53 protein-coding genes and 1 pseudogene (1 of these 54 running past the window's edge) are annotated in these 57671 nt (G+C 45.0%); 35 read left to right on the top strand and 19 right to left on the bottom strand.

The features are described from left to right. Positions 1–256 carry the final stretch of an FUSC family protein gene (locus A37S_RS24480; RefSeq protein WP_051293060.1) on the top strand. It extends 305 nt beyond the left edge of the window, so only the last 256 of its 561 coding nucleotides appear in the window; its start codon lies off the left edge, out of view; it ends in the stop codon at positions 254–256. A 23-nt stretch (positions 257–279) separates the two neighbouring features. Here the strand turns inward: A37S_RS24480 and coaA are convergent, their stop codons facing one another. From coaA to lpdA, 5 genes are all read right to left on the bottom strand, one after another. Further along, positions 280–1236, bottom strand: a complete 957-nt coding sequence (gene coaA, locus A37S_RS0111600; RefSeq protein ID WP_028297129.1) for a type I pantothenate kinase — start codon at positions 1234–1236, stop codon at positions 280–282. Positions 1237–1457: 221 nt separating this feature from the next. Then, on the bottom strand, positions 1458–1835 hold the full coding sequence (locus A37S_RS0111595) for a methylglyoxal synthase (protein ID WP_028297128.1): 378 nt from the start codon (positions 1833–1835) through the stop codon (positions 1458–1460). Between the two features lie 64 nt (positions 1836–1899). Continuing rightward, entirely contained in the window at positions 1900–2991 is a 1092-nt protein-coding gene (locus A37S_RS0111590) for an ATP-binding protein (RefSeq protein ID WP_211229779.1), read from the bottom strand. A gap of 329 nt (positions 2992–3320) precedes the next feature. After that, the gene (locus A37S_RS0111585; protein ID WP_028297126.1) at positions 3321–4559 is read right to left on the bottom strand and encodes a nucleoside recognition domain-containing protein; all 1239 of its coding nucleotides are present in this window, start codon (positions 4557–4559) and stop codon (positions 3321–3323) included. A gap of 243 nt (positions 4560–4802) precedes the next feature. Next, on the bottom strand, positions 4803–6191 hold the full coding sequence (gene lpdA, locus A37S_RS0111580) for a dihydrolipoyl dehydrogenase (protein ID WP_028297125.1): 1389 nt from the start codon (positions 6189–6191) through the stop codon (positions 4803–4805). Positions 6192–6407: 216 nt separating this feature from the next. Between lpdA and A37S_RS0111575 the strand changes: the two genes are divergently transcribed. Together A37S_RS0111575 and ispG are read left to right on the top strand one after the other, a co-directional pair. Then, positions 6408–7220: an energy transducer TonB gene (locus A37S_RS0111575; RefSeq protein WP_051293064.1), complete on the top strand. Its 813-nt coding sequence runs from the start codon at positions 6408–6410 to the stop codon at positions 7218–7220. A 38-nt stretch (positions 7221–7258) separates the two neighbouring features. Continuing rightward, positions 7259–9244, top strand: a complete 1986-nt coding sequence (gene ispG / locus A37S_RS0111570) for a (E)-4-hydroxy-3-methylbut-2-enyl-diphosphate synthase (RefSeq protein ID WP_028297123.1) — start codon at positions 7259–7261, stop codon at positions 9242–9244. Positions 9245–9302: 58 nt separating this feature from the next. Here ispG and A37S_RS0111565 read toward each other — a convergent pair whose 3' ends face one another. Continuing rightward, on the bottom strand, positions 9303–10139 hold the full coding sequence (locus A37S_RS0111565; RefSeq protein ID WP_028297122.1) for an N-acetylmuramoyl-L-alanine amidase: 837 nt from the start codon (positions 10137–10139) through the stop codon (positions 9303–9305). 193 nt (positions 10140–10332) lie between these two features. Here A37S_RS0111565 and A37S_RS0111560 point away from each other — a divergent pair, with 193 nt between their 5' ends. Then, the gene (locus A37S_RS0111560; RefSeq protein WP_028297121.1) at positions 10333–12069 is read left to right on the top strand and encodes a thiamine pyrophosphate-dependent enzyme; all 1737 of its coding nucleotides are present in this window, start codon (positions 10333–10335) and stop codon (positions 12067–12069) included. Positions 12070–12391: 322 nt separating this feature from the next. Here A37S_RS0111560 and A37S_RS0111555 read toward each other — a convergent pair whose 3' ends face one another. Then, complete coding sequence (locus tag A37S_RS0111555) at positions 12392–13738, bottom strand: Gfo/Idh/MocA family protein (protein WP_028297120.1); 1347 nt, start codon at positions 13736–13738, stop codon at positions 12392–12394. A 165-nt stretch (positions 13739–13903) separates the two neighbouring features. Continuing rightward, on the bottom strand, positions 13904–14614 hold the full coding sequence (locus A37S_RS0111550; protein ID WP_028297119.1) for a porin family protein: 711 nt from the start codon (positions 14612–14614) through the stop codon (positions 13904–13906). A 418-nt stretch (positions 14615–15032) separates the two neighbouring features. Here A37S_RS0111550 and A37S_RS0111545 point away from each other — a divergent pair, with 418 nt between their 5' ends. Beyond that, positions 15033–16811 carry an ABC transporter ATP-binding protein gene (locus A37S_RS0111545; protein WP_028297118.1) on the top strand — a complete coding sequence of 593 codons (1779 nt, stop codon included), beginning with the start codon at positions 15033–15035 and terminating at the stop codon, positions 16809–16811. On the opposite strand, the gene A37S_RS0111540 is transcribed toward A37S_RS0111545, so the two are convergent. Further along, positions 16788–17915, bottom strand: coding sequence for a DUF6588 family protein (locus A37S_RS0111540; protein WP_028297117.1), 1128 nt, complete (start codon positions 17913–17915; stop codon positions 16788–16790). The genes A37S_RS0111545 and A37S_RS0111540 overlap by 24 nt on opposite strands. Before the next feature lie 209 nt (positions 17916–18124). Between A37S_RS0111540 and A37S_RS0111535 the strand changes: the two genes are divergently transcribed. The 3 genes from A37S_RS0111535 to A37S_RS0111525 are packed head-to-tail and all read left to right on the top strand — an operon-like array spanning position 18125 to position 20945. Then, positions 18125–19489 carry a sensor histidine kinase gene (locus A37S_RS0111535; protein WP_051293058.1) on the top strand — a complete coding sequence of 455 codons (1365 nt, stop codon included), beginning with the start codon at positions 18125–18127 and terminating at the stop codon, positions 19487–19489. A 35-nt stretch (positions 19490–19524) separates the two neighbouring features. Continuing rightward, positions 19525–19902 carry a response regulator gene (locus A37S_RS0111530; RefSeq protein WP_028297115.1) on the top strand — a complete coding sequence of 126 codons (378 nt, stop codon included), beginning with the start codon at positions 19525–19527 and terminating at the stop codon, positions 19900–19902. Next, on the top strand, positions 19902–20945 hold the full coding sequence (locus A37S_RS0111525; RefSeq protein ID WP_211229778.1) for an adenylate/guanylate cyclase domain-containing protein: 1044 nt from the start codon (positions 19902–19904) through the stop codon (positions 20943–20945). Before A37S_RS0111530 ends, A37S_RS0111525 begins: the two co-directional genes overlap by 1 nt. 41 nt (positions 20946–20986) lie before the next feature. Here A37S_RS0111525 and A37S_RS0111520 read toward each other — a convergent pair whose 3' ends face one another. Both A37S_RS0111520 and A37S_RS0111515 read right to left on the bottom strand, forming a co-directional pair. Further along, a complete protein-coding gene (locus A37S_RS0111520) occupies positions 20987–21883 on the bottom strand; it encodes a YitT family protein (RefSeq protein ID WP_028297113.1) in 897 nt (298 codons plus the stop codon). Continuing rightward, positions 21855–22448: an HD domain-containing protein gene (locus A37S_RS0111515; protein WP_028297112.1), complete on the bottom strand. Its 594-nt coding sequence runs from the start codon at positions 22446–22448 to the stop codon at positions 21855–21857. The genes A37S_RS0111520 and A37S_RS0111515 overlap by 29 nt, the downstream gene beginning before the upstream one ends. Before the next feature lie 621 nt (positions 22449–23069). On the opposite strand from A37S_RS0111515, the gene A37S_RS0111505 reads away from it, so the two are divergent. From A37S_RS0111505 to A37S_RS0111480, 6 genes are all read left to right on the top strand, one after another. Continuing rightward, complete coding sequence (locus tag A37S_RS0111505) at positions 23070–24338, top strand: dihydroorotase (RefSeq protein WP_028297110.1); 1269 nt, start codon at positions 23070–23072, stop codon at positions 24336–24338. Between the two features lie 2 nt (positions 24339–24340). Beyond that, complete coding sequence (locus A37S_RS0111500; RefSeq protein ID WP_028297109.1) at positions 24341–25009, top strand: hypothetical protein; 669 nt, start codon at positions 24341–24343, stop codon at positions 25007–25009. A gap of 29 nt (positions 25010–25038) precedes the next feature. Next, a complete protein-coding gene (locus A37S_RS0111495) occupies positions 25039–25623 on the top strand; it encodes a DUF4199 domain-containing protein (RefSeq protein WP_028297108.1) in 585 nt (194 codons plus the stop codon). A gap of 100 nt (positions 25624–25723) precedes the next feature. Further along, on the top strand, positions 25724–26323 hold the full coding sequence (locus A37S_RS0111490; protein ID WP_028297107.1) for a DUF4199 domain-containing protein: 600 nt from the start codon (positions 25724–25726) through the stop codon (positions 26321–26323). Between the two features lie 13 nt (positions 26324–26336). Further along, positions 26337–27287, top strand: a complete 951-nt coding sequence (locus A37S_RS0111485; protein ID WP_028297106.1) for a glycosyltransferase family 2 protein — start codon at positions 26337–26339, stop codon at positions 27285–27287. An 85-nt stretch (positions 27288–27372) separates the two neighbouring features. Beyond that, positions 27373–28341 (top strand): glycosyltransferase family 2 protein, encoded by a 969-nt coding sequence (locus A37S_RS0111480; RefSeq protein ID WP_028297105.1) that lies wholly within the window; start codon positions 27373–27375, stop codon positions 28339–28341. A gap of 5 nt (positions 28342–28346) precedes the next feature. On the opposite strand, the gene A37S_RS0111475 is transcribed toward A37S_RS0111480, so the two are convergent. Beyond that, a complete protein-coding gene (locus A37S_RS0111475; RefSeq protein WP_028297104.1) occupies positions 28347–28709 on the bottom strand; it encodes a response regulator in 363 nt (120 codons plus the stop codon). A gap of 277 nt (positions 28710–28986) precedes the next feature. Here A37S_RS0111475 and A37S_RS0111470 point away from each other — a divergent pair, with 277 nt between their 5' ends. The 5 genes from A37S_RS0111470 to A37S_RS0111450 all read left to right on the top strand — a co-directional run bounded on the left by A37S_RS0111470 (position 28987) and on the right by A37S_RS0111450 (position 33982). After that, complete coding sequence (locus tag A37S_RS0111470; RefSeq protein ID WP_028297103.1) at positions 28987–29343, top strand: response regulator; 357 nt, start codon at positions 28987–28989, stop codon at positions 29341–29343. Between the two features lie 99 nt (positions 29344–29442). Further along, positions 29443–29643, top strand: a complete 201-nt coding sequence (locus tag A37S_RS0111465) for a YwbE family protein (protein WP_028297102.1) — start codon at positions 29443–29445, stop codon at positions 29641–29643. Positions 29644–29670: 27 nt separating this feature from the next. Further along, the gene (locus A37S_RS24475; RefSeq protein ID WP_051293056.1) at positions 29671–31341 is read left to right on the top strand and encodes a S8 family serine peptidase; all 1671 of its coding nucleotides are present in this window, start codon (positions 29671–29673) and stop codon (positions 31339–31341) included. A gap of 341 nt (positions 31342–31682) precedes the next feature. After that, on the top strand, positions 31683–33038 hold the full coding sequence (locus A37S_RS0111455; RefSeq protein WP_028297101.1) for a sugar porter family MFS transporter: 1356 nt from the start codon (positions 31683–31685) through the stop codon (positions 33036–33038). Between the two features lie 32 nt (positions 33039–33070). After that, on the top strand, positions 33071–33982 hold the full coding sequence (locus tag A37S_RS0111450) for a carbohydrate kinase family protein (RefSeq protein ID WP_028297100.1): 912 nt from the start codon (positions 33071–33073) through the stop codon (positions 33980–33982). Positions 33983–34113: 131 nt separating this feature from the next. Here A37S_RS0111450 and A37S_RS0111445 read toward each other — a convergent pair whose 3' ends face one another. Further along, on the bottom strand, positions 34114–34836 hold the full coding sequence (locus A37S_RS0111445) for a copper homeostasis protein CutC (protein WP_028297099.1): 723 nt from the start codon (positions 34834–34836) through the stop codon (positions 34114–34116). Positions 34837–34922: 86 nt separating this feature from the next. Beyond that, on the bottom strand, positions 34923–35897 hold the full coding sequence (locus tag A37S_RS0111440; RefSeq protein ID WP_425414408.1) for a glycosylasparaginase: 975 nt from the start codon (positions 35895–35897) through the stop codon (positions 34923–34925). 137 nt (positions 35898–36034) lie between these two features. Here A37S_RS0111440 and A37S_RS27490 point away from each other — a divergent pair, with 137 nt between their 5' ends. The 5 genes and pseudogenes from A37S_RS27490 to A37S_RS24470 all read left to right on the top strand — a co-directional run bounded on the left by A37S_RS27490 (position 36035) and on the right by A37S_RS24470 (position 40768). Continuing rightward, a complete protein-coding gene (locus tag A37S_RS27490; RefSeq protein ID WP_169719483.1) occupies positions 36035–36211 on the top strand; it encodes a hypothetical protein in 177 nt (58 codons plus the stop codon). Between the two features lie 204 nt (positions 36212–36415). Further along, positions 36416–36658 (top strand): annotated as a pseudogene (locus A37S_RS0111430) (DUF6169 family protein); the annotation flags it as partial. Positions 36659–36837: 179 nt separating this feature from the next. Continuing rightward, positions 36838–38013 carry a C40 family peptidase gene (locus A37S_RS0111425; protein WP_245586364.1) on the top strand — a complete coding sequence of 392 codons (1176 nt, stop codon included), beginning with the start codon at positions 36838–36840 and terminating at the stop codon, positions 38011–38013. A 59-nt stretch (positions 38014–38072) separates the two neighbouring features. Beyond that, positions 38073–39164, top strand: a complete 1092-nt coding sequence (locus A37S_RS0111420; RefSeq protein WP_245586363.1) for a dipeptide epimerase — start codon at positions 38073–38075, stop codon at positions 39162–39164. A gap of 116 nt (positions 39165–39280) precedes the next feature. After that, positions 39281–40768 (top strand): serine hydrolase domain-containing protein, encoded by a 1488-nt coding sequence (locus tag A37S_RS24470; protein WP_169719482.1) that lies wholly within the window; start codon positions 39281–39283, stop codon positions 40766–40768. 41 nt (positions 40769–40809) lie between these two features. Here A37S_RS24470 and A37S_RS0111410 read toward each other — a convergent pair whose 3' ends face one another. Together A37S_RS0111410 and parS are read right to left on the bottom strand one after the other, a co-directional pair. Next, complete coding sequence (locus A37S_RS0111410) at positions 40810–41286, bottom strand: RES family NAD+ phosphorylase (protein WP_028297094.1); 477 nt, start codon at positions 41284–41286, stop codon at positions 40810–40812. Next, positions 41286–41747, bottom strand: coding sequence for a type II RES/Xre toxin-antitoxin system antitoxin (gene parS / locus A37S_RS0111405; RefSeq protein ID WP_169719481.1), 462 nt, complete (start codon positions 41745–41747; stop codon positions 41286–41288). Before parS ends, A37S_RS0111410 begins: the two co-directional genes overlap by 1 nt. Positions 41748–42066: 319 nt before the next feature. On the opposite strand from parS, the gene A37S_RS0111400 reads away from it, so the two are divergent. The 11 genes from A37S_RS0111400 (at position 42067) to A37S_RS0111350 (ending at position 53056) form a co-directional block, all read left to right on the top strand. Then, the gene (locus A37S_RS0111400) at positions 42067–43146 is read left to right on the top strand and encodes a Glu/Leu/Phe/Val family dehydrogenase (protein WP_028297092.1); all 1080 of its coding nucleotides are present in this window, start codon (positions 42067–42069) and stop codon (positions 43144–43146) included. A gap of 60 nt (positions 43147–43206) precedes the next feature. Beyond that, positions 43207–44154 (top strand): transcription antitermination factor NusB, encoded by a 948-nt coding sequence (gene nusB, locus A37S_RS0111395; RefSeq protein WP_028297091.1) that lies wholly within the window; start codon positions 43207–43209, stop codon positions 44152–44154. Between the two features lie 80 nt (positions 44155–44234). Continuing rightward, a complete protein-coding gene (locus A37S_RS0111390) occupies positions 44235–44681 on the top strand; it encodes a DUF1573 domain-containing protein (RefSeq protein ID WP_028297090.1) in 447 nt (148 codons plus the stop codon). A gap of 28 nt (positions 44682–44709) precedes the next feature. Beyond that, positions 44710–45057, top strand: a complete 348-nt coding sequence (gene yajC / locus A37S_RS0111385; RefSeq protein WP_028297089.1) for a preprotein translocase subunit YajC — start codon at positions 44710–44712, stop codon at positions 45055–45057. 108 nt (positions 45058–45165) lie between these two features. Further along, positions 45166–46113: a CdaR family protein gene (locus A37S_RS0111380; protein WP_028297088.1), complete on the top strand. Its 948-nt coding sequence runs from the start codon at positions 45166–45168 to the stop codon at positions 46111–46113. 5 nt (positions 46114–46118) lie between these two features. Further along, positions 46119–46721 carry a dephospho-CoA kinase gene (coaE, locus tag A37S_RS0111375; protein WP_028297087.1) on the top strand — a complete coding sequence of 201 codons (603 nt, stop codon included), beginning with the start codon at positions 46119–46121 and terminating at the stop codon, positions 46719–46721. A gap of 1 nt (position 46722) precedes the next feature. Continuing rightward, positions 46723–47667, top strand: coding sequence for an MBL fold metallo-hydrolase (locus A37S_RS0111370; RefSeq protein WP_028297086.1), 945 nt, complete (start codon positions 46723–46725; stop codon positions 47665–47667). Between the two features lie 70 nt (positions 47668–47737). Beyond that, positions 47738–50356 carry an alanine--tRNA ligase gene (gene alaS, locus A37S_RS0111365; RefSeq protein ID WP_028297085.1) on the top strand — a complete coding sequence of 873 codons (2619 nt, stop codon included), beginning with the start codon at positions 47738–47740 and terminating at the stop codon, positions 50354–50356. A 46-nt stretch (positions 50357–50402) separates the two neighbouring features. After that, entirely contained in the window at positions 50403–51512 is a 1110-nt protein-coding gene (locus tag A37S_RS0111360; RefSeq protein WP_028297084.1) for a TlpA disulfide reductase family protein, read from the top strand. A gap of 107 nt (positions 51513–51619) precedes the next feature. After that, the gene (locus tag A37S_RS0111355) at positions 51620–52306 is read left to right on the top strand and encodes a response regulator transcription factor (RefSeq protein ID WP_028297083.1); all 687 of its coding nucleotides are present in this window, start codon (positions 51620–51622) and stop codon (positions 52304–52306) included. Between the two features lie 48 nt (positions 52307–52354). Then, positions 52355–53056, top strand: a complete 702-nt coding sequence (locus A37S_RS0111350) for a sensor histidine kinase (protein ID WP_028297082.1) — start codon at positions 52355–52357, stop codon at positions 53054–53056. A gap of 29 nt (positions 53057–53085) precedes the next feature. Here the strand turns inward: A37S_RS0111350 and A37S_RS0111345 are convergent, their stop codons facing one another. The 3 genes from A37S_RS0111345 to A37S_RS0111335 all read right to left on the bottom strand — a co-directional run bounded on the left by A37S_RS0111345 (position 53086) and on the right by A37S_RS0111335 (position 57249). After that, positions 53086–53814 carry a polyprenol monophosphomannose synthase gene (locus A37S_RS0111345; protein ID WP_028297081.1) on the bottom strand — a complete coding sequence of 243 codons (729 nt, stop codon included), beginning with the start codon at positions 53812–53814 and terminating at the stop codon, positions 53086–53088. Between the two features lie 32 nt (positions 53815–53846). Next, the gene (locus A37S_RS0111340; RefSeq protein WP_028297080.1) at positions 53847–55613 is read right to left on the bottom strand and encodes a peptide MFS transporter; all 1767 of its coding nucleotides are present in this window, start codon (positions 55611–55613) and stop codon (positions 53847–53849) included. 64 nt (positions 55614–55677) lie between these two features. Beyond that, complete coding sequence (locus A37S_RS0111335) at positions 55678–57249, bottom strand: peptide MFS transporter (RefSeq protein ID WP_051293050.1); 1572 nt, start codon at positions 57247–57249, stop codon at positions 55678–55680. Positions 57250–57671 lie beyond the last annotated feature (422 nt).

The raw sequence follows: 57671 nt of genomic DNA, 5'->3' as shown, positions 1-57671 counted from the left end.
TTGCGGTATTATTTTACGATTGGAAAACACCATACGTCCAGCCTTGGCCGCGGTCATCATTGTTCTTGTTCAGGAAAGTGGCATCTTTGGGGTAGTGGAAGAGGAATATATGGTGGCAGTGGAGCGAGCGATATGTGTACTTATTGGTTGCACCGTCGCCCTGTTCATTACCATGGTGTTCACAAAAGCTGCCTGGGCAAAGTTCTACTATAAGGTACGTATGCGATACCTTAAAAGGCATTATTTGAAGAGGTAGATGACGGTGCTCGGATGGCACAGTTAAGTCTTTCTCAATTTCACTCCTTTTACGAAATGATGGCTTCCCTTTTCTAGGATAAGATTGGCCCTGAATCGCGTGGGAAGAATATTTTTTATCAGGTTGGGCTTATTGATGTCATCCCAAATGGTTTTGGCCAAACGAAGTGTTTCCGCTTCGTTCAATTGGGCATAACGGTGGAAATAAGATTCGGGACTTTGAAAGGCCGTGTTCTTGAGCGACACAAAACGGGATATATACCAATCCACCAAATTCTTTTCACTGGCATGCACGTAAATGGAATAGTCGAAGAAATCTGAAACAAATACCTGTGGGTCTTTGTGGAGTGGATTCAGGTTCACCTGCAGCACGTTTATGCCCTCTACGATAACGATGTCGGGATTGGTGATCTTTTGTGTTTCTCCTTCCAAAATATCGTATTTCAGATGGGAGTAAATAGGGACCTCGGTATCACTTACTCCAGCTTTGATGGCACCCAGGAAATTGATCAGCTTTCTGGTGTCGTAGCTTTCGGGAAATCCCTTTCTGTTCATGATTCCCCTCGCTTCCAACACCCTATTGGGATATAGGAAACCATCGGTGGTCACCAAGGCTACATTGGGTCTCTCTGGCCATAGGGACAATACTTTTTGCAATACCCTCGCCGTGGTGCTTTTGCCGGCAGCCACACTTCCACCTATACCGATGATGAAGGGCGAGCGGATTCTCTCCAGCTGCAGGTATTTCTTTTCGTGATGAAACAGCTGGTTGGCGTTGGCTATATGGATATTAAGCAGATGTGATAGCGGAAAGTACACGTCTTGGATCTCTTCCAAATTGAGTGGCTCATTGAGCGCATTGAGCGAACTGATGTCATCCTGTGTGAGCGAAAAACTCAATTGGCCATTGAGGTTTTTCCAGCTATCACGACTTATACTGGTATAAGGTGAATAGAAATCTTGGTTTTCAAGGACGCTCATGCACGCGATGCTTTGTTTTACAGCCCATTGGGGCCTGTGTGTTTGTTTTAAGGCGTCAAAAATAGAAGAAAATCAGTGAATAGAAAAGTTTTTGATCTATATTCAATGAGATATGGCAAGAATATTACTAAAGAGATATGAGACATCAGATGTGAGATGCGAGATATGGCAGATTAATGTACGAGTGCCAGATGTTGCATCCGTAACAAGATTAAAGTATACTATTTGTTTTCAAATCCACTAAGAATCAATTTGCCGGAAGCTGGATTGGTCGCCAAGGGTACGTTGTGTACGTCGCAGATGCGCATAAGCATTTGGATGTCCGGTTCGTGAGGGTGTTGTCCCAATGGGTCACGAAAGAAGATAATGGCATCTACCTTGCCTTCGGCAGCCATGGCGGCAATCTGCGCGTCCCCGCCTTTGGGGCCACTCAGCTTGCGCGTCACTTTAAGTCCTGTTTGTTGGATATACATGCCCGTAGTACCCGTTGCTACTAGGTGCAAAGGTTGCAAAATATCAAAATGGTCTTTGACGAATGCGACCATTTCGGCCTTTTTGCCATCGTGGGCTATCAATGCAATTGTCGTGGTTCTTTTCATGTAATTATTGAGAAGAATTGATGGAAAAATTCAACGAATAAAGTTAGTAAAAAAAAATCTTCTTCTATGTAAGCTTCATATTCCTGAAATTGACCATTCCGTTTTCTAGACTGTAAATGTCATTTTCTCCATCGTAAATGACCTGTGTGGATACTACGTCATCCCCGGCTACTTTCCGGAAATAATCCAGGTTTCTGACAAAGCCTTTGGTAAAGATTTTTGCGGATTTGATCTCATAAGCAAATAGCTGCGTCCCTTTTTCTTCAATTAAATCCACTTCGTTTTGCGATTTATCTCTATAGAAATACAAATTTGGCAACTTGCCCTGATTGTACCGGTTTTTAAAAAACTCCAGTACCACCATATTCTCAAAAACAGCCCCACGCAAAGGATGTGTAGTCAGTTGTTGTTCATTTTCGATACCTAACAAGAAACAAGCTAAGCCAGTATCATAAAAGTAAATCTTAGGTGATTTGACCAAACGTTTTCCTATGTTTTTAAAAAAGGGCGGAAGCCTGAACAGCACATAAGACGCTTCTAATACACTCAGCCATTCCTGAATAGTAGGAACTGAAACACCGATTTCGTTGGACAGTGACGATGCGTTGAATTCTGTTCCTATCCTGCCGGCGCACAGCTTGATAAATGTCTGAAACCGGGTAATATCTTTGATGTTTAACAATTGCCGAACATCTCGCTCTATATAGGTGTTGTAATAGTTTTGGGCCACATCTTGTATCGGAATATTTTTTGCCCACACGGCAGGATATCCGCCGTTGAGCATTAATTTATCCGTACTTTTATCAATATTCTGACCGATTTCCTTTAAGGAAAAAGGCAATAAAGTTAAAACTACTGCTCTGCCCGCCAACGATTGGGTAATGCCCTGCAATAATGAAAAATTACTACTTCCTGTCAGGACAAATTTTGTTTGTTCATTTTCGTCTACGATTACCTGAATATAGGAAAACAACTCGGGAAGATGTTGAGCTTCATCTATAATCAGCCCATCGGCATATTGTTCCAGAAACGCTTTGGGTGCAGTTAAAATCTGTTCTCTGATACTCGGGTTTTCCAGATTGACATAATGATAGTCCGGAAACTGATGTTTGCATAAAGAGGTCTTTCCCGACTGTCTTGGTCCGGTTATGACCATAACGGTATATAAACCTGACAACCTGACTAATTCGCTATGTAATTGACGCTGTAAAAACCCTGTCTTTGATTTGGACATTTTTTAAGTACAACTTTAAATTTGCCCAAAAATAACTTTATTATACCAAACAGCAAAGCATTTTTTTTGAAAATCTGATTACAGAGCTTTTTTTCTTTTTTCCTAAGCGAGAATCCAATGACGTCGCTCAGGATGGCAAAATTACGGTTTTTGTAATAATCACGTTTTGTTGTACATACATCTGTACATCGAGAGTATAATTTCTGTTTGGTTATAATCCATTGTGCTCTACTATTATCTAAAGATATTTCCTATCCAAAAAATAAATAAGCCACAAAAATAGCCGCTATAATACCTGCCAAATCGGCGATAAGTCCGTAAGGGATGGAATAGCGGGTACGTTTGATGCCTACCGAACCAAAGTAGAGTGCCACGATATAGAACGTGGTGTCTGCCGAACCATTAAATACGCATGCCAGTCGGCCAATGAAGGAATCGGGGCCATAGGTGGTCATGGTGTCTACCATCATGGCCTTGGCCCCGCTGCCGCTCAGTGGCTTGATAAATGCCGTGGGTAGGGCAGGGGTGAAGTCGGTGGGAAGCCCTGCCTGTTGAAAGGTCCACGCAAAACCGTCGACGATATAACCCAATACACCCGAATTGCGGAGTACACCGATGGCTACCAACATGCCTACGAGATAAGGGATAATGGTTACGCAGGTAGTAAATCCCTCTTTGGCCCCTTCTATAAAGGTTTCATATACATTTACCTTCTTGCGGATGGCACCCAAGATAAACAGCACAATGATGCTGAAGAGGATGATATTGGAAAAGACCTTGGAGAAAAGTTCTATCTGTTCCTTGTTGAGAAAGAAATGAAAATAGCTTATCATACCGCCCAATACGAGCGTGATGCCTCCCAACCAAGAAATAACTACGCTATTGAACAAGTTGATACGTTGTTTGATGGCCACTGCGATAAGCCCCACCACGGTAGCTACGTAGGTGGCAATGAGACAGGGAATGAATATGTCCGAAGGGTCATTTGCACCCAAGATAGCCCTTTGGGCCATAATGCTCAGCGGGATGAGCGTCAGTCCCGATGTGTGCAGCACCAAGAACATGATTTGCGCATTGCTGGCTTCTTCCTTGTTGGGGTTGATCTCTTGCAGGGATTTCATGGCCTTGAGCCCAAAGGGTGTTGCCGCATTGTCGAGTCCAAGCAGATTGGCGGAGAAGTTCATGACCATATGTCCCGTGGCTGGATGGTTTCTGGGTACTTCGGGGAAGATGCGGTTGAAGAATGGGCCGATGATGCGCGAAATGAAGGTAATGGCTCCTGCCTTTTCGCCGATGTTCATGATGCCCAGCCAAAGGGTCATGATGCCTATGAGGGGCAAGGCAATATCCATCACGCCCATCTTGGCAGAATCAAAGGTGCCGTCGACAATGATCTTGAAGATTTCCGTATCGCCAAAGAAAATAAGGCGGATTAGTGCAACGGCAAAGGCGACAAGAAAAAATGCAATCCAAACGTAGTTTAGGGCCATAGTTTAGTATCAAGTAAAAAGTAAAAAAGCCAATCTCCCGAAAGGCAGGCAATACGCACAAAATCAATCATTCAACAAGTATCGTAAGCATGCTGACATAAGCAACTTCAAACTATGGACCTGTCTTTTGATGGAGGTAAATTTACTTAATGCAAAGTGATTTTTACCATATCATGGGGTATGAAATAAAAAAAGTCATTGGAGCACATTCCAATGACTTGCTATAATGATGTCTACTAACTGCTACAAATGGATACACTCGCCATAGGCGTCCGCAGCTGCTTCCATAATGGCTTCGCTCATGGTAGGGTGCGGGTGTACCGATTTAATGATCTCGTGTCCGGTAGTTTCCAGTTTGCGGGCCACAACCACTTCGGCTATCATTTCGGTCACGTTGTTGCCAATCAAGTGGGCTCCAAGGAACTCGCCGTATTTGGCATCGAAGATGACTTTCACAAAACCATCCTTAGCTCCAGAGGCACTTGCCTTGCCTGATGCTGAGAATGGGAATTTACCAATCTTAAGCTCATAACCTGCGTCTTTGGCAGCTTTTTCGGTATAGCCCACGGAGGCAATCTCTGGCGAGCAATAGGTACATCCCGGAATGTTGTTGTAGTTGATAGGCTCTACGTGCAGTCCTTTTATCTTCTCTACACAGGTAATACCTTCGGCAGACGCCACGTGTGCCAAAGCTTGACCTTTTACGATATCGCCTATGGCGTATACACCTTCTACGTTGGTTTTATAATAATCATCTACCAGTACACGTCCTTTGTCCGTTTTGACGCCTACCTCTTCAAGACCCAGATTTTCGATATTGGGCGTAATGCCAACTGCCGATAATACGACCTCTGCCTCGATGGTTTGCTCGCCCTTGGCAGTCTTGATGCTTACCTTTGCCGGAGATGAGGAGGTGTCCACGCCTGTTACCTCGGCGCTGGTGAGGATGTCGATACCCGCTTTCTTCAAGCTCTTCTCCAATTGCTTGGAAATATCGGTGTCTTCTACGGGAACAATACGGTCTAGGTATTCCACTACGGTCACCTTGGTGCCTATCGAATTATAGAAATAAGCAAATTCCACGCCGATAGCCCCGGAACCAACAACTACCAATGACTTGGGTTGTTTTTCCAAATTCATGGCCTGACGATAGCCTATAATGGTCTTGCCGTCTTGTTTGAGGTTGGGCAATTCCCTAGAGCGAGCTCCAGTGGCCAATATCGTGTGTTTGGCTGTATATTCTTTTGTAGATCCGTCACCGCCTTTCACTTCCACTTTGCCACCTTTCTTGATCTTGGCGGTACCCATAATGACATCGATCTTGTTTTTCTTCATCAGGAATTGAATGCCCTTGCTCATGCCATCGGCCACACCACGGCTTCGCTTTATGATGGCGGCAAAGTCGGCCTCACCACCTTCTACCTTGATGCCGTAGTCGGCAGCATGATTGAGATATTCAAAAACTTGCGCACTTTTCAATAAAGCCTTGGTAGGGATACATCCCCAGTTCAAGCAGATACCGCCCAGAGACTCGCGCTCCACGATAGCTGTTTTGAAGCCCAATTGAGATGCCCTGATAGCAGCTACATATCCGCCGGGCCCACTACCAATTACAATGATGTCGTAGTTCATTTCCGTTTTATTTTGATATTTGTCTTCGTACTTTTTCTAAGCCTACAAACTTATAATAATTTTTTCATTTTTGGGACGGATGGGATACAAAACGCTGTTTTGACATTTTAATGCTCCCTTTTGTGGAAACGGATGACCGATTTCATCTTAGTATTAAAGTCATTACATGGTTTAATCTGAAAATCCTGTCTTATGTTGTTCAAAGGTGCCAATATTATGTCAAGCGACTGGCTGGAGCTGGTCTTTGAAGGAAGAAACAAGCTATATGGAGCGTATGTGATGCGCAAGCAGGCCAATAGCGATTTGACGAAAGCACTATTTGCTGGAATGGGGCTTTTTTTGTTGGGAGTGGTAGCGCCTTATTTGTGGGGCCATTTGAAGCCTGATGCGGTCGTTATACCAGGTGGCGATGTCTCCACGGGAGTAGATTTGATGCCTCCGATAGCCCTTGAGGAAAAAATAATTGTGCCCAGCACTCCTGCAGCTGCGCCTGCTAAGGCACGAATGGATCAGGTGCGGATGCCTCGGCCAAGGGTAGTACAAGCGCATATGGCCGTAGATGAGGTGCCTACTGTAGCCGACTTGAAAAAGTCAAATCCCGGGCCAAAGACCATTGCGGGCGATCCGGGTGCGGATATTACCATAGGCGTGGCGGTAAGCGAATCGGGCAAGGGGCAAGGAATTACGGAAGGAACGGCGGCGCATGGAGGGAATGAGGTGATGGAGCATGTGGAGATCATGCCTTCATTTCCCGGAGGCATGGCGGCTTTTCTGGATTACGTGGCTAAGCATTACCGTATACCTTCGGAGCTGCAAACTGTTGGCGTACAAGGAAGGATTGTCGTTAAGTTTGTCGTAGAGAAAGATGGGAGCTTGAGTGGCTTTGAGATTCTGAAGGCAATTGGCAAAGGTACCGGTGAAGAAGCGATAAGGGTGCTGCAAAGTGCCCCACGATGGAAGCCCGGTATACAAAATGGTCGACCTGTAAGGGTGGTCTACACCTTGCCGATACAATTGCAGCTGCAATAATTGCCGTATGGGCTAAAATCCATATCTTTGCCCTTGATATGGATACGGCTAAAAGTTTGATCTTGCCTGGGGGCTATTGCGAATCACTTACCCATTACAAACGTTGGCTTACGCGCGAGGTAAGCATTGGCGATGTGCCTATGGGAGGACATCAACCCATACGTATCCAAAGCATGACTACGGTGGATACGATGGATACCATGGGATCGGTGGAGCAAACCATTCGCATGGTAGAAGCCGGATGTGAGTATGTGCGTATTACGGCTCCAAGTATCAAAGAGGCTCAAAACCTGGCTGAAATAAAGAAAGAACTTCGTAGGCGTGGTTGTCATGTGCCTTTAGTGGCCGATATTCACTTTACGCCCAATGCGGCTGAAGTAGCGGCCCGTATCGTTGAGAAAGTACGTATCAATCCGGGCAATTATGCCGACAAGAAGAAGTTTGACCAGCTGACCTATACCGATACCGAGTATCAGGCTGAACTGGAACGCATATACGCTAAGTTTGCGCCATTGGTGAAGATCTGCAAGGAATACGGCACGGCCATGCGTATCGGTACTAACCACGGGTCGCTTTCCGACCGTATCATGAGCCATTATGGCGATACGCCCGAGGGCATGGTGGAGTCTGCCATGGAGTTTATGCGTATCTGTGAGGACCTGAATTATTATAATTTGGTCATCTCCATGAAATCGAGCAATCCGCAGGTGATGGTGCAGGCCTACAGGCTGTTGGTAGAGAAAATGGTGGCAGAGGGAATGAACTACCCCTTGCACCTGGGCGTGACGGAGGCCGGCGACGGCGAAGATGGCCGCATCAAATCGGCCGTGGGTATCGGTACCTTGCTGGAAGACGGTTTGGGAGATACGGTGCGGGTATCGCTCACGGAAGAACCCGAGCTGGAGGCTCCCGTGGCAAGGGCCCTGGTGAAACGCTATGTGTCGCGTGCGGCACATGCTCCTGTAGCAAGTGAAGCTGCCGAGCCGTCGGTCAAAGATGGCAGGAGGGAAGTGGCCGAGGTGAACGCCTTCATCGGCGGTGCTATGGTGCCACGGGTAGTGGCCGATCTGTCAGCCAAGCGGTTGGTAGATCCTGCCGTACTGAACGAAATAGGTTATATATACGATCCTTTACTGGATAAGTTCCACATGGGAGAGCAGTCGGTAGATTTTGTTTTTTTGGGCAGCAATTTGCCTTCTTTTCAGATGCCGGGCAACCTCAAGCAGGTATACGATTATCCTACTTGGCAGCTATTGAAGAATAAGGCCAACGCACATCCGCTCTATAGCTTGGAACAATATATCCATGCCGACGAACGGGATGCGCACCTGAACCTGGTCTCTTTGAAAAAGGACGATCTTTACGGCAATTTGTTTGCAGACTTGCCGGTAGACGAAACCTTGGTCTTTGTGCTGACAACCAATGCGGCGCACGGCATGGCAGATCAGCGCCAATTTTTCTATCAGTTGAAGGAATGGGGGCTTGATATGCCGGTTATCGTCAAGCGCAGTTACGATCCAAAGGATTTCAATGGTCCACTTGGAGACATCATGAGCGACGAAGAGCCTATTTCGAAAATGCAGCTATATGCCGCAACGGATATGGGCGCATTACTCATTGACGGGATGGGAAATGGCATTTGGATAGATTCGCCTGCCATACCCACAGATAAATTGGTTTCTGCCTCCTTTGCTATCCTGCAAGCCACGCGGTCGCGTATATCCAAAACCGAATATATTTCTTGTCCCAGTTGTGGCCGAACACTGTTTGACCTACAGGAGACCACCCAGATGATCCGCAGTCGCACCAGCCATCTAAAAGGTTTGAAAATAGCCATTATGGGCTGTATCGTCAACGGTCCCGGCGAAATGGCCGATGCCGACTATGGCTATGTGGGAGCTGGCCCTGGAAAAGTAACCCTCTACAGAAGCAAGGAAGTGGTCAAGCGCAATGTACCATCTGCCGATGCGCTCAACGAGTTGATTGAGATTATCCGTCAGGATGGTAATTGGATCGATGCTTAATTTTGCATTGTGAGCAGCCTTTCAAGCCAGTCAACAAATGACTGATCAGCCAATAAACTTATTTATATTTCGGATAGATATTGTACAATATCTTCAAGTCCCTTTCGGTCAAGACAGGTTCGATGTCGTCTTGTATAAAATGGCGCTTGAAGGCCACGATAGCCGCATTGATATCACTAGTGTCATATCCTATCAGGCTTAGTGCCACTTCGGGATCAAAGCCTTCAGGTGGCATCACCAAGCTGTCCAGGTCATCATACCAATAGCCAAAACCTTCCTGTGCAAGTCGATCCCAAGGGAAATTGGCGGGGTCGGGTTTCCTTTTAGGGGCAATATCGGAATGACCGATAAAATTGGCCTCGGGTATTTTGTACTTTTCCTTTAAGATGGCCAGCAATTTTATGAGGTTTTCTATTTGTATGTCCGACCAAGGTTCATGTCCATTGTTGTCCAGCTCAATGCCAATGGAGGAGGAGTTGAGATCCGTGTCCTTTCCCCATTTTCCTATGCCGGCATGCTGCGCCCGGAGGTAATCGTTCACCATCTGCACCACTTCCCCATTTCGGCCAATCACGTAATGGGCGCTTACTTGCGTGCGTGGCAGGTGAAAGGTATGGATGGTCTGGGCCAATGAGTCTTGTGCCGTATGGTGGATAATAACAAAATTTGGCCTGCGGATTCCAAAGTTGACCGAGCCAATCCATTGTTTTTGTTCTACTTGTAAGGAGTCAAAAGCTTGATTGGTAGGAGGTGTAGTGGAGATTAACTTGGCAAATTCCTTGGCTTGTCCCTTGTAGATCTTTTCGGTGGCTGCATATTGGCTTCGGCACGCAGACAGGCAGAAACCGATCAGTATCAATATGAAAAAGGGGAATAATATACGCTTGTGAAACATGTGGTCTGAAATTTTGGGTAAAACTAGGGAAAAGATGTGGGAAATCAGTTATCAGCTATCAGACATCAGCTATTTTGATCGGGAATCTGGCGGCAGACCAAAACCAAATGAACGTTGTCTTGTTGTAATAAATATTTGCACAAATGTGCAATGACGACCACGATCATTATTATTGTAAATTCAGTTTATTATTATGGCAAAGAAAGTTGCTGACCAAATCGTAGAAACCTTAGTCGATACGGGGATTAAAAGGGTTTATGCTGTGACAGGTGATAGCCTCAATGAGTTCAATGACGCCGTGCGGCGCAATGGTAAGATAAAATGGATCCATGTGCGACATGAGGAAGTTGGCGCTTATGCGGCCGCGGCCGAAGCCGAACTAGATGGACTTGCCTGTTGTGCCGGTAGCAGTGGGCCTGGGCACGTGCATCTCATCAATGGCCTGTATGACGCCAATCGATCAGGTGCTCCTGTACTGGCCATTGCCTCTACGATGCACAGCGAGGAGATGGGGTCCAGTTATTTTCAGGAAACCAATACCATCAAGTTGTTTGACGATTGCAGTGTCTATAACCAAATCGCCACCACCCCCAAACAATTGCCGCGTATGCTGCAAATGGCTTTACAGCATGCCTATAGCAAAAAAGGGGTTGCGGTACTGGGCTTGCCGGGTGATGTGGCCATGGAGAAGGCTGTAGAAATCACTAGCGAAACGAGCTTGATGCGTTATCAGTCTGTTTTGAGACCTTCGGATGATGAGTTGCAGCAACTGGCAGATACTATTAATAGCCATAAGCGCATTACCATCTTTGGTGGCATAGGCTGTAAGGGAGCGCATGAGGAGGTTATTTCCTTGGCCAAAAAGATATTGGCGCCGGTAGGCTATTCCTTCAGGGGCAAAATGTACTTGCAGCACGACAACCCCAATGAAGTGGGAATGACGGGGCTACTCGGTCTGCCATCTGCCTATCATGCCATGCACGAATCCGATTTGCTGCTGCTGTTGGGAACCGACTTTCCCTATAAGGATTTTATACCTGAAGATTGCGACATAATCCAGATCGATGAAAAGCCTGAGCGCTTGGGTCGTCGGGCCAAGTTGACCATGGGCTTGGCTGGCGATGTGCAGGAAACGATAAAAGCCCTGTTGCCATTGCTGCAGCAAAAGGAAGATAGTGCTTTTCTAGATGCGCAGCTCAAGGTGTACGATAAGGTGAAAGAAATTCAATTGACCTATGTGAAAGATAGGGGAGAGAAAAACAATATCTCACCAGAATACTTGGCACATACCATTGACAGGTTAGCCGCAGATGACGCCATTTTTACGGTAGATACCGGCATGAGCTGTGTATGGGGAGCGCGGTTTATTACCGCTACTGGCAAGCGCGAAATGCTTGGTTCGTTCAACCATGGGTCTATGGCCAATGCCATGCCACAGGCCATTGGTGCCGCATTGGCTCGTCCCGACCAGCAGGTTATCGCCTTTTGTGGCGATGGTGGACTGTCCATGTTGATGGGCGATTTGGCTACTATCGTTCAATATAACCTGCCTATCAAGATTATTGTGTTTGATAATCGCTCCTTGGGCATGGTGAAGCTGGAAATGGAAGTAGCCGGATTGCCAGACAACGAAACGGATATGTATAACCCCGACTTTGCTACCGTGGCGCTTGCTATGGGCATGAAGGGGATATGCGTGGACGATCCCGATAATGTGGAAAGTGCCATTGCCGAAGCTTTGTCTCATGATGGGCCTATTCTGGTACATGCCAAGACGAATCCCAACTCTCTGGCCATGCCGCCAAAAATCGAATTTTCGCAGATGAAAGGTTATGCCATCACCATGGGCAAGCTTATACTGAATGGCAGAATGGACGAAGTGCTGGATACGGTGAAGAGTAACTATAAGCACTTGAAAGAAGTGCTTTGACAATAAGATAATGTTTTAATGTATCTGTATAGGGCGAAAATCTTTTTGCTTGTTTGTCATTGCGAGCGGAAGGGGCGGATGGTGCCGGGAGTGAAGCAATCCCGTTTGCAACGACGATCCGCCTGTGCGGGACTGCTTCGTTCCTCGCAGTGACGGTCGTGCCGGTGTCATTGCGAGGAGGTACGACGTGGCAATCTGACAAACAAAAATGGAGCCTGACTGCAGTCAGGCTTCATCATTCTTCTTCGCAATGACGCGTTTTTAGAACAATAAATTTTGTCCTGTACTTATGTCATTGCATGGTTCAGTGCACACCTAAAACCTAATATCCGCTGTCGTCTAGTGCAAATGTGCTTTTTCTGGTTTTCCATTTCCCTTCCGTGAAATCCGGAAATTCCAACGATTTGTTGCCTTCTGCCAGTGACTGCGTGGAAAGCGGTGTGATGACACTCATCGTGACCGAATCGTACACATCAATGGGGGGTTGCTTTTTATCGCGCACGGCTATGATAAAGGCATTGAAAACGTACCAATCCATGCCGCCATGGCCTGCACCTGCGGCATCGCTGGCGTACTTCGCCCACAGTGGATGGTCGTATTTCTTCAACCATTCGTCTGCCCGATCCCAGGCATGACCTTTGGCTGCCTGCCCTTCTATGTAAATGCCATTGTTCACATCCATCCATATGCCATCGGTACCCTGCACGCGGAATCCGAGCGAGTAGGGACGGGGCAAGTGCACGTCATGAGATAACAGCACAGTCTCCCCGTTACTGGTGTTCATTAAGGTAGTTGTGACATCGCCATTTTTATAATTGATCTTGGCATTAGGGTGTCCGGGGGCATTTTTTTCGATATAATCTGCCAAACCCCGTGCCTTGCTGGAAAATGCTACCAGGTTGGTGAAGCGATTGCCGTGGTTGATGTCCGCCCATTTCATAATGGGGCCAATGCCATGTGTAGGATATAAGTCACCATCTTGGTCTATGTTGAACTGCGTACGCCATTGTGCTTCGCTCATGGACTTTTCGGGACCATATTCATAGCCGCCGCCATAAGGTTGCTTTCCATCATTGAATAACACCTCGCGCAGGTCATGTTGATAGCCGCCTTCGAAATGCACCAATTCGCCAAATAGCTTTTGACGTATCATATGTAGAATAGCCATTACATCACGTCTGTAGATAACGTTTTCCAATGTCATATAGGGCATCTTCGTTTTTTCAGAGGTTTTGACTATTTCCCAGTGATCTTCCACTGTAGCCCCTGCAATTACCTCGCAGCCCACGTATAGCCCTGCTTTCATGGCATCTATGGACTGTTGTTTGTGAAATTGCCAAGGGGTCGCAATGATGACGGCATCTAGCTTTTCCTTGTCGATCATTTTTTTATAAGCATCCAATCCGCCAGTATATTCCTTTGGTAGTGCTTTGTCAGCCTTCTGAAATTGTTTTCTGCAGCTTGCCAATGGTTCTTCCTGTGTGTCGCAAATGGCTACTACTTCCACGTCGTCACGCCTAAGGGCTAGGTTCACGTGATTGCGACCACGAAGGCCAACACCTATAAATCCCAAACGGATCTTCTTGTCCTGTGCAAATAAATTGTTCGAAGCAAGACCGATACCTGCTGCGGCAATAGACCCCGTCTTGAGAAAAGATCTTCTATCCATACGTCAATGATTGATTAAATTCGAAGCCTAAGGTAAGGTTTCGGAGGCATACTGCAAAGGCTTGCAACGCCATTTTGACAACGCAAACGGTTGCGTAATTTGGCGCAACCGTTTGCGTAAATTTAGTTCACGGGGAAATGGGCGCATAATGATGGGTTTTTCCGCTTACAAAGGAAGCGCATATCCTACTGTGATGTGAAACAAACGGCTACGTCCGTCATTCCCTATCGCCGTTTCTTCACTGCCGGCACCGGGAATGGACATGTTCTTGTATAAGTCTCTCATGCCAATCCCATAGCGCCCATCCAGTAGTAAAAAGGAATCGTTGACAGGTATTTCCACACCACCACCCAGCCATACTCCCCAATCAATTCTATTGAATTTTTCATTGAAATCGGCCTTTCGGCTGATGTTGTCAAAATTGGCTATCGTACTGCTTTCATAAGACTCCCTTCCTGCAAAGGCATAGGATATGGACGGACCGACATTGATATAGTATCTTGTACTTACACCAAAATCAAAGCGGGCCAAGAGCGGAATGTCGATATAGTGTAATTGTGTCTTTTGTCTGATGGTGGTAGCTGGGTCTGTGGTTTGGCCAGTGGAGATAAAGTCCGTAATGGAATTGCGCATGCTATAGTTGATCTCGGGTTGTAGAATGAAATCCCTAGATGAGCTGAATGCGATATTAAATCCCACCCCGGCCGTCAGTCCGGGAGCAAGGCGTTGCTGGGAGGTGTTGTTCAGTGTCTTGTCGAAGTTATAGGTGCCTAGGTTGACACCGATTTGCGGAATAAGATGAACTTCTTGGGCTACACCCGAGTAAACCATGCATTGCAATAGCAGAAAAATGAACCATGATAAGGGCTTTGTCATATGATGAAATTAGTTGGTTTCTCGATAGGGAACAATGCTGGAAGCCCTTTTGTTTGATGAACATGAGGGACATAGAATTAGCAATTTCCTCCGCTGTGATGTTATTTAGCCAACCTTGGTTTTATTGACTTTCTGTTGACAAATTTTTCGTAAAAATATTTTGAATAGTGTATTTTGTACACTATCTTTGTGTCATCATAATTTAGGTTTATAATTGGTTAGTTAAGGTCTTCAATCTCCCCGGTTGAAGGCCTTATTTTTTTAAGAGAATATCCTTCTTTTAGAAATTGACATCCGGCTGTTAATTCATAGTATATATTTGCCCGTTGAATGTATACATTCGATGCGATGTAGCTTTCTTAATCGGAAATTGCATGAAACGGTGTAACTATTATCAAACAAAAGTATCCAAATAACAATGAAGCTTTTATTAAGGTATCTTACAACATATAAATGGCTGATTGTGCTAGCTTTGTTTTGTGCGGCCATTAATCAGATTTTCTCCTTGCTCAATCCCTATATTTTAGGAAACGTATTGATAGACCCCTTTGCCAATAAGGCCGCCTCTTTTCGACTTCGCGGTGCAGATGATGAGTTTTTCAGGGGTATTACCATTGGCTTGCTCATGATTATTGGGGCTGCTATGGTTTCACGTATAGCCAAGGCTTTTCAGGATTATTTGGTCAATGTTATCATCCAGCGTTTCGGGGCGTCATTATATACCGATGGATTGAAACATGCTTTACGACTTCCTTATCAGGATTTTGAGGATCAACGGAGTGGCGAAACCTTGTCCGTTTTGACCAAGGTGCGCGCTGATTGCGAAAAGTTTATTTCCAGTTTTATCAACGTGCTGTTTACTACTATTGTAGGCTTGGTATTCGTGACGATAGTGGCTTTTAAGTTGAGCCCTTTATTGCCGCTTATTTATCTTGTTGGCGCCATTGTACTCAGCCTACTGACCAGTATTCTGAGCAGAAGGGTAAAGGTCATACAAAAGAATATCGTGAAGGAGACCAATGTGCTTGCAGGATCTACCACGGAATCGCTCCGCAATATCGAACTGGTGAAAAGTCTTGGCCTAACGCAGCAAGAGATCGGACGTTTGAACGATACTACCATGAAGATCTTACAATTGGAGCTGCGCAAGGTGAAGAGCATACGGACGGTGAGCTTTATTCAGGGCACCTTTGTTAACTTCTTGCAGCAGTGCATCATGTTTGCCCTTTTGTTTTTTGTGTTTCGGGATAAGATTACCGTAGGCCAAATGATGATGATGCAGTTTTATAGCTTCTTTATCTTTGGACCGCTACAGGAGTTGGGCAATATCATCATGTCCTATCGAGAGGCCGAGGCCTCTCTGAACAATCTGCAGGAACTTTTTTCCAAGCCCGTAGAGCACAGACCGCTTAATCCTGCCGTCATAAGCCGAATAGATAAGTTGCAATTTGAGCAGGTCGTTTTTCAGCATTCCACAGCTCACCGCCCAGCGTTGCAAGGCATTAGCTTTTCGCTTAGTAGGGGAGAGAGCATCGCCTTTGTTGGGCCGTCGGGTTCCGGGAAAACTACTTTGGTGAAGTTGTTGGTTGGTCTGTACAAGCCTAGCAGCGGAGATATTTTATACAATGGCATATCGGCAGCGGAGGTGGATTTTGATGCCTTGCGTTCGCAAATTGGTATGGTAACACAGGATACCCAGCTTTTCTCGGGTACTATCCGGGAAAATATGCTCTTTGTCAATCCAAGTGCCAGTGATGAACTGATAGCGGATGTCATTCATAAGGCGGCTGGGCAGAGCATTTTGGATAGGGCGGAGAACGGGTTGGAAACGGTAATAGGCGAGGGCGGGCTCAAGCTTTCGGGAGGCGAGCGTCAACGCCTGTCTATCGCCAGGGCATTGTTGCGCAATCCTCATCTCCTTATTTTTGATGAGGCAACTTCCGCGCTCGATTCCATTACGGAAGAGGAAATTTCCGCTACGATAAGAAACATCACGGAAAAACGCCAGCATCTTACCATCATGATTGCCCACAGGCTTTCCACGGTGATGCATGCCGATCGCATTATTGTCCTGGAGAAAGGAAGAATAGTGGAATGGGGTACCCATGCCGATCTGTTGGCCCTCAAAGGACTGTACTTTGCCATGTGGCGGCAGCAAATCGGAGAAAGCCTATCACAGACCCACTCCATTGAATAGATTAAATCTGAAGGCTAGGGACATGAGGTGCACGTTGGCATAGGCGTACTGCAGTTCTGTCTGGAAAAAGCCTTGCCCCAAAAGCATAGATGCACCTATTAAGGGTACGGTTTTGCCGTGGCTTATGTGTATGGGATCGTTTACCTCCACATAGAACTGGTCTACATCCACAAGTTCTGGGTCGAACTGGAAAGACCAATGTCCAAGCCCTTTTAATATGCCTGTTTGACGTATAATGCCTAATTGAGCAGATAGGCTAATGAATTTAGGAGCCTTGTATAAGCCTGTAAGTACCGCTTGATAGGAATTGGTCGCATACTGTGCTTCCAGGCCACTGCTGCGACTGGTAAAATATTCATTATTGGTGTTCAGGAAGTCATGTCCGAGAGATGGTTTGTATTTTGTACTTTGTTTGGTGTACGAAAGCAAAATATTCCATTTAATGGGACTCAGGCGGAGCAAGGCCAAGTGCTGGCTGAGATCGTGCCTTATTCCCATGCCAAAGGCAAAAAGGCGTACGTCATCCCCATCATTCGCTTGCAGGTGTATAGGCAATGCCCTTACGGATACTTCCGTGCCCAGGCCAATGCCTACATTTAGTTGCGGCAAAGCATAAGGTGTGTAGCCCCTCTCAATGCCTAGCCCATCCAAGAGATCGAACTGGCCCGAGATCTCATCGCCATTTCTGGGGTCGGTCAATCGCTCGCCGGTTTCTGGATTAAGCACGTAGTAGCGCATCCAGCTATCCACATTTTTTGAAAAGAGCGTGGAGGCAGTGGGAGACGTGGTGATGAAAGTGGGTTTGTATAGTTCAGAGGTATTCATGTAGTGCTCGCCCTTGGGGATAAATGCTGAAGAGGTGATTAACGATAGCGAAATACTTCCCAGTTTTCCCGGTTGCTTGCCGTATCCCCAACCCTGGTTTAGGGAATAGCCGAAGTTGGACGAAAAGTCACGGCTATAAGCGTCGAGATAGCTATTGGCAAATTTGCTCAACTCGTTGATCTGTTGTTGAACCGGAAAGGAGAGGTCTTGTGCATACGGCTTAAACTGAAAAAGGAAAAGGAAGCAAATGGACAAGAACGAACGACTAATAAATTTCATTGGATATTCAATTCGTTAGATGTAACCGTGTTGATTTGAAAATAATAACGTGTTTTTTTTTGAAATGTTTTGTTGTTGCTGTGACAAAAAATATTAATCCAGACTATATTGTTGATTTGACGCCCTATAGTTTTCCTTTGGGAGAATTTTCATACTGATGAAGAAATGCTAACTTAGCGACAAAATAATACGATATTTTATACGCCATCATGCTCGAACCTATCATAGGGATTATTTTCGTCGCTTTTTTGCAAAGAATTGCCAAGCACTCGGAGAATGGCGAGTGGGCTAAGCAGTTGAAATTGTTGATGTTGACTTTTATCGGTCTGCTCATAGGCGGTTTGGTATATTCGTCTCTGCAAAACCTGTTTTTCTTGGGCTCATGTATATTGCTGGGATGGCTTTGCTATCTTATTTATAAAGAAGATTTTTTCAAGCGAGTGAGGTTTTTGATTTATGCCGTCCTACCGTTGTTGTTTATCTCCATCGCAGATTGGTTTATAGAGCTTCTCGCCCCAGGTTTTTACGCCAAGTACGACGATTTTCTTGAAAATCTAACTATCCTTGCCGTCATCTGGTTTTTTTGCATGTGGATATTTACCAATAGGCAGCAAAAAGCGCTGGAGAAAGAACGCCAAATGCGCTTGGCCGAGAACAAAGTGATGTCTCAGGCCAAGTTGGAACTGGAACAGCAGGTAACGGAGAGAACGGCCCAATTGGTGAAACAGAATAAAGCACTGGAAAAGACCCTCACCGAGTTGAAGAACGCACAAACACAGCTCATTCAATCCGAAAAAATGGCTTCGCTGGGTGAATTGACGGCGGGCATTGCCCATGAGATACAAAATCCGCTCAATTTTGTGAACAACTTCTCAGAGGTGAGTGTAGAGCTATTGGATGAACTGCGGGATACCTTAAAGGATAAAGGAGTATGGCAAGAAAGTGAGGATATAGGCGACCTTATGGACGATCTATCGCAAAATCTGGAGAAGATTACCTACCACGGCAAACGTGCCGATTCCATTGTAAAGGGAATGCTCCAACATTCTAGGACTACTACCGGCGTAAAGGAAGAAATAGATTTGAACGCCTTGATCGATGAATACCTGCGCTTGAGTTACCATGGGCTCCGGGCTAAGGACAAAAGCTTTAATGCACAGATGATAACGGACTTTGACCCCAATCTGAAACAGGTGAAGGCCGTACCTCAAGATCTTGGTCGGGTACTTCTCAATCTTTTTAACAATGCCTTTTACAGTGTATCAGAGAAAAAGAAAAATAGCCCTATGGCCGACTATATGCCTAAAGTGGAGGCTAGGACAAGAAAAGAATTTGACTTGTATGGCAATGAAAAGGTAGTCGTTACGGTATGGGACAATGGGTTGGGTATACCAAGTGATATTTTGGAAAAGATTTATCAGCCCTTTTTTACCACCAAACCTACCGGGCAGGGTACCGGCTTGGGACTGTCCTTGAGCTACGACATTATTACCAATGGGCATCAGGGGGAGCTAAAGGTAGATACGAAGGCAAGGGAGTACGCCCAATTCACAATTACACTTCCGGTTGCATAAAGAGGTTGCCAGAAAATGAATAAGATAACGCATTAATGAAAATTTTAGTAGTCGATGATGAGCTTGATGTGAAACCGCTGTTTATGCAACGTTTTAGGAAAGAAATCAAGCAAGGAGATATAGAAATACATTTTGCCAATTCGGGAGAAGAAGCATTGATCTATTTGAACGATAAATTATCGGAAGTGGTGCTCATTCTCTCGGATGTCAATATGCCGGGGATGAGCGGCTTGGAGTTGCTGTATTCCATCCGGCATAAACATCAATATAGTCCACCATTTATTATGATGATTACCGCATATGGAGATGAAGACAACAGGAAGCGCTCTTTCGAGCTGGGGGCAGATGACTTCCTTACCAAACCATTGGATTTTGTATTGTTGAAGGAAAAACTTAAAGAATTGGATGTATAATGGCTAGGATATTAGTTGTAGATGACGAGTCGGATCTGGAATTGCTCATTAAACAAAAATTCAGAAAGAAGATTAGGGAAGGCGTGTATGAGTTCGTTTTTGCGGAGAATGGGCAGGCGGCACTTGATATATTAAAGAGCGATTCGACAATTGAGGTGATGTTGAGCGATATCAATATGCCTGGCATGGATGGGCTCACCCTACTGACAAAGCTACCCGAAGCCAATCCCATGATCAAGGCCGTGATGGTGTCTGCCTATAGCGATATGGACAACATTCGGACGGCAATGAACAGGGGGGCCTTTGATTTTGTGTGCAAGCCTGTCAATTTCAGTGATCTGGACGTCACCATAGAAAAGACGTTGCAGCATGTCGATCAGCTGAAGCAGACGCTGAAGGCCATTAAGGAAAACAACATCCTAAAAATGTACGTGGATGAGAACGTACTCAATTTCATGACGCAAAAGGAGTTTGAAAATAGCCTGATGGTTAATGAAAGCGTAGAAGCTACGGTGCTATTTATTGATATATGTGGTTTCACGTCCATTACAGAATCCATTGAGCCCGATCGCGTAGTGCAGTTGATCAATTCCTTTTTCGATATCATGGTGAAGGAAATCATTAGTCAAAAAGGACTTGTAGACAAATTTATGGGCGATGCCGTGATGGCCGTTTTCAAGGGCGATTACCACTTAGATAGGGCCATTGATGCGGCGCTTGCCGCAAGGGAGAAGATTGCTGCATGTCCCGATATTGCGGCCGATGGCAAGGTGTTCCATCCGCAGGTGTCTATAGGGATCAATTCAGGGGAAATGATTTCCGGTAATATTGGTTCGGCGTCGCTCAAGCGGCTGGACTACACGGTGATTGGCGATGTGGTCAATGTGGCTCAGCGCCTGCAGGCCAAGGCACAACCCGGACAGATTGTCGTTCCGGAAAATGTGTACGAAGCCGCCAGGGAGTATTTCCAGATGAGCAAAATGGGAGAGATAAATCTCAAGAACAAAGCCAATCCCGTAGCCGTTTATGAGGTGATTTCGTAAGATTTTTTTTCTCGCAACGCACAACTCTGACCACACACAACTCAATGGTGTTCCCTGATCCTCTTCTTGAGCACACCTCCTGTCACTTCCTTGATGGAATTGGTGAAGATAAAAGCCTGTGGATCTATTTGGTGCACCATGTTCTTCATACGCCGTACCTCCAATCTGGTAATCACGGTGAAAATGATATCTACAGGATGGCTTTCCTCAAAGCTATCTTTGAGAAAGCCCCTTTCGCCTTTGTAGATCGTAATGCCTCGTCCTAGTTCCATCACCAGTTTTTTCTTGATGATTTCGCTCTTGCCCGAAATGATATTGACGGCGGTGTACTCTTCCAGTCCCTCGATTACAAAGCCTATCATGCGGGTGGCAGTGTAGTAGGTAAGCACTGAATACAGAGCCGTGGGAATACCCAAATGGATGGCCGCAATGGAAAAGATAACGATGTTAATGCCCAAGATAACTTCCGTGATGGTGAAGCCGCTCCACCGCAAGGTATAGAGCGCCAAGACCTCTATACCATCCAGTGCACATCCTCCCCGCATGGAAAGCCCCACACCCAATCCCATGAAGGCACCACCAAATATGGAAACCAACAATTTGTCGGACGTGATAACGGGATAGGGTACATAGAGCAGGCAGAAGCCCAAGAGTACTACGCAAAACAAGGTCTTGAGGGCAAAGGTCTTATTCACGAGATAGGAGCCCATCACGATAAAGGGTAGATTGGCCAGCACAATGACATAGGCGATATTGAAGTGGTATATCTCATGGATTAGGAGGGATATGCCGGTAACCCCGCCGTCAAAGAAGCTATTAGGCACCAAGAACCCTTTCAGTGCGAAGCCGCAACACAATACGCCCGCAATCATATAACCTATGTCTCTTAATACAAAATTCACTTTTGCCTTACTCGTCGTTTCTGTTGTATGCTCCATGTATCAATAATTGTAAATTATCCTGTTTTTTGTTCTCTCGTCCCTTGATATTGGTTTGTGTGAAATATCGATGTTGTTCCAAAAAGTCAATTTGCATTTGGCGCCAAGTCTTGTCGCTCAACTGCGGATCTTCCCACTTGAGCTCGCTGTACAACCTGTCGCTCCAAAGGGCATAGTCGTCTCTTCCCAAATAGTCCAAGTCGGCATCGCATATGATTTCCTGCAACAAGTTGGCCGGCTGTTGCGGTACTCTGGTTGCTAAGATAATGGGACAAACCTGTTCGATGATTGTAGTTGAATAGCCGAGCATAGGAAGATGCTGTAGTGCGATCTCGCAAGACCACTTCTCATGTCCCTCCTTGCCCTTTGCAAAACCTGTATCGTGAAAAAGGACCGCTAGCAATAGGATTTCTTCCTCTTGTGCCGATATGCCTTCCGACCGACCTATCCGCTTTGCAGCATCAAACACATCTTGCGTATGTTCTACGTGATGGTAGTGGTAATGGCTAGGAACAGTTTTCCTAATGAGGTGAAAAGCGAAGTTGATTACTTTTTCGGGTGGCATCAATATCGAGTTATCGCCCGCTAATATAGGAATTATTTTATTTTTGTTCTGCTATGGGCTACTCGTTTTCCGTCCAATGGGCACTCATCGTTGGTCTGCTGTCTTTGCTGGGTCTATAGATGTGTTTTTGCTGCAAAATTAGTCAATGAAATAGCGTCATTGGTCCGTTCAAGTCCTTTAACCATTCAGTATTCATTTAGCCTTCCTTGTCCTTTATTCCACTCTCCTTCGACAGTAGTGGTACCAGGGTGTGCTTTATGGGTAGGTTCGGGCTAGGGGAATCGTTGTGTGTGGAGCAGGACAAAAAGATTTTGGGGCTTAGGTACGAATGAATGTCAGAGGAAGGTCGATGAAAGCAGTACGGCCACATTAATAAAAAATTAAAAAAAGCATTCCCAATTGGCGGTAATTTGTACTTTTGTTTTTTAATGGAAGTACAGCACACCATTCATCGCAAAAAATCGTCTCAAGAGACCACATTGGCCCGTCTATTTTTTTCTTCTTTGGTTATACGTTTCGTTTTTTTTTATGCGAAGCCAAAGGGCTATTTGCATGGTAATGTGTACGTAGGTGTTCCATATAAGTTTGCTCAACAATCAAAATTAAGCCTGTGTTTTTCTGATGGAAAATATACTCATTAAATCCGCCAAGGTAATTTATCCCGGACATGAATTGCATGACCGAATAGTAGACGTGCATTTGAAAAACGGGAAAGTGGAAAGGATAGGGGAGAGCAATAGCTTGAATGACGATTCTGCCAAGGTAATCGATGCTCATGGCTGTTACCTTTCGCTCGGTTTTTTCGATCTTAACGTTAACTTTGGTGAACCTGGTCTTGAAACCAAAGAAACCTTATTAACAGGTACCGCTGCTGCCGCCGCCGGAGGTTTTACGGGAGTAGCGTTGCAACCCAATACCAAACCGCCTATTCACAGCCGGGCGGAGGTCTCCTACATCGTCAATCAAGCAAAGGGACTCTTGGTAGACGTATATCCTCTGGGTGCCATTAGCCATAATCGGGAAGGCGTAGATTTGGCAGAGATGTACGACATGAGCCTGGCTGGGGCCGTTGCCTTTACCGATGGGGACAAAAGCGTGGCTCAGGCAGGACTGATGAGCAGGGCCTTGCTCTATAGCAAAGGCTTTGATGCCTTGGTTTTCTCCTTTGCCGAAGACAGTACAGTTGCCGGCAAGGCGAAGATGAACGAAGGTGTGATGAGTACCTATCTAGGGATGAAAGGCAACCCAAACCTGGCTGAAGAGTTGATGGTGAGCAGGGATCTATACCTCGCTGCCTATAATGGAGCGCCTATTCATTTTTCTACCATTAGCACTGCAGGTAGTATATCCCTTATTCGGGAGGCCAAATCAAAAGGTTTGCAGGTTACATGCGATGTAGCGGCTCATCATCTGGTACTGAGCGACGAGGCCGTTGCAGACTTTGATAGCAATTACAAGGTGAAACCGCCATTACGTACGGTTGAGGACATTACGGCCCTTCACGAGGGGCTGAAGGATGGAACAATAGATGCTATTGTATCGCAGCATACTCCACATGAAGTGGAATATAAGCGAGTAGAATTTGAAGTGGCCAAATATGGCATTATCAGTCTGCAGACATTGCTCCCTATGTTATTGAATACGGGGCTGCCCCTGGATTTAATAGTACAGAAATTAACCATTGGGCCAAGAGAGGTTTTAAAGATAAAATTACCTATTTTTGAGGAATCTGAGTTAGCTAATCTGGTACTTTTTGACCCAAATGAGCTATGGCATTTTAACGGAAGAAACAATAGGTCGAAGTCTAGCAATTCGCCGTATCTCAATCAAAAATTGAAGGGTAAAGTACTGTTGACGGTCAACAATGGCTTAACATATTTAAACGAGTAAACATGAACAATCGTATAGAAAGAGCGCTGAACGAAAGTATAACGCATTATGCGCAACAGGAAGGTGAGTCACAAGAGCAATTTCTGACGGCTTTGCACGCGGTATTTAATGCCGACGCGGATTTTATGGCGAAGGTGGATTTGCTGGACAGCGCTTTCGATGATTATATTGCTTTTGAGGAACTACGTGAGTTTGCCTTTGATCTGTTGTTGATGAATTTCTTCGCCGATGACGCTAAAAGATTGGAGGAAGACTACTTAGATTCTCCCGAGTGGGAACAAATTGAGGAAGATACCTTAGATAGGGGAACCGAACTGCTCAATGTTTTATTGTATCTGGACGAGTGCCGAGACGTGGATGTGGAACCAGAGCTAGAAGATTTTCTGAAAGAGTTTCTTTTGGTCGATGAAGACGAATTTCAAGACGAACACCGCATATACGAGCCCTTGATCGCCAATCAATTGCTAGTGGACAGCAGTTTCGAAGAAATAGCACGCGTGGCCAGCGAAATAGACATTGAGGAGGAACTCGCTCCTTTATTTTATCCAGTGGTGGCTTTTTTCAGCGAGCCCGATCCCAACGATGATACATGGAAGAGCTACCTATCGGCCAGCAATGAAAAGGCAAAAGATGCGGCCATCTATTCTCTGTTGGTGACTTTTAGCAAGTAGTAATGTTATAAACCCTAATAAATTGCACTATGAACAGTTATACCGAAACTCCAACAGCAAATCCGCTACAAATCATGTTAAAATACGCCCTAGCATGGGTGTTGATAGATGTTGTATTGCTCCTTTTATTCTACTATATATTCCCCAGCATTGTTGGAACTATGAAGGAAAGCATCGTAAAGATCATTATCAGTCTTGGCTTGGCTATCTACTTCACGTTGCAAATCAGAAAGGAAATAGGTGGGTATTGGACTTTTGGCGAAGCTTTCAAAACGGTATTTTTATTGTTTTTTATACCCGCGATCATTCTTTATGGATTTCGAATTGTATTTGCCAAGATAGATCCGCAGTATGAAAACCTGATCACTGAAACGACCCTGAACTCCTCTACTGCTATGATGGAGAATTTCATCACGGATCAAGATCAGCTGGATAAGGCAATAGAAGAAATGGAAAAAGGCGTGTATGTGCAGTTTCATCCAGGCTTTGTAGATGTACTGAAATTTTTGGCCCAGGTAGTGGTCATCTATCTTATAGCAGCGGCTATATGGGCGCTTATCTTCAAAAAAGAAAAACCCATTTTCATAGAGGAAGAGGATAGTACGGCTTATTAATGTAGGTATAAGGTCTAGGCCAGTAAGGTATGAGGAATAACCTTTACTTCTTACATCCTTCTGCCTTAATACCTCTTAAAAGTCTTGATACTTCAAATAAATGGAAATTAAGAAACAAATCAGAAATACAGGATTGCTTTATGGGGCGGTATTGGGCGTTGTCCTATTGCTATTGGCTGTCCTTCCCATGTATTATTACCTGAGCAGCGACTCATTATATGTGCTGGTTTTTGGACCGATGGTCACGGGATTTATGTGCACCTTGGCACTTGTAATCGTGTTCGGATTCAGGCTTAGAAAAAAGATAGGAGGCTATTGGGATTTTAGGCAGGCCGCTACTGGCTTGTTTTTCATGTTGCTTGTAGCAACAGTAATTCTGGTGGGAGGTGGCTATGTTTTTGACAATTATGTGGCTCCCGACGTGAAGGATAGGTTCAACGAGAAGCGCATTGCCCTTTCCATATCGGAAATGGAAAAATCTGGTGCTTCCAAAGAGGAACTGGAGAAACACATTGCAAAAATTGATGAACAAAAAGCGAGTGAAGGAGAAGTGTCATTGCAGAGCGTACTTTTGAATATTCCCATTTATGTGATTTGTATATTCGTGTTTTCCTTGCTATTTGCATTGCTTTTAAAAAGGGAAAAACCTAGGTATTACAATAGTGAAACAGGAGAGCTCATTTCCCCAAACGAAGTTTAATAAAGAATTTCAAATGGATATTTCCGTAGTAGTACCTTTATACAATGAAGTAGAATCCTTGCCAGAACTCGTAGCTTGGATAAGACGGGTCATGGAAGAACATGGCTTTTCTTATGAGCTTATATTGGTGGATGACGGCAGTAATGATGGTTCTTGGGCAATGATAGAGCAATTAAAGCAGCAAGATGCTGCTTTAGTAGGCATTAAATTTCGGCGCAATTACGGCAAATCTGCGGCACTTAACGTAGGCTTTGCGACAGCTACTGGAGAGGTGGTCATTACTATGGATGCAGATTTACAGGATAGCCCCGACGAGATCCCCGAACTCTATAGGCGCATTGTGCAGGAGGGGTTCGACCTGATATCTGGCTACAAGAAAAAGCGGCAAGATCCTTTGTCTAAGACTTTGCCCACCAAGTTGTTCAATTCGGCGACGAGAAAAATGTCGGGCATTCGCAACCTGCACGACTTCAATTGTGGATTGAAAGCTTATAAAAAGGACGTAGTGAAAAATATAGAGGTGTATGGCGAGATGCATCGATATATACCTGTCTTGGCCAAGTGGGCTGGCTTTACACGTATTGATGAACAAGTAGTGCAGCACTATCCTCGCAAATATGGTGTCAGCAAATTTGGAATGAGTCGATTTATCAATGGTTTTCTGGACTTGTTGTCCATCTTCTTCGTTGGTAAGTTTGGCAAACGTCCTATGCATTTCTTCGGCTCTATGGGAGTACTCGGTTTTTTTGCTGGTTTTGTTATCGCAATTTGGTTGATCGTCGAAAAGCTGATAAGCATCAGCAGAAATCTTCCTTATCGCGATGTGACGGACCAACCTTTGTTTTATATTGCGCTGGTTGCGATAGTCGTTGGTTTTCAGTTGTTTTTGACAGGCTTTGTGGCCGAGTTGGTTTCTCGCAGTGCGCCTGAGCGCAATCATTATCAGATTGAAAAGGTTGTTTAATTTGGTTGTCGGTTGTTAGTTACCAGTTGTTTGCTGAAGAAGCATCTTAAATCTAAAATCGTAAATCTAATACATGTCTGATTACCTGTTTTTCTCCATTATTATTCCCCTGTACAATCGTCCGCAGGAAATTGACGAACTGCTATTTACCCTTACGCAACAAGACTACCCGTCTTTTGAAGTATTGATTATCGAAGACGGATCTATCTCGGATGCGGAAGAAATCGTTAATAGCTATCGAGATAAACTGGATGTGAGGTATTTCGTGAAAGAGAATGCCGGGCAAGGTTTTGCCCGCAATTACGGTTTTGAACGGGCCAAGGGCGACTATTTTGTCGTGTTCGATTCGGATTGCCTCATTCCTGTCAATTACCTGAAAACGGTAAATGCCTATGTGAAGCAACATGGTCTCGATGCTTATGGAGGTCCAGACGCAGCACATGAATCCTTTACGCCAATACAGAAAGCTATCAGCTATGCTATGACTTCTCCATTTACTACAGGTGGTATTAGAGGGAGTAAAAAACATATCGGAATGTTTCATCCGCGAAGTTTTAATATGGGCGTGTCCAGAAAAGTATGGGAGTCGGTAGGAGGCTTTAAGATTACGCGATCTGGAGAAGATATCGAGTATAGTATCCGGATCCACGAGGCTGGATTTAAGATAGGATTAGTGCCAGATGCTGTTGTGTATCACAAGAGACGTACGGATTTTTTGCAGTTTTATAAACAGCTGCATTTTTTTGGCAGGGCCCGTATTAATATTTACAAGTTTTTTCCAAAAGAGTTGAAGCTGGTGCATTTCCTGCCTAGTGCCTTTGTGTTCTTTTTGGCATTTACCCTTCTGGCGAGTCTGTTCGGTTGGTGGACAGGAGCATTATGTCGTATCCTGTTGGGAATCTATATCTTGTTAATTTTCTTTCATGCCTGGATAAAAACCAAATCCTTAAAGGTTGCTGTTTTGGGAGTGATAGCGGCTTTTGTACAGCTTATTGCCTACGGCCTCGGCTTTACGCAGGATTTCATTCGTCGCTTAGTACTGAAGCAGTTTTAAGGAAGCTAAGCACTTTTCAACAAATGCTGAATCTTTGAATTTAGCTGCTCTACGTCATAGGGCTTGGCAATGAAATCATTAGCACCACATTGCCGTGCGATTATTGCTCCTTCTATGCTGGCGGAAAACAATATGATGGGTAAGTTTCTTGTCCTGATATCATTTTTCAAGATCTTGATAACTTCATCTCTAGCTACTTTTGGCATCCAGAAGTCAAGTAATAGGATGTCTGGCATTTCTTTCACTATCCTTTCAAAAAGCCTGGCAGAATTGGGCTCGAGCAATGTTTTATAACCATAACTTTCCAGCAAAAGGCCTGTCAATTCGAGGATTTCGCGATCATCGTCACATATCATAATTACTTCCATTTATCCCTAATTAAATTATCCTTTAGAAAAATCCTTGTTTAAAAAACTATACAGTTTGAATAGAACTGTCCATATTTATCCATATACTTTTTAAATTCAATAATCAATCCAAAAAAACTGCATTTAATATTTAGCCTTGTTTTTCAAGCTCATCTTTTCATATAGTATTTTTCTGACATTATTTGAACACAATTTGCCATAAGAAGCGCCGAAATAATACGTTTATGTATATTAAAGATGCGTAATTAGAATAAAGGAAATAGAACCTAAGATAAAAATGAAAAAGGTGCTTTGTATTGACGACGATCCTGCATTTACGGAAATGATTGCGGATGTCCTAAGTTTGGAGGGATATAAGGTGGAGGCGGACTCAGGAAAGAAAATGCATGATATCCTGAAACAGGACAGCAGTATAGGCCTTGTGCTCATGGATGAGCGCTTGGTGTGGACGTGGGGGAGCGAACTTTGTAAAGAGCTGAAGGAAAATCCATTAACCAAGGATATCCCTGTGGCGATCATGTCTGCTGCTAAGGATATCGAATTGATTACGGCACGTTGCGGGGCTGATGCTTACGTAAGAAAGCCTTTTGAGTTAGATTCTTTTTTGGCTACGGTCAGTCAACTATACCAATAAAAAATAACTTTAATGTTTTTCGGACAGATAAGTTTAATCTGCAATAAGGTAAGCAGTATCGCTGGGTATGATTACCTTTGCGCAAAAATTAAATAATTGATGAGTGCGGGAACTTACCGAAAGGACATCTATAGAGGTTTGCTGGTAGATATAATACTTAAAAAGGACCAGCGTAATGGAAGATTGACAAGAGGAGTGGTAAAAGACATCTTAACCTCTTCGGCATTCCACTCTCGGGGCATCAAGGTGCGGCTGGACAGTGGAGAAATAGGCCGTGTTGCTGCTATCATAGAAGAATAAAAGAATACACATTTTGAATTAATTTATATGATGATCAAATCAAGTTTATGGCGTGCCTTGATGATAGGAGGCATGTCCGTGTTAGCTGTTGCCCATACAGAAGTAAGCAAAGCCCAACAAAGTGCCCTTTTGGACAGGACGAAACTACAAGGTTGGCACCTTTTGGACAAAGAGAGGGACGGTTATATGGGGATTAGCCTAGACAAGGCCAAAGAACAATACCTAAACGGAAAGCCAAGCCATAAAGTACTTGTTGCAGTTATAGATGCCGGCGTAGATACCGCGCATGCGGGCCTGAAAGAGCGCCTATGGCATAATCCCAAAGAAGAAGCTGGCAATGGCGTAGATGATGATAAGAATGGGTATGTAGATGATGTATACGGATGGAACTTTCTGGGAAGGACAAATGATCCCTCTGTTAATGTCGATAAAGATTCATACGAGTTTCAGAGGATTTATTTTCGCGACAAGGCTAAGTTTGAAAATATAAGCAACGCCGCTGCCCTGAAAGGACGAGAAAAGGCCGATTATGAACAATGGCTTAGGGCAAAGGAACTCACCCTGGATAAAAATGAAGGGGCTGGACAGGAAAAAGAGCAATTGCTCATGTTGCAGCAATTTTTTGGCAGGGCCGATAGCCTATTGCGCCGACATATAGCACCTACTTATGGCATCGCTGAGGTAGATACCGTGAAGCTCGATGGCGCTTCGCAGGAAATGATGGCCTCTGTCAATCTGTTGAAAATGTTGATTGAAGGTTTAGGCGGTGGTGTCGATAATCAAGGGATTCCGTCAAAATTGGATGAAATGCTGGCCGATGCTGAAAATAACGCCTCCGCCTTGCCGGATAGTGTGCCCAACTACCGCGGCAATGTGGTTAATGATAACTACTATGACTTCAAAGATCGTTATTATGGCAATACCAATGTGAACGCGGGCGATGTGATGCATGGTACACATGTGGCAGGTATTATTGGCGGTATCCCACAGGATAACGGTGCGAGAGGCGTAGTGGACAATGTGGAGCTAATGACCATTAGGGCCGTGCCTGACGGTGATGAGCATGACAAGGACGTGGCCAACGCAATACGCTATGCGGTAGACAATGGCGCATCCATCATCAATATGAGCTTTGGAAAAGCAATAAGTCCCGAGGAAGAGGAGGTTCAAAAGGCCATTCAGCATGCTACAAAAAAAGGAGTGCTCATCGTGCACGCAGCAGGCAATGAAAACAGCAACATTGATACGGCTTATAATTTCCCGAGATCTATATATAAAGGAAAGCGCATTCCCAATTACATATCAGTGGGAGCCTCGACGGATACCTCTTTTACTAGGGACAAGCTGCTTGTAGCCCCTTTTTCCAACTACGGTAAAGAAAGGGTGGATGTGTTCGCTCCAGGAGTATTGATATATGCTACCGTTCCTGGGGGCGATTATCAGTTTCTTCAGGGAACGAGCATGGCTTCTCCAGTAGTGGCGGGACTAGCGGCATTACTCAAATCTTATTACCCAAAACTAAAAGCCAAAGAGCTGAAAGCCCTAATTGAAGATTCGGCCGTACGTGTAGACTATTTAAGTCCGGTCAATGGTGTGGGCGACCAGGTATCTTTAGGTGATATCTCCCGTACCGGAGGGATCGTCAATGCGTACGAGGCATTTAAATTGGCTGAAGATAGATATGGGGCTATAAAGTAATATAAGGGAATACCCCATAGCATAAGTTAAAGTAAAAGGCTATCGTTGTTTTTTGCGCAAGAGCAGAAATCATGATAGCCTTTTTTGTGTTTTTATTGTTCAATGTTTTATACAAAGTGTTTGTTTAACACTATAACGCATTGCTCTACACATGGTACAAATATTTAGATGTAGGAAACAAAATTGAAAGAATTGAATGGTGTAGTTGTTGTAATGTATTCATTTTTAGTTGATAACGATTTATATGATTTTGGTACAGAAATTAACATATTAGACATGTTTTTTTTTACCTTACTGCTGTTTTAAAGCTACATTAGCCAGATATAAACCTTATAATTAATATGGCAAAAAATTCTGTTTTATCATGGTCCTTCGTAATAGCATTGGGAGGTTTTTTATTTGGATTCGATACGGCGGTTATTTCCGGGGCGGAAAAGGCGGTTCAGATTTATTGGGATCTCAGCGAGTTTCAGCATGGGGTTACCATGGCTATAGCACTCATCGGTACGGTAGTTGGTGCGGCAATGGGGGCTTATCCATCGGATAGATTTGGACGGAAAAACACCCTGTTCATGGTGGCAGCACTTTATTTCTTTTCGGCGCTAGGTACCGCTTTGGCCTATGATTGGTATGTGTTTATCCTCTTTAGGTTCTTAGGTGGTATTGGTGTGGGGGTCTCTTCGGTCACTGCACCAATATATATATCCGAAATCGCTCCGGCTGATAGACGTGGTAAACTGGTAGGACTATTTCAGTTTAATGTGGTGTTGGGTATTTTGATAGCCTATCTGTCCAATTATTTCATTGGTTTTTTGGGAGAGAATTCATGGCGCCTCATGCTTGGAGTGCAGGCATTTCCGGCTGCTTTGTTTTTTGTGTTGATTTTTTCCATTCCCAAAAGCCCACGTTGGTTGCTTTTGCACCGCAACGATAGGGAGGGAGCATTGAAAGTGCTGAAACGCATAAACGACAAAAACCATCATGAGGAGCTAGCAAATATTGAGGCTGCGGCAAAGCGCGATGCATCCAAGGCTGGTCACAGCATATTCTCCAAAAAATATCGCAAACCGGTGTTGTTGGCAGTATTGTTTGCGATTTTTAATCAGGTTTCTGGTATCAATGCCATCATATACTATGCGCCGCGCGTATTTGAAATGGCGGGTTTAGGGGCACAGAGCAGCCTGCTTTCTACGGTAGGTATCGGTTTGGTCAATTTTTCCTTTACCCTTATTGCTATCAATTTTATCGACAAAGTAGGAAGGAGGAAGTTGATGTTGATTGGGTCTGTAGGCTTGATCGCCGCATTAAGTTTGGTTTCCTATTCCTTCTACGCCCATGAGTCTGGTGGCAGCGAGAACATATTGGTCAGTGGCATGGCTATTACGGTCTATCTGATGATCTATATAGCTTTTTTTGCATTTAGTCAAGGTGCTGTTATCTGGGTTTTCATCTCAGAGATTTTCCCGAATGAAGTAAGGGCCAAAGGACAAACATTGGGTAGCCTTACGCATTGGGTGATGGCTGCTATCATCACCTTCTTCTTTCCGGTACTGAGTGCTTATCTTGGTGGAGGTACTACTTTCCTGCTCTTTGCCGGATTCATGGTGCTGCAATTGCTATTCGTCATCAAGCTGATGCCGGAGACCAAAGGGCGATCGCTCGAAGCTATAGAAGAAGGAAATATAATATTGCATTAATCGTTAAAAGTGTTGAATTTAAAAGTTCGGCTATGGAAAAGAAAGTAGTTTGCTTTGGAGAGATCCTTTGGGATATGCTGCCCTCTGGACCGAAAGCTGGTGGTGCGCCTATGAATGTGGCCTATCACCTGCGTAGATTGGGTATTAAAAGTGAGATGATCAGTAGAGTGGGAGAAGATGAGATGGGGCGTAGACTTACTGACAGACTGCAGGATATGGGACTGTCCACTGAATATATTCAAATAGACAAGGAGCATCATACCAGTGAAGTGATCGCAACGATAGGCACTGATAACGAAGTTAGTTATGATATAATTGCACCCGTAGCATGGGATTTCATTGAGTATGAAGACCGATTTGCTAAATTGGTGTCCGAAGCTGATATCCTGGTATATGGCAGCTTAGTGGCACGGAATGCAACAACACGCGATACCCTTTACAGGCTTGTTGACCAAGCAAAGATGCGCTTGTTTGACGTAAACTTAAGGCCTCCGCATTATACTCGTGAGACACTGGAATACCTGTTACATCGGTCGGAAATCGTAAAGTTAAATATCAATGAGATGCGCATTATCAGCGGATGGCTGGGCAATATTACTGGCGATGAGGCCGTTGGTGTTGCTCTTATTCAGCAAGAGTACGGCATAAAGGAAATTGTACTGACCAAAGGGGGCGATGGGGCATCTTATTATATTCAAAATGAACAGCATAGCATGAAGGCCTACCCCGTAACGGTGAAAGACACGGTAGGTAGTGGGGATTCTTTCTTGGCGGCCTTTTTGTCTCAAAAATTGCAAGTCAAACCCATAGAGGAGATGCTGGATTTCGCTTCGGCACTAGGTGCTTATGTCACCACACAAGAAGGTGCCAATCCAGATTATAAGGCGACTGATTTGAATCGGTTTATGTGGGAGAAGTATTTGGAAAAAATCGATTGGAAGTAGTTGGCGGCAGTATGCCTTCCTAATACTTCGTCTATTTTGCAATCTCGTCCATTGATCATGGTTGGCGTTGGACGAGATTGGCTCTAGTTTTGCGACGATGTTGGGCTATAGCCGTACAAAAGGCGTTTTTCTTAAACGTCTTTTATTTTGGCGACTATGGCTTTTATTTCTTCCAGGTTGCTCATGCTGGGTTGTGCTCCCATTTGCTGCATACATTCATTGACATAGGTCATTTCGCTATGTCTTTCTTTTTTTGCCGAACAATGGAATTCCTTCGCTTTCGTTTGCCGAATTAATTCCTCTATGTTTGCACTGTTGATGCCCGAACCGGGCATGATGCTGATCCTGTCGTTTGCCTGTTCTACCAGTTCTTGAAGAAATGCCGCTCCAGCGATAGCGCTGGCTTGCTGGCCGGAAGTGAGTATCCGTTGGCAGCCAGTAGCTATGATGTCTTCGAGCGCTTGCAACGGATTTTGACAGCAATCAAATGCGCGGTGGAAGGTGACTCCCATGGGCTCGGCTATCTTCACTAAGCTAGTGGTGCGCTCTTTATCTACGGAGCCGTCTGGAAACAAAAGACCTATAACTACGCCTTCACAACCTAGCTGGCGGCAAATTTCGATGTCCTTGGCCATGCAGTCGTATTCGGCCTGGCTGTATAGGAAGTCGCCAGCCCTGGGCCTGATAAGTACATAGGTAGGTATATGGAGCCGTTGTTTCACAAGAGCAATAGTGGCATAGGAGGGCGTAGTACCGCCTATCTCCAGATTGGCACAAAGCTCGATGCGATGAGCTCCAGCCTCTTGGGCCGTGCAGGCGGATTCAAAGGAATTGGCACATATTTCTAGTTTCATGTTTTTATATTGGCGTCAAGTATCAAGACATAAGTATCAAGACATCCAAACAGTCGATCTTATGTCTAACGTCTCATATCTCACATCTAATAAACACTCTTCCCTTTAATGATCAAGTCTTGTTGCTGCTGGTCGCATACGGCAAAGGTGAAGCCACCTTGCAGGGCGTAGGCGCCATATTCACCCTGCTTGTTCATGGCCAGAAAACCTACCTGCAGGCTTTTGCTGGCTTCGGGTTTCTTTTTGATGATGCGTTGCACGGCTTCCTTGCAGGCGGCTTCTGGCGAATAGCCTTGACGCATTAGTTCTACTACCAAGAAACTGCCAACGGTACGCACCACTTCTTCTCCCACGCCAGTGGCCGTAGCTCCCCCCACTTCATCATCTACGTATAGGCCAGCGCCAATGATGGGGCTGTCGCCAATTCTTCCCCGCATCTTAAAGGCCATACCACTGGTAGTACAGGCGCCGCTCATGTGGCCATCTGCATCTATGGCCAGCATGCCAATGGTATCGTGGTTATATTGGTTGCCGGGCAAGCGCTCTTTGTTGAACGATTCGTTTTCGATATTGATGATGGGTTTGTACTCGGCTTTCTCGAGCCATTCTTTCCAGGCTTTTTCACTTTCCGGCATTAGGAGGTTTTCCTTTTCAAATCCGTTTTGCAAGGCAAACTGTAGGGCTCCTTCGCCTGCCAGCATCACGTGTGGGGTTTTCTCCATCACCAGGCGAGCCACCGAAATGGCGTGCGTTACATGTTCCAATGCCAGTACGGCACCGCAGTTGCCGGCACTATCCATGATGCAAGCATCCAAAGTGACGTGCCCGTCACGATCTGGGTAGCCGCCTTTTCCTACGGTAACATTCTTGAGGTCGGCCTCGGGCACTTTCACACCCGCCTCCACGGCATCAAGTGATTTGCCGCCCTTGCCTAAAATTTCCCAAGCGGCTTGGTTGGCCGCCACGCCAAAATCCCAGGTAGAGATGACGATGGGTTGGTTGGCTTTAACCGTATGAAGACGGTTCTTTCCTTGAATGCTGGCGATGGGAGAAAGGGCCATTGCCGATGTGGCCAAAGAGCCTAATTGAATGAATTTGCGTCTGTTGATCATGTATTTGATGCTTGTATTGCGGGGGATAAATATAGGGAATTGAATCGAGAATTGTTTTTTTGTTGAAAACACGTAACTTTGTATCTATGAGCACTTCTAAAGCAAATAAAAAACATCTGAACTCCAAAGGAGCCGCTATCTTCAAAAAAATATTGGAGGATAAACGGGCGATCAGTGCACATTTGCAACAAGGAGGCAAATTGACCGACCTAAAAGATAAATATAATTTCCTTGATCCCGTATCCTTTTACAAAAATAAGTGAACTTTCATTTGAATTCCAAACAGAACAGGGCTTGGTATATTTTGCCTATTTTGTAGATTACGCATGGATGTTTGATGGTTACGCATTTGTCAAGCATGTATATTCATTCAATCTCGATGTGACTCTAGGAGATGTCCATAAGAGTTCGACGGATGAACGGATAGCATTTACGATAGTCCATATTTTTAAAGCTTTTTTTCACTTGAAAACCATGTGGCAGTTTATATTTGCGACAGCATGGATGGCCGCCAATTGGCCAGAAAGCGGAAGTTCGACCTTTGGTTTTGGCGATACAACGACGGAAGTATCATCAAGGAAGACCAACTGGCTATCATCGAGGGCGTAGGCATTTACAATACCCTGCTCGTTCACAAGCACAATCCGCATGCCCAAGAGCTGGTAGAAGCTTTTCGCGAGCTAAATGCAAGGGATCATTCAAGCAAATAAGTATTGGCCAAAGCTATTCAGGCAATATTGCTGTGTTTTTGACGGAACGTGCATTTTTTGTTGATAAAATTGCTTAAAAACGCACTCTGCTTTTGTTTATTAGTTGTTTTCCTTTTATATTGCCCATTATTTACATTTTTATGCGCTACACATTGCTTTCAATTATTGGTTTTTTCATTATGGCGCCTATTTGGGCACAAGAAATCGATACCATTGCCATGAAAAAGCTGCAAGAGGTCATCATGCCGTTGAAAAAACAATATGCGCCCGACAGTAGGGAGGCCTTGTTGACGCTAGAGAGCACCCGTGATGGGCGGTTGGTAGTGGAAACAACGGAAAAAGAAGCATTGCCTGCTTTAGAAAGGTTGTTGGATAGCCTATCTGTTTCGGGTATACAGGCAGAAACAAACTTATTGCCCGATGCTACCCTAGGCGATAGTTTATATGGCGTGGTGAAGTTGTCGGTGGTCAATATTCGTTCTAAACCGGCCAATTCGGCCGAGATGGCCACTCAAGCCCTTTTGGGTGCCCCATTGCAGTTGCTCAAGAAACAAGGCGGGTACTATTTGGTCAGAACGGTAGATGGCTATATCAGTTGGTTGGACAATGCCGCTTTGCAGCCTATGGCTATTGGCGCATTCGATGTTTGGAAAAATGCTCCAAAGGTAATCGTAAAGACCGATTACGGCCATGTTTATACCGAAACCAATGAAAAGGCAACAAGGGTGTCGGACGTCGTGCTGGGCAATGTGTTGCGTAGTATGGGAAAAGAAAAAGGCTATAGAAAAGTATTGTTTCCAGACGGCAGGGGAGGCTATATCAAGGAAGAGGCCGTTATGGATTACAATGATTGGCTCAAAGTAGCTAAATTGGATGCCGACCGTATCATTGAAGTAGGCAAAACCATGTTGGGCGTACCTTATTTGTGGGGAGGAACCAGTGTGAAGGGCGTGGATTGCAGCGGATTTACCAAGACGGCCTATTTCATGAACGGCTACATGATACCGCGTGATGCCTCGCAACAGGTGCTGGTAGGCGAAGCAATAGCTATATTGGCGGATGATGGCGAATTGGATACGGTCAAGGCCATGGCCAATTTGAAGAAAGGCGATCTGCTGTTCTTCGCGTCGGGCAAGAACAGCAATCCTAGTGCTCGCGTGACGCATGTAGCTATGTACATAGGTGATGGCGAGTTTATCCATTCGGCCGGCCAAGTACGTATCAACAGCTTTTTGTCCTCATCGCCTATATATGCCGACTTTCAGACCCGAACGGTAGTGGCCGCGAGGCGTTATATAGGTCAGGAAGGAAAAAAAGGAATACACGCTTTAAAGGAAGTCTACTATGAACAATAATCTCTCAACTTTCAACTATCATAATGATTAACAGAAGAAATTTCTTAAAACTTGGGTCTATGGCAGCAACTATGGGTTTAGTGTCCTCTTCGTCGCTTGTGGCTGCGGGCGCGGCTGTAGTGCGACGAACAGGCAAGTTTACGTTAAGGTATAGGCCTTATACCTTGGAGTTGAAGCATGTGTTTACCATAGCGGCAGGTTCACGCAGTACCACGCCGGTGGTACTCACCGAATTGGAGTATGATGGCATCATAGGCTATGGCGAGGCTTCCATGCCACCCTATTTAGGTGAGTCGCACAGCAGTGTGCTGGCTTTTCTGGATAAGGTAAACCTCGCTGGTTTTGACGATCCATTTCTCACAGATGACATCCTGCAGTATGTGGACGGGGTAGACAGCGCTAACCCGGCAGCCAAGGCTTCCGTAGATATAGCCTTGCATGACCTTCTAGGCAAGCTCATGAAGCAGCCTTGGTACCGAATCTGGGGTTATGATCCAGGCCTCACGCCTAATACATCCTACACAATAGGGATAGACAAGGCCGATGTAGTGAGACAGAAGGTGCGAGAGGCTGAGCCTTATAAGATTTTAAAAGTGAAATTAGGGCTGGACACAGACAAGATGATGATAGAAACCATCCGGGAAGTAACGGACAAGCCGTTATGTGTGGATGTCAATCAAGGATGGAAGATAAAGGAAACGGCTTTGGAAATGGCTCATTGGCTCGCCGAACGGGGCGTTGTCTTCATAGAGCAACCCATGCCCAAAGAGCAGGTAGACGACAATGCATGGCTCACCGAGCGATGTCCCTTACCCACCATTGGCGATGAAGCCGTACAACGGCTGCCCGATGTGCGCAAGGCCTACGGTGTATATAGTGGCATCAATATCAAACTAATGAAATGTACTGGCCTGCGCGAGGCTCATAAAATGGCCGAATTGGCAAGAGCCTTGGAAATGAAGGTAATGCTGGGCTGCATGACAGAGACTAGCTGTGCCATATCGGCCGCTGCCCAGTTATCTCCTGTGGTCGATTGGGCAGATTTAGATGGTGCATTGCTCATTGGCAACGATGTGTTCAAGGGAATGGATGTACAAGATGGCAAAGTGATATTGCCCGAAAGCCCGGGCATTGGCGTAACGAAATTGTAAAGCTGTGGCTGTCTTTGATGGCGGCACGCGCTACAGTCGCGCGCCGGTTATTGGGTTTCGCCACCGCAACTTGCGTCGGCACAGCGTAAATGTTAGAAAAAAACAGGTTTTTTGGAATGAGAAAATATCATCTAATTACAATGGTATCCCTGCTGTGCTTGCGGCTTTCCGCGCAAGAACTGCCTAGTGCTACCATCGCCAAGGTAGACAGTATCTACAAGGCCTTTGCGGAGAAAAGCCATTCACCAGGCTTGGTGTACGGCATCGTATATGGGGGCAAGCTGTTGCATATAGGGCATTGGGGTTATAGTAACCTGGAAGAGCAGATAGCGGCAGATGGCAATAAGGTATTCCGCATAGCTTCGATGTCCAAGAGCTTCATTGGCGTGGCTGTCATGAAACTGCGCGACGAAGGCAAACTGCAATTGGACGACCCGGTTTCCCGGTATATTCCGGAGCTGAAAGCTCAGAAATTGCTTACCTCCGATGCGCCAGCTATCACTATTCGTCATTTGCTCAGCCATGCGGCGGGTTTTCCGGAGGACAACCCTTGGGGCGACAGGCAGTTGGATATCAGCAAAGAACAATTATTAGCTTTAATCAACAAAGGTTTTTCCTTTTCAAACAGTCCCGGAGTCACCTACGAGTATAGCAATACGGCATTTGCACTGTTAGGGTATTTGATCGAAAGGATAACGGGAGTTTCCTATAACGAATACGTCAATAGGGAAATATGGCAACCATTGGGTATGAAAAGCACCTATTGGGAATATGCCGATGTGCCCAGTGATAAACTGGCCATAGGCTACCGGTGGGTAAAGGACAAGTGGGTGAAGCAACCTATGCTGCACGATGGGGCCTACGGCGCCATGGGAGGCGTGCTCACCTCCATGGAGGACTTTTCCAAGTACGTTTTGTTCCATCTCAATGCTTGGCCGGCCCGTGATGGAATCGACAATGGTCCGGTGAAGCGGGCATCTCTACGCGAAATGCAACACCCCTGGAACTTCAATAGTCTCAATGCCACCAATGTCTATACGGACGGTACTGGATGTCCCATAACGGCGTCTTACGGCTTTGGGCTCAGATGGTCGCACGATTGCCGCGGCCGCACTACCATTGGCCATAGCGGCGGGCTTCCCGGTTTTGGCAGCAATTGGATCATGCTGCCAGATTATGGGCTGGGGCTCATCTGTTTTAGCAATGTGACCTATGCCGCCGCTACCGCTATTAATGCCCAGGCCATGGATGCCTTGATTCAGGATGCCGGCCTCCAGGCGCGAGCCGTTCCCGCAAGCTCTGTATTGGAGCAGCGTAAAAAGGAGCTGCTGGCCTTCCTTCCCAACTGGAAGGACGAAGCAAGGGAAGCGGTTTTTGCCGATAACTTCTTTTTGGACAACTATGATTATATGCTGCGCGAGACTTGTCAACAGCTATTTGAAGAAGTGGGGAAAATAGAGCGTATCGATGATATCGTGGCACAGAACAACCTGCGTGGTACTTTTGTTGTCCATGGTGAAAAAGGAAGCGTGTCCATCTATTTCACATTGAGTCCCGAGGCCGATCCCAAGATTCAGGAATTTAAAATCAATAAACTCCCTTAGCTGGACAATGATCATACAAATGGAATTGGCACGCCCAGCGACTAGGCCATTTTAATTTTGATCAGGCGGTTATCCACCGGCAAGGGTTCCACGGAACCCACCTTCACCATGTCGTGATAACGCGGAAATAAGGGGTTTAACAAAAAGTTGAATTCCTTTGGATTGACGGCCGATCGTACGCGGACACCTAAATGTTTGGACTCGCGCATCCATTTATCACCCAGCCGTTTGCTCTCGAGGTTTCCAATTTCCATCCAGTTTTTCGGATATGCCGTGTCGGGAGGCGTATATATTAGGCCCGGGGATACCTCCAGCTCAATGCTTGTGATAAACAGTTTTGGAGGGATGATGTCGGGATCGAAGTGCACCAAGTTTTCAAGATAGGCCAGCGAGCTGTTTTCGCTTGTATACAACACATAGGTTCCTGCGTTGTTCCATCTTCCACCGAACTTGTGGGCTCCCATTCCTGAAAGATCGGTAGCGCGCTGCTTTGCTTTGGCAATGCGATAGAGAACCATCAAGAATATACCCCTTCTTCAATGCGTCCGAGAATAGTGTCGATTAGCCCTAGGCCCGTGGGCATAGAGAATAGTTCTATTGGGCACATTCCGTTCAGTGCGCGATTGGGCGTAGCCAGCCAGTCGCGTACCTTTTCTTCATCTTCAAAAACTTCCATGGCGTGTTCCACAACCTTGGCGATCTCAATGAGGTGAGAGGAGGTATGTCGGTCAAGTCGGTCAGTATCCTTCTTGCGCTCAATGGTCTTTACGGACATATCGAGAATTCCTTCCACAAAAGCCTTTCTGGGCATGCCCAGAAAGGAAACCAGCGCATCTAGCGAAGCTTTTGTGATGCCTTGATTGCTCAATTTAATCAAGTCAAAATCCGTTTTGATACGGATGCCAAGCAATTCCTGTCCGCCCAATAGCGAGCTTACATCCCAATATATTTTTGTTTCCTTTTTGTTTGTTGTTGCCATGTTTTGCGACATTATTTCCAAATATAGGGATAATTTGTCGTTTTTAAAAAGGAGGTGTTATTCAAATTGCCGTTTTGCCCCCCGAAACGGTCGCTAGTCATAGGCAGAATACGGGCTCAAGTTTGAGGGTGCACAAGCGGGATGGCCAAACTTGGACCAAGGGGGGCTTTTAGCTTAAGCTATTGCAAACCTACATACGGATCAAGATTGAGCAATAAGGCACAGGAATTAATGAGTAACATTTGTGTGGTGCCATTTAACTTAATACAAATAAAAAGTTTAGTTTTGTGGAATTATTTTTTCCGACACTAGAAACGCTATGAAATCTCCCGAAATGCCTAGACAAGCTGTGTTTGAAATGCTAGAAGAGTTTGAACACGAGAAGATCATTTTTTGCCACGACAAGCGCATAGGGCTGAAAGCAGTGATAGCCGTTCACGATACCACTTTAGGACCAGCAATAGGTGGGGTGCGTATGCTGCCTTATAGAAGTGAGCAAGAGGCGGTGAGCGATGTACTGAGGTTATCTAAGGCCATGACCTATAAGGCAGCCATTAGTGGAGTCAATTTGGGAGGGGGCACGGCAGTTATCATCGGCGACAATAATACCGAAAAGACAGAGGTTATCCTTAGGAGATTGGGGCAATTTGTGGAAGAACTGAATGGCAATTTTATTGCCTCGTTGGACGTGGGAACTACCTCAAAGGACATGGAATACATACGTATGGAGACCAAGCATGTAGTGGGTCTTCCCAAAAGCCTCGGTGGGAGCGGTGATACGGCGCCCTTTACGGCTAGGGGTGTATTTCTTGGCATGAAGGCAGCTGTGAAGGAAGTGTACGGCACAGATAGCATGGCTGGGCGCACGGTGGCCGTGCAAGGTACCGGGAAGGTAGGGGAGCACCTGGTGGCCCTATTGAGGGATGCCAATGCTAAGGTGTACGTAAGCGATATAGCACCGGATAGAATGGTGTATGTGGCCAATAAATACGGTGCCAACCCCGTAGCCAACGTAAACTTGTTCGATTTGGATTTTGATATATATGCCCCCTGCGCATTGGGAGGCACCGTCAATCACCATACCATTAATCGCATGAAATGTAAGATCATAGCAGGATCTGCAAACAATCAATTGGCAGATGAAGTGGTCAATGGGGAGGAACTGATGGAAAAAGATATTATCTTTGCGCCAGATTTCCTGATCAATGCCGGCGGTCTGCTTAGTGCGTATTCGGAAATAGCAGGCTACAGCGCCGTCAGGACGGCTTCGCTGACGGAAAACATATACGAAGCTACAAGAGAAGTAATCAAGAAGTCAAAAGCCGAAAGGATTCCGACGCATCTTTCGGCAAAACGCATTGCCGAAGATCGCATGGAGCAGATTGGGAAAATTAAATAATAACGGCAAGGTTGCCGTTGGCATTAGCTGAATAATATACAAAAAAATCGTTCTTTAAACATGTTAAACAGAAGGCATCTCCGTATCAAAGTCTTGCAAACCATTTATGCATATTCGTTGTCGGAAGAAAAAAGCATCCAAGCTTTTGAAAAGGTATTGTTGAAAAGCGTAGACGAGGTGTATGAAATGTATATCTGGACTTTAGGCTTTATTTCGGAAGTGGCAGACTACACATTGATAGATGCTGAGGGACGCGCCAACAAGTTTCTTCCCACTGAAAAAGACCTCAAACCCAATACTCGTTTTCAAAACAACACATTTATAGAATCATTTAGAATCAACCCCTCTTATATTGAATATGCAAAGAAGTATAAGGTGGACGTTGTATTCGATCGTGATTTAGTGAAACGTGTTTTCATGATTCTCAAAGATAGTCCGGAATATGCGGCTTATTTGGATAGTGAAGATCGCAGCATCAAGGCGGAAAAGGATATCATCAAATTTATATTCAAAAAAATTATGCTCAAAGATCCCGAGGTAGGAGAAGTATTTGAGCAGAAATTTCTTCACTGGGATACCGATAAGGAAGTTTTGCAGGCTTTGATAGCAAAGACATTCAAAAACTTTGCAAGTGAAGATCCGGACAAGAACCAATTAGCCAACCTTTGCGCCAATTGGGATGAAGATAAACCTTTTATTTTGGATCTTTTTAGGCTGACGATTCGTCATGGTGAGGAATACCAACAATATATCAGCAATAAGACCAAAAATTGGGAAGCAGATAGAATAGCGCTGATGGACACGCTGATTATGCGTATGGCCATTTGTGAATTGGTGAACTTTTCGTCCATACCGGTAAAGGTGACTATAAATGAATATATTGAGCTGTCAAAGGAATATAGTACGCCAAAAAGTAATGCCTTTATCAATGGTATATTGGATAAGATATTGCTGGAACTAAGATCGGAAGGAAAGATCAGGAAAATAGGCAGGGGACTGATAGATTGATGATGTCCAACTGACAAGCTTTCAGCTGATGGATAGAAGGCATATTTTTTGATTTTGATAGAAATACAAAAGTAGGTTCAATGAATAAGAGATTTTTTTTATCGTTAGGAATTGCAGTGGCCTTGTTTGCCTGCAGCAATAATGCACAGCAATCGAATGCTGGTGCCGATATAGTGGAACATGTGAATGAGGATGGTGACGTAGCGGATTCGTCAGGAGCCAAAATTGCATTTACCGAAGAAAAATATGATTTTGGTCAGATAAAGCAAGGCGAGCAAGTGTCACATGTGTTTGAGTTTGTCAATACAGGTGAAAAACCCTTAATCATCACCAATGTGACGGCGGGCTGTGGCTGCACTACGCCCGTATATGACAAGAAGCCCGTCAATCCCGGGCAGAAAGGCCAGATAGAAGTGGGCTACAATAGTACGGGGCAGTCCATAGGAAGGCAACAGAAAATGATCAGCGTGCAGAGCAATGCAGGTCAAATGGTTGTCTTGCAACTCAATGGAGAAGTAACCAATTAATTTTTTTAACATATAATAATTTAGTCAAATGACATTAGCAACAGTAATATTACAGGCAAGTGGTGGTGGATTGATGGGGTTTTTACCCATGATATTGATTTTGGTGGTTTTCTATTTCTTTATGATTCGCCCGCAGATGAAGAAGCAAAAAGACCATAAAAAGTACATCGACGAGCTGAAGGTCAATGATAAGATCGTTACTTCAGCAGGCATCCATGGACGTGTGGTAGAAGTGGGAGCCACCACCATTTTGGTAGATGTTGGTAGCAATACGAAGATCAAATTTGACAAGAGTGCCGTAGCGATGGAAGCGAGCAAGGCATTGAACGCGCCCAAAGCGGCTCCGGCAGAGCCCGCTGCTGAGGAAAAGAAATAACGCAGCACTAGCCCTGAGGTATAGACGCTTCGGCAAATAGACTATTGTATTAGTTGTTTTGCCAAGCGTTTTTTATTTTAGCGGCGTATTGTGCGAATAAAAGAGGTTATGGCCATATTCAATTTAAATAGGACCCAACAACAAAAGCTTACGCTATTTGTCGGATGTATTGTCATATCCTTCTTCGTATGGTGCCTATTTGCCTTATCCAATCATTATCAATACCGCGTCAACGTGGCGCTCAACTATGTCAACAGTCCTGAGAAAAGGGCTTTTCACCCTTTGCAGTCCGATACGGTGAGCATGCAGGTGGAGGGGACGGGTTGGCAAGTGCTGTTTTCTGGCCTGCGCTTGACGCCGCTTAAGGTCAACGTAGACCTCAGCGGTTTGAAAAGTCGCGACTGGATTGTGTTTTCAAATCAACTGGGATATATAAATCGGCAGTTTGATGCCAATCAAACGGTCGTATCGGTCTCTCCCGATACGCTGTACTTCAGCTTTTCGGAGCAGGCTGTAAAGAAAGTGCCAGTGAAGCTGGCGTATGATCTGGATTTTAAGCAACAATATAATGTGTCCGGAGAAGTGGATATCAATCCCAAGTTTGTGACCGTCACAGGCCCATTGGAGGATCTCGTACAGATTGAAAGCTGGCAAACTGATACGTTAAAAAGAAATAACGTATCAGAAAACATTACAGCCAGGCTCTCTCTCATGAAGAACAAAAAATCCAATTTGTCCGTAACTCCTACTGCCGTCGAGATGCTTGTTCCCGTAGATGAAGTGACTGAGAAGATTATAGACGTCATCATCAAGCCAGAAAATGCAAAGGCCTATCATATGGTGAAAATCATTCCCGAGAAAGTACGACTGACGGTGATGATATCCCTTAACGAATACAAGAACGTGAATAGGGATGCGTTTGAAGCGATTGTTAATTTGAATGATTGGAAGAGGAATCAGGTAAGCAATTTGCCCATTATCATCACCAAGCAGCCTGAATTTGTAAATATTATTAAGATAGAACCGCAAAATGCCTCTTTTTTTGTGAGAGAATAGACTTTATGTTAGAGATTGGAGTAACGGGAGGAATAGGAAGTGGGAAGACAACCATCTGCCGTGTATTTGAAGTGCTCGGCGTCCCCGTATTTTATGCAGACACGGAAGCAAAAAAGGTGATGGTACGGGACCGCAAGCTGGTGGCGGCACTGAAGCAACACTTTGGCTCAGATATTTACTTGCATGATGGACAACTAGACCGAAAAAAACTGGCCGACATCGTATTCAATGATGCGGAAAAGCTTCGTTTGTTGAACAATTTGGTGCATCCCGAAACGATATCAGCATACCAGGAATGGGTAAAAGTTCAACAGGCTCCTTATGTGATGAAAGAAGCTGCATTGCTTTTCGAATCTGGCAGTTATAAGTTGTCCAATTTCAATGTCCTGGTTGTCTCTCCCGAAGCTCTGCGCATTGGCAGGGTAATGGCAAGGGATGGCGTCACCGAAAACGAAGTGCGGGCAAGGATGTCCAAGCAATGGCGGGATGAGGAAAAAATGAAACTGGCAGATTTCGTCATTTACAATGACGAAAGTCACGCTATATTGCCGCAGGTACTGCAATTGCATAGGCATTTCCTGCAAGCTAGTAAGGAGGCTAAGGGCTAGTATGGATCATATCCTGGAAGATTTTCTTGTCATGACGGAACAAGGAATCTATTGCTCTTACGGCGATTTCTATATAGATGCCCGTCATCCTGTACATACTTGCCTTATCTCACATGCCCATGGTGACCATGCCATTGCAGGGCATGGGAATGTGTATTGTACCCCGCCCACCAAAGATCTCATGCAAGTCCGTTATGGAAAAAAGACAGCAGGGCAATTCGCTTGCTATGAATATGGCAACGTCTTTACAGTAGGAGGGGTAGAAGTATATTTTCTTTCGGCGGGGCATATGTTGGGGTCTAGCCAAATCATGATGGTGTATAAAGGAGTGAAATACCTCTATACGGGAGATTATAAGCTACAGCCAGACGCCACCTGTATGCCTATTGTGCTGGAAAAGGCAGATGTGCTTATTACGGAATCTACCTTTGCCCATCCTGACACTACGCATCCGCCAGTGGAGGCAGAGATCGCCAAGTTGCGCGATGTAGGGTTCAATATCCTCTTGGGAACCTACGCTCTGGGGAAAGCGCAAAGGCTGACCCAATTGATTAATGCCCACTGTCCACAATTGGAAGTGTTTGTCCATCATCGTATTGCTCCTTTCCATCAGGTATATGAGCAATATGGGGTGCGAGATTGGCAATACAAGCTCTATAATAGGAAAGCATTGAAAGAAAAAAGTGCAGGTGCCGTGTACATGGTGCCACCAATGACCTTTAATAGTTATATCAGAGCAAAAAATGTAATAAGGGTGTTTGCCTCGGGTTGGAGCCATTTGCAGCGGGGCAATGCCCTGTCGCTCTATATCTCGGATCACGTTGACTGGCACGATATCCTATATACCATATCTCAAGTAGCGCCACGACAGCTATGGACCCTACATGGAAATGGCAATCACCTGAAAAAGCATTTTGATGAAAAAATGCTGGTAAAGGCATTGTAGCTTATATCCATAAGCTCTTTAATTCAATAATTCCATTAACTTTGCACACATGCTAAACAATAGCTTATCCATGACAAGCAAAGAAATCAGAAAAACCTTTTTGGACTTTTTCCATAGCAAGGGGCACCAAATCGTGCCCTCGGCACCCATAGTAGTAAAGAACGATCCCACCCTTATGTTCACCAATGCCGGCATGAACCAATTTAAGGCGCTGTTTTTGGGGGAAGCGCCCATCAAGTATCCTCGGGTAGTAGATACTCAGCGATGCTTGCGTGTTTCCGGTAAGCACAATGACTTGGAAGAAGTTGGTATAGATACCTACCATCACACCATGTTTGAGATGCTCGGCAATTGGAGTTTTGGCGATTATTTCAAGAAAGAGGCCATCGCCTGGAGCTGGGAGTTGCTCACCAGTGTATATGGCATAGATAAAGATCGATTATATGTGACCGTCTTCGAGGGCGACGAAAAGGAAGGGCTACCCAGGGATGAGGAAGCGCTCCAATATTGGAAAGCCCATATTGACGAATCGCGTATCCTATTTGGCAATAAAAAGGACAATTTTTGGGAAATGGGCGAAACAGGCCCCTGTGGTCCTTGCTCGGAGATCCATGTTGACTGCAGACCTGATGACGAACGCGCGATACTGGACGGCAAGGAATTGGTCAATGCCGATCACCCCCAGGTCATAGAGATATGGAACAACGTATTCATGCAGTTCAATAGGCTGAAAGACAGTAGTTTGAAGCCATTGCCCGCCAAGCATGTGGATACGGGAATGGGCTTCGAGCGTTTGGTACGTGTGCTGCAGGGGAAACAGTCCAACTATGATACGGACGTGTTTATGCCATTGATTGACGTCATCGCTACCGCGGCAAAAAAATCGTATGGCGATGATGAAGCGTCAGATATCGCCATGCGCGTAATGGCCGATCATATCCGTGCCATATCCTTTGCCATTGCAGATGGGCAACTGCCCAGCAATAACAAGGCAGGCTACGTCATCAGAAGGATATTGCGTAGAGCAGTGCGTTATGCTTATACCTTTCTCGACTTTAAGGAGCCTTTCTTGAATACCTTGGTGCCTGTGTTGGCAAAACAATTTGAGGGGGTATTCGATGAATTGATTGCCCAGCAAGATTTTGTGCAAAGGGTGGTGCTTGAAGAAGAGCAAAGTTTCCTTCGCACCTTGGTGACTGGCGTGCAGCGTTTTGAAGGCTATCGAGCTCCAGACGGCATCGTCAATGGCGATTTTGCTTTTGAGCTGTACGATACTTTTGGATTTCCCATAGACCTCACCGAGCTTATGGCCCGAGAAAAGGGATGGCAGGTGGATATGCCGGGCTTTCAAACCTCGCTGGAAGAACAAAAGCAACGATCTAGGGCGGCGACAACGATAGATACTGGCGATTGGGTGACGCTTTTGGACGAAGACCAGGTGGAGTTTGTGGGCTATGATAGCTTGGAGGTAGAAACTCAGCTAGTCAAGTACCGAAAGATAGCCATGAAAGGGAAGGACCGCTATCAATTGGTATTGAGCAAAACGCCTTTTTATGCCGAAGGCGGTGGAGAGGTAGGCGATAGTGGCTGGCTGATGGCGGGCGATGAAAAGATAGATATAGTAGATACCAAAAAAGAGAATGGACTCATTGTCCATTTTACCAATACATTGCCTTCACATCCCGAAGTCGATTTTGTGGCTAAGGTGGATGCTGAAAGAAGGCATGATATAGAGCGCAATCACTCTGCCACCCATTTGTTGCACGCTGCACTGAAAAAAGTGTTGGGTACGCATGTCAATCAAAAAGGCTCTTTGGTGAGCGAAAATTCCTTGCGTTTTGATTTTTCCCATTTTAGCAAGCTAAGCGAAGACGAACTAAGGTCTATTGAACACTTGGTCAATGAAAAGATCAGAGAAAACATTGCAAAGAAAGAGCAACGTCATGTTCCTTTCGATCAGGCGATAGCCGAAGGCACCACGGCACTTTTTGGAGAGAAATATGGCGATTATGTACGGGTGATCACCTTTGGCGACCACTATTCCAAGGAACTTTGCGGAGGGTGTCACGTACCCGCTACCGGGAACATCGGCTTTTTCAAGATCGTTTCCGAAAGTGCCGTGGCTGCCGGTGTGAGGCGCATAGAAGCTGTTACGGGCAAAGCCTCGGAAAAGTTGATTGCCGAGCAAGGCAATGCCCTGCATCAGGTCAAGGAATTGTTGAAAAGCCCCAAAGATGTTTTGGCGTCCATACAGTCCTTGCAGGAGGAAAACAACAGGTTGAGAAAGGAAATAGAAAAGGCCGTACAGGAGAAGGCTGCAGTGCTCCGATCTCAATTGATGGAGAAAGTGGAGCATATAGATGGCTTAAATTTCATAGCCGAAAAGATAGATTTGGCAGATGCGGATGCCATTAAGAGTATTGCATTCGGTTTAAAGGATAAATTGCCTAATCTTTTTTTGGTTTTGGGATATGGCGACGAAAAGCCAGGCCTCACGGTCATGCTATCGGAAAATCTGGTGGCTGAAAAGAGCCTAAATGCAGGTGCCATCGTTCGAGAACTAGCGAAAGAGATAAAAGGAGGGGGAGGAGGGCAAGCCTTCTATGCAACGGCGGGAGGAAAAGACGCTTCTGGCTTGCCTCGTGCCATCCAAAAGGCTAGGCATTTTGTGCAGTCGGCCAGTGTGTAAACAATGAAATCTTGCTTTGGTCGTTTAAGATGAGGCAAAAATAGATATGAAGAAGACTATAGCGATATGGGTCGGCTGTGTATTCGCACTCTTTGCGTGCAACGACCATGATAATGAATTTATAATAGACGGACAGCTCACCAATAATGGAGCCATAAAGAAAATATTGCTCTACCAAGGTGAAAACATAGTCGACTCGGCTTTTTTAAACGACGACAACAAGTTCAGGTTTAGAAAGACCAGCCCCGTTCCGCAACTGTATGGACTGGAAGCTGGCGACAGGCACTATTTCTTTGTACTCCAAAACGGTGAGAAATTGACATTCAAGGCCGATCTTGAAGATCCAAAGATGGAGTATAGTATTGAAGGATCGGAGGTGTCGAGCAAGTTGAAAGGTTTCAATGAACTCAATCAAGATTACCTCTCCAAAATAAACGCTCTGGAAGAGGAGTTCACAAAGGAAATAGGAGAACGACCCGATCAGCGAGAAGAGATTATCGCTACGCTGAGAACAAAGTATGACTCCTTGATGCATGCGAGGGGAGATGCCACCGTAGCATTTGCAAAAAAAAACAGTGACAACTTAGCGGGTTTTTATGCAATCAGCTCTTTGGATGATTCTCAGTACATCGATTTTGAAAAAGATAAGATAGAATTTGCTGATCGCATTAAAGATAAGTTTGGAAACAACCAGGCCGTAAAGGATTACGTGGCCCACATGGCTGAACTGAAGCCGCTGAGCATAGGGCAAAAGGCTCCCGAGTTCGAATTGCTGGATATGAAAGGGAAAACCGTGAAATTGTCTGATTTTCGTGGGAAGTATACCTTAATAGATTTTTGGGCTTCTTGGTGTCAGCCGTGCAGGTTGGAAAATCCAAACATCGTGAAACAGTATCAGCGTTTCAATAGCAAGGGCTTTGATATATTGGGAGTATCCCTAGATTCTAAATTGGAAAATTGGAAGCAGGCTGTGGCTCAAGATCAATTGACTTGGACACATGTATCCGACCTATCCATGTGGAATAGCAAAGCTGCCGAGCTATATAAAGTCAGGCAAATACCTAGCTCCTTCTTGTTGGATCCAGAAGGCGTGATTGTGGCAAAAAATCTGAGGGGAGAAGCTCTAGGGCAATTCTTGGAAACGCATCTACCATAAGAACTGCGCTTTATAAAGCTATGTCTATAGCTTATTTTAATGATTATTTAACAATAACCTAACTTTTAAGTATTGTTAGGGTTATATTTTAGCACTAAAAATAAGATATGGCTAGTCGGCACAAAATTTTGATCGTAGATGATGAACCTGATATTCGCGAATTGATTGATTATCATCTAGGAAGAGATGGCTTTGAAACTTTCACCGCCATCAATGGCTATGATGCCATAGCAAAGGCCAAGCAGTTTGCGCCAGACCTCATTATACTGGATGTGATGATGCCAGAAATGGATGGTATTGAGGCCTGCAGGCTAATGCGCAACATGAGCCAGTTCAAGAATACGCTCATCGTGTTCTTGACTGCCAGAAGCGAGGAATATTCTGAAATTGCCGGCTTCAATGTAGGGGCTGACGATTATATCGCAAAACCTATCAAGCCACGTGCGCTCCTCAGCAGGATCAATGCTATACTTCGCCGAAATGTAAAGCAACAGGAAGAGGATGAACATGCCAAGATTACTATTGGCGACTTAGTGATAGATAGAGAAGCTTATCTCGTATATAGAGGAGAGGAAAAGATTGTATTAGCAAAAAAGGAATTTGAATTGCTGTACCTCTTGGCGTCCAAACCTGGCAAGGTACTTACCAGAGAGCAAATCTTGAAACAAATATGGGAGGAGTCTGTAGTAGTGACTAACCGAACCATCGACGTGCATGTACGCAAGTTGCGGGAAAAGGTAGGCGAACACTATGTTTCTACGGTAAAGGGCGTAGGCTATAAATTTGAGCTTTAATTTTCTTTTTTTGACGATATAATGTAGCTTTATAAAAAGTCGATTTTTATGGATAAAGCTGCGGTCGAAAAAAGGGAGAGTAATAGGTGCTTGCGTTTATATCGCTACGACATCCTGCATACCCCTCGAGAGCGAATATTTGACCATATAACCTGCCTAGCTGCGGAATTGTTGGGGGTTAAGTGGTCGTTTATATCTTTTCTTGATGCTGAGCAAGTATTCTTCAAATCCGTGAGCCATGAGGATATGCCTACTTATGTGGATCGTAGTGATTCGCTTTGCAGTTACCTGTTGGAACTGAACCTAAATGCCCCCATAGAATTTTCCGACTTAGCGAAAGAGCACTTTAAAGATCGGTTCGCCTTTATTGGCGATTTTGACATACACTATTTTGCCTGCGCACCATTGTTGACCCCAGACCAATACTGCATCGGATTCATTGGCGTGGTGGATAAAGATTCTCAACATTTGCCGAAAGGCAAGTTGGATAAATTGACAGCGCTATCTCAAACCATTATGGAGATATTGCGCCTGCGCCAATATGGTAGAAAAGCCATGCAAGAAGAGCAAAATTGGTTAAACAGGACGGTACATGATATCAAGAATCCACTCACCAGCATACGTCTTTACTCGCAGCTTATACAGCGAGAAGGGGGGACAGACGAAAAGATAAAACGGATGGCTGCTCGCATAAACGAATCTTCTGATGTGTTGCTCAAACGATTGGACGAGTTATTGGCATCGTTGTAAGACAAAGGCAAAGGCTTGCCTTTTCGTGATCATACTTTATAGTTTTTGAACCAGCTTTTTACTTTCATATAGATTACCCCAAAGAATGCCTCTTTAAATATTTTGGGGCTCATCTTGGACTCGCCAGCGGTACGGTCTACGAAAATGATGGGAATTTCCACTACCTGAAAACCATATTTGATGGCTTTAAATTTCATTTCAATCTGGAAGGCATAACCTACAAATTTTATTTTGTCGCGCAATATGGTCTCCAGTACTATACGTTTGTAGCATACAAAGCCTGCGGTGGCATCCATCACCTTGATACGCGTGATGAAGCGTACATAAACCGACGCGAAATAAGACATCAGCATGCGTTTCATGGGCCAGTTCACTACGTTTACCCCATTGATATAACGCGAACCTATTGCCACGTCGGCACCTCTTTCGCAAGCTTCTACTAGATCCGAAAGATAATCTGGATTGTGTGAAAAGTCGGCATCCATTTCTATGATGTACTCATAGTTACGTTGTAACGCCCATTGGAAGCCATGGATATATGCCGTGCCCAGTCCGAGTTTCCCTTTGCGTTCTTCTAGAAAAAGGAGGCCTTCAAATTCGTCCATCAGTCGGCGCACAATAGTTGCCGTGCCATCGGGCGAACCGTCATCAATTACCAATATATGGAAAATGCGGGGCAAGGAGAATACCTTGCGAACGATTTTCTCTATATTGTCCTTTTCATTATAAGTAGGTATGAGGACTATGCTGTCTGCCATGATGTTCAAAAAATGTATTAAGCTTCGTCAAATTAACGTACCCCGTGCATCAGTTTTTTCATAAGTGGCGTCAACATAATCATGAAAAGGCCTAGAGCCATAGGGACGAGGGTAAATATTAAGAAGAACGTAGTCATGGAGTATTGCTCCGTAACTTTGTCGATCATCCCACCTGCAGTACCGGCAATTTTATTGCCGATGGATGTGCCCAGGTACCAAATCCCAAACATGATCGCTATCATCCGAGCAGGCACCAATTTACTTACATAAGAGAGACCTGCAGGGGATATGCATATTTCGCCCATGGTATGGAAGAGGTAGGCCACTATAAGCCATATCATGCTTACGGAGGCTGTTTTTGCACCCTGCGGAATACCATCTGCACCAAGGGCCAATGCGGCAAAACCAATACCAAGTAAAATCATGCCAATACCACTTTTGTACGTTGCCAAAGGATTGTACTTACTTTCCCATATTTTGGAGAAAAGGGGAGATAGCGTAATGATGAACAAAGAGTTGAACATGTTGAACCAGCTAGCCGGCACTTCTGATTTTGTCTCTTGAAATTGATTGTACAACATGTATAGCGCTAAACCCCAGATAATGACAAATGCCGAGGACAGAATGACATTGCCGATGGCAAAATACTTGAAAGTCTTATTGAACAAAGAGAAAAGCACATAGGAAATAACGCTCAAGGGAATAAGGGTTATCAGCGTATTGGCTATGTTGAAAACCAGTTTGGAGCTGCCATCCAGTGATCTGAGGGTATAGTCTTTTGCAAAGATAGCCATAGAACCTCCGGCCTGCTCAAAGCAAGCCCAGAAGAAAATACTTATGAAAGCGAGGATGATGACGGCTATGATCTTGTCTCGCAGGATGGGCGTATATTGCGATACGCGCTTCACAATGATAAAAATAAAAATGGCAAAGGCTAGTAGTATGGCAAAATTTTCCCCTGCTATGCCAGCCACCTCAAAGTTGAACACATTGAAAGAGGATATTTTTGATACCGGGTCATTGATAACCCATACCACGCTCACAATGGATATAAAGGCAATAAGCAATAAGTCAAGCTTGGAAAAAGGATTTCGTTTCGCTTCGCGCGGATCTTCGTTTTCCTGAACTTCTTGTGCATCTTTTATTGGTTTCAGACCTATTTTTCCAAAGATTCCCTGTGTGAAATAGAACTGCAGCATGCCGATAAACATGAATATACCTGCCAGGCCAAAGCCGTAACTCCATCCCCAATCGGGACTTTCGCCAATATAGCCGCAAAGCAACATTCCTAAAAAGGAACCTGAATTGACTCCCATATAGAAGATGGTATAGGCACCGTCCTTCTTTTCCGGGTATTTTTTGTACAGCTCAGAAAGTACGGAGTTCATATTGGGTTTGAAGAAACCGTTTCCTACCACGAGGCAGCCAAGGCCGATATACATGAATATAGGATCAAATTCCAAGGCCATAGAAGCGTGACCCAGCGTCATGATCAATGCGCCTAACAGTACCGCCCATCGGTGTCCGATGATGCGATCCGCGATATAACCACCAAGGATAGGGGTGAGGTAGACAAGGGAGGTATAGGAACCGTATATGGCCAGTGCATGTTCTCTGGGCCAGCCCCAACCAGGATTGTCGCCTATGAGCGAAGTAGTCAAAAAAAGCACCAACAAGGCCCGCATTCCATAATAAGAGAAACGCTCCCACATTTCGGTAAAGAAAAGTACAAAGAGACCTGCCGGATGCCCCATTACCTTTAGATCAAAGAAATTGATTTCCTTCTGTTCAGCTGTCATTTTTTTGTTTACTCGTTTATTTGTGGATTAGTTTATTTGTTGTCTAAGTACTACCTACCAATTACTACTTTACGCCGTACATATATTTCCTCAATAAGGGGGAGAGCACCAAAAGCACCGTTCCGGTAATGATACCTGCATATAGTAAGAATGAATACAGTTCGGAGTAGGCACCCAATGCCACCTTGGTATCGGCAACTATTCCGCCTTCGGTGTCTACATGTGCAATATTGGCTAGTATGGAAGCTATGTATTCCGAGCTAGCAGTGGCCAAAAACCATACGCCCATCATGAATCCCACAATCTTTGGCACTGAAAGTTTGGTGACGGCAGATAGCCCAACGGGCGATACCGAAAGCTCGCCGCTGGTATGAAAAAAGTAGGCGAGCGCTAACCAAAAAGGAGCCACTTTCCCCAGTTCATTGGCATTTTGGATGCCTATTACCAATGCGCCAAAACCAACTCCTGCCAGGATAATGCCTATGGCAAATTTTACGGGCGTACTAGGCTCCATATTCTTCTTTGCCAGGCGAATCCATATCCAGGCAAATACGGGCGCAAATAGGATGATGAATAGGGAGTTGAGCGAAAGGAACTGCGAAGCCTTGATTTCCCCATAAGGCGTCATGCGATCTACCACGCGGTCGGCAAAAAGATTCATGGACGTATATGCCTGTTCAAATAGCGCCCAGAAGACAACCGTGAATAGGGTTAGCACAATCAATACGATCATCTGCCCGCGTTCCTTGGGCGTACACTCGGTAGCTATGAACCAGATGAGGTACAACACAACCAATATGGATGTGATAGTGAGCAGACTGCCTACTACTACGTGATTTTGTACAAGTTGCCAACAAACAAAAACGCCTCCAAATGAGAGTAAATAGATGAGCCATTCGTTGCTTATTCCCAATATAGATCTTGATCGAAGTAATTGCGGCTGCTTCGGCTCGGCCTTTCCCATAAGGTATTTTTGTCCTGATATAAACACAATGAGGCCAAAAAGCATGCCTATTCCAGCGGCACCAAAACCATATCGCCAGCCGTAAGTTTCGCCCAGCCAGCCGCATAGCAAGGTGGCGATGAAACCTCCCAGGTTGATGCCCATATAGAAAATGGTAAAGCCCGAGTCACGCCTGCTGTCGCCTTGCTCGTACAGTTCTCCTACAATGGTCGAGATATTGGGTTTCAAAAAACCTACGCCCATGATGATGAGTCCCATAGAGAAATAAAAGCATTGGATAGCAAATTCGTCTCGTACTGCCGTGCCTCCATCTGTATAGTAGGCCTGAAAACCCTCGAAAGCCATTCCCAAATGGCCTAAGACCAAAAGCACGGCGCCAAAAGTTACCGCCTTTCGGAATCCGAGAAAGCGATCTGCCAAAGCGCCGCCCAGAATGGGTAACGCATACACCAGAGCAGCGTAGTTGCCCACGATATGATTGCCCTCTGTGTCTGAAAAGAAATGGTACTTGGTGAGATAGAAAATGAGCAAAGCTTTCATGCCGTAGAAGCTAAAGCGTTCCCACATTTCCGTGAGGAATAAGATATAAAGGCCTACTGGATGTCCAAAGATCGTTTTTTTATCAATACCCTCTCCTTTGCTCCCTTGAGCGTGCTGTTCTTCTACCTTCATTAAATCACAAAAAAATCAAAATGCATGTGCAACTAATTATGTTTACTGCCGTTGTTCCCCTTCTTTTTACCTCTTGCACAGCATAATCATTAGATGGTTTAGTGTTTCCAAGGCCCAAAATTGCATAAATAATCGCTTAAATGGGAATTCTAATCCTATTTTTTTTGCGTGAACATCAATTTTAGCAAATTATTCTTGGGTGATCAGTAAAATTTAAGATATCAATAATTGTTTATCACTACCAAACGGATAAACTTAAAAACAGGCAATAAACTCACTTAACTTACTGATTATCAGTAAATATTTTCATTAGATAAAAAAGCCNCCCCCCCCCTGTTTTTTAGAACAGTTCTACCTGTATACAAGGTGGTTTATTTCGTTTTTTCTGTTTGCTGTAAGTTCTCCTGCTGTTCTGCACCATC

It is taken from the genome of Olivibacter sitiensis DSM 17696 (assembly GCF_000427965.1).
Lineage (GTDB): Bacteria > Bacteroidota > Bacteroidia > Sphingobacteriales > Sphingobacteriaceae > Olivibacter > Olivibacter sitiensis.
The sequence above is the reverse complement of the archived record's forward strand: the minus strand, read 5'-3'. Positions and strand labels throughout refer to the sequence as shown.

Coding starts and splice junctions, on each gene's coding strand:
- coaA (WP_028297129.1), bottom strand. CDS start 1,236: ATGAGCGTCCTTGAAAACCAAGATTTCTATTCACCTTATACCAGTATA.
- A37S_RS0111595 (WP_028297128.1), bottom strand. CDS start 1,835: ATGAAAAGAACCACGACAATTGCATTGATAGCCCACGATGGCAAAAAG.
- A37S_RS0111590 (WP_211229779.1), bottom strand. CDS start 2,991: ATGGTCATAACCGGACCAAGACAGTCGGGAAAGACCTCTTTATGCAAA.
- A37S_RS0111585 (WP_028297126.1), bottom strand. CDS start 4,559: ATGGCCCTAAACTACGTTTGGATTGCATTTTTTCTTGTCGCCTTTGCC.
- lpdA (WP_028297125.1), bottom strand. CDS start 6,191: ATGAACTACGACATCATTGTAATTGGTAGTGGGCCCGGCGGATATGTA.
- A37S_RS0111575 (WP_051293064.1), top strand. CDS start 6,408: ATGTCAAGCGACTGGCTGGAGCTGGTCTTTGAAGGAAGAAACAAGCTA.
- ispG (WP_028297123.1), top strand. CDS start 7,259: ATGGATACGGCTAAAAGTTTGATCTTGCCTGGGGGCTATTGCGAATCA.
- A37S_RS0111565 (WP_028297122.1), bottom strand. CDS start 10,139: ATGTTTCACAAGCGTATATTATTCCCCTTTTTCATATTGATACTGATC.
- A37S_RS0111560 (WP_028297121.1), top strand. CDS start 10,333: ATGGCAAAGAAAGTTGCTGACCAAATCGTAGAAACCTTAGTCGATACG.
- A37S_RS0111555 (WP_028297120.1), bottom strand. CDS start 13,738: ATGGATAGAAGATCTTTTCTCAAGACGGGGTCTATTGCCGCAGCAGGT.
- A37S_RS0111550 (WP_028297119.1), bottom strand. CDS start 14,614: ATGACAAAGCCCTTATCATGGTTCATTTTTCTGCTATTGCAATGCATG.
- A37S_RS0111545 (WP_028297118.1), top strand. CDS start 15,033: ATGAAGCTTTTATTAAGGTATCTTACAACATATAAATGGCTGATTGTG.
- A37S_RS0111540 (WP_028297117.1), bottom strand. CDS start 17,915: ATGAAATTTATTAGTCGTTCGTTCTTGTCCATTTGCTTCCTTTTCCTT.
- A37S_RS0111535 (WP_051293058.1), top strand. CDS start 18,125: ATGCTCGAACCTATCATAGGGATTATTTTCGTCGCTTTTTTGCAAAGA.
- A37S_RS0111530 (WP_028297115.1), top strand. CDS start 19,525: ATGAAAATTTTAGTAGTCGATGATGAGCTTGATGTGAAACCGCTGTTT.
- A37S_RS0111525 (WP_211229778.1), top strand. CDS start 19,902: ATGGCTAGGATATTAGTTGTAGATGACGAGTCGGATCTGGAATTGCTC.
- A37S_RS0111520 (WP_028297113.1), bottom strand. CDS start 21,883: ATGGAGCATACAACAGAAACGACGAGTAAGGCAAAAGTGAATTTTGTA.
- A37S_RS0111515 (WP_028297112.1), bottom strand. CDS start 22,448: ATGCCACCCGAAAAAGTAATCAACTTCGCTTTTCACCTCATTAGGAAA.
- A37S_RS0111505 (WP_028297110.1), top strand. CDS start 23,070: ATGGAAAATATACTCATTAAATCCGCCAAGGTAATTTATCCCGGACAT.
- A37S_RS0111500 (WP_028297109.1), top strand. CDS start 24,341: ATGAACAATCGTATAGAAAGAGCGCTGAACGAAAGTATAACGCATTAT.
- A37S_RS0111495 (WP_028297108.1), top strand. CDS start 25,039: ATGAACAGTTATACCGAAACTCCAACAGCAAATCCGCTACAAATCATG.
- A37S_RS0111490 (WP_028297107.1), top strand. CDS start 25,724: ATGGAAATTAAGAAACAAATCAGAAATACAGGATTGCTTTATGGGGCG.
- A37S_RS0111485 (WP_028297106.1), top strand. CDS start 26,337: ATGGATATTTCCGTAGTAGTACCTTTATACAATGAAGTAGAATCCTTG.
- A37S_RS0111475 (WP_028297104.1), bottom strand. CDS start 28,709: ATGGAAGTAATTATGATATGTGACGATGATCGCGAAATCCTCGAATTG.
- A37S_RS0111470 (WP_028297103.1), top strand. CDS start 28,987: ATGAAAAAGGTGCTTTGTATTGACGACGATCCTGCATTTACGGAAATG.
- A37S_RS0111465 (WP_028297102.1), top strand. CDS start 29,443: ATGAGTGCGGGAACTTACCGAAAGGACATCTATAGAGGTTTGCTGGTA.
- A37S_RS24475 (WP_051293056.1), top strand. CDS start 29,671: ATGATGATCAAATCAAGTTTATGGCGTGCCTTGATGATAGGAGGCATG.
- A37S_RS0111455 (WP_028297101.1), top strand. CDS start 31,683: ATGGCAAAAAATTCTGTTTTATCATGGTCCTTCGTAATAGCATTGGGA.
- A37S_RS0111450 (WP_028297100.1), top strand. CDS start 33,071: ATGGAAAAGAAAGTAGTTTGCTTTGGAGAGATCCTTTGGGATATGCTG.
- A37S_RS0111445 (WP_028297099.1), bottom strand. CDS start 34,836: ATGAAACTAGAAATATGTGCCAATTCCTTTGAATCCGCCTGCACGGCC.
- A37S_RS0111440 (WP_425414408.1), bottom strand. CDS start 35,897: ATGGCCCTTTCTCCCATCGCCAGCATTCAAGGAAAGAACCGTCTTCAT.
- A37S_RS27490 (WP_169719483.1), top strand. CDS start 36,035: ATGAGCACTTCTAAAGCAAATAAAAAACATCTGAACTCCAAAGGAGCC.
- A37S_RS0111425 (WP_245586364.1), top strand. CDS start 36,838: ATGGCGCCTATTTGGGCACAAGAAATCGATACCATTGCCATGAAAAAG.
- A37S_RS0111420 (WP_245586363.1), top strand. CDS start 38,073: ATGGCAGCAACTATGGGTTTAGTGTCCTCTTCGTCGCTTGTGGCTGCG.
- A37S_RS24470 (WP_169719482.1), top strand. CDS start 39,281: ATGAGAAAATATCATCTAATTACAATGGTATCCCTGCTGTGCTTGCGG.
- A37S_RS0111410 (WP_028297094.1), bottom strand. CDS start 41,286: ATGGTTCTCTATCGCATTGCCAAAGCAAAGCAGCGCGCTACCGATCTT.
- parS (WP_169719481.1), bottom strand. CDS start 41,747: ATGGCAACAACAAACAAAAAGGAAACAAAAATATATTGGGATGTAAGC.
- A37S_RS0111400 (WP_028297092.1), top strand. CDS start 42,067: ATGAAATCTCCCGAAATGCCTAGACAAGCTGTGTTTGAAATGCTAGAA.
- nusB (WP_028297091.1), top strand. CDS start 43,207: ATGTTAAACAGAAGGCATCTCCGTATCAAAGTCTTGCAAACCATTTAT.
- A37S_RS0111390 (WP_028297090.1), top strand. CDS start 44,235: ATGAATAAGAGATTTTTTTTATCGTTAGGAATTGCAGTGGCCTTGTTT.
- yajC (WP_028297089.1), top strand. CDS start 44,710: ATGACATTAGCAACAGTAATATTACAGGCAAGTGGTGGTGGATTGATG.
- A37S_RS0111380 (WP_028297088.1), top strand. CDS start 45,166: ATGGCCATATTCAATTTAAATAGGACCCAACAACAAAAGCTTACGCTA.
- coaE (WP_028297087.1), top strand. CDS start 46,119: ATGTTAGAGATTGGAGTAACGGGAGGAATAGGAAGTGGGAAGACAACC.
- A37S_RS0111370 (WP_028297086.1), top strand. CDS start 46,723: ATGGATCATATCCTGGAAGATTTTCTTGTCATGACGGAACAAGGAATC.
- alaS (WP_028297085.1), top strand. CDS start 47,738: ATGACAAGCAAAGAAATCAGAAAAACCTTTTTGGACTTTTTCCATAGC.
- A37S_RS0111360 (WP_028297084.1), top strand. CDS start 50,403: ATGAAGAAGACTATAGCGATATGGGTCGGCTGTGTATTCGCACTCTTT.
- A37S_RS0111355 (WP_028297083.1), top strand. CDS start 51,620: ATGGCTAGTCGGCACAAAATTTTGATCGTAGATGATGAACCTGATATT.
- A37S_RS0111350 (WP_028297082.1), top strand. CDS start 52,355: ATGGATAAAGCTGCGGTCGAAAAAAGGGAGAGTAATAGGTGCTTGCGT.
- A37S_RS0111345 (WP_028297081.1), bottom strand. CDS start 53,814: ATGGCAGACAGCATAGTCCTCATACCTACTTATAATGAAAAGGACAAT.
- A37S_RS0111340 (WP_028297080.1), bottom strand. CDS start 55,613: ATGACAGCTGAACAGAAGGAAATCAATTTCTTTGATCTAAAGGTAATG.
- A37S_RS0111335 (WP_051293050.1), bottom strand. CDS start 57,249: ATGAAGGTAGAAGAACAGCACGCTCAAGGGAGCAAAGGAGAGGGTATT.